General features: G+C 65.3%; 57 protein-coding genes (1 of these 57 running past the window's edge). 32 read left to right on the forward strand and 25 right to left on the reverse strand.

Annotated features, from left to right (window positions below; translation table 11 throughout):
- The first annotated feature begins 352 nt into the window (after window positions 1-352).
- Both Q1A36_RS07610 and Q1A36_RS07615 read left to right on the forward strand, forming a co-directional pair.
- Window positions 353-1,228, forward strand: a complete 876-nt coding sequence (locus tag Q1A36_RS07610; RefSeq protein WP_299841627.1) for a hypothetical protein — start codon at window positions 353-355, stop codon at window positions 1,226-1,228.
- A 20-nt stretch (window positions 1,229-1,248) separates the two neighbouring features.
- Window positions 1,249-2,181 carry a phosphatidylglycerol lysyltransferase domain-containing protein gene (locus tag Q1A36_RS07615; RefSeq protein ID WP_299841629.1) on the forward strand — a complete coding sequence of 311 codons (933 nt, stop codon included), beginning with the start codon at window positions 1,249-1,251 and terminating at the stop codon, window positions 2,179-2,181.
- 22 nt (window positions 2,182-2,203) lie between these two features.
- Here Q1A36_RS07615 and rlmN read toward each other — a convergent pair whose 3' ends face one another.
- Window positions 2,204-3,376: a 23S rRNA (adenine(2503)-C(2))-methyltransferase RlmN gene (gene rlmN / locus Q1A36_RS07620; protein WP_299841631.1), complete on the reverse strand. Its 1,173-nt coding sequence runs from the start codon at window positions 3,374-3,376 to the stop codon at window positions 2,204-2,206.
- A 134-nt stretch (window positions 3,377-3,510) separates the two neighbouring features.
- On the reverse strand, window positions 3,511-4,008 hold the full coding sequence (locus Q1A36_RS07625) for an invasion associated locus B family protein (protein ID WP_101753374.1): 498 nt from the start codon (window positions 4,006-4,008) through the stop codon (window positions 3,511-3,513).
- Window positions 4,009-4,182: 174 nt separating this feature from the next.
- Here Q1A36_RS07625 and Q1A36_RS07630 point away from each other — a divergent pair, with 174 nt between their 5' ends.
- Window positions 4,183-5,169, forward strand: a complete 987-nt coding sequence (locus Q1A36_RS07630) for an asparaginase (protein WP_299841633.1) — start codon at window positions 4,183-4,185, stop codon at window positions 5,167-5,169.
- 85 nt (window positions 5,170-5,254) lie between these two features.
- Here Q1A36_RS07630 and Q1A36_RS07635 read toward each other — a convergent pair whose 3' ends face one another.
- Window positions 5,255-5,473: a hypothetical protein gene (locus Q1A36_RS07635; protein ID WP_299841635.1), complete on the reverse strand. Its 219-nt coding sequence runs from the start codon at window positions 5,471-5,473 to the stop codon at window positions 5,255-5,257.
- Between the two features lie 328 nt (window positions 5,474-5,801).
- Window positions 5,802-6,596 (reverse strand): ABC transporter permease, encoded by a 795-nt coding sequence (locus Q1A36_RS07640; protein WP_299841637.1) that lies wholly within the window; start codon window positions 6,594-6,596, stop codon window positions 5,802-5,804.
- A gap of 161 nt (window positions 6,597-6,757) precedes the next feature.
- Here Q1A36_RS07640 and cysQ point away from each other — a divergent pair, with 161 nt between their 5' ends.
- From cysQ to Q1A36_RS07680, 8 genes are all read left to right on the forward strand, one after another.
- A complete protein-coding gene (gene cysQ, locus Q1A36_RS07645) occupies window positions 6,758-7,555 on the forward strand; it encodes a 3'(2'),5'-bisphosphate nucleotidase CysQ (protein ID WP_299841639.1) in 798 nt (265 codons plus the stop codon).
- A gap of 3 nt (window positions 7,556-7,558) precedes the next feature.
- A complete protein-coding gene (locus Q1A36_RS07650; protein ID WP_299841641.1) occupies window positions 7,559-8,359 on the forward strand; it encodes a manno-octulosonate cytidylyltransferase in 801 nt (266 codons plus the stop codon).
- A 157-nt stretch (window positions 8,360-8,516) separates the two neighbouring features.
- Window positions 8,517-9,413, forward strand: a complete 897-nt coding sequence (locus Q1A36_RS07655) for a UTP--glucose-1-phosphate uridylyltransferase (protein WP_101753368.1) — start codon at window positions 8,517-8,519, stop codon at window positions 9,411-9,413.
- 3 nt (window positions 9,414-9,416) lie between these two features.
- The gene (gene galE, locus Q1A36_RS07660) at window positions 9,417-10,403 is read left to right on the forward strand and encodes a UDP-glucose 4-epimerase GalE (protein ID WP_299841644.1); all 987 of its coding nucleotides are present in this window, start codon (window positions 9,417-9,419) and stop codon (window positions 10,401-10,403) included.
- Complete coding sequence (locus tag Q1A36_RS07665; RefSeq protein ID WP_299841646.1) at window positions 10,400-11,464, forward strand: glycosyltransferase family 2 protein; 1,065 nt, start codon at window positions 10,400-10,402, stop codon at window positions 11,462-11,464. The genes galE and Q1A36_RS07665 overlap by 4 nt, the downstream gene beginning before the upstream one ends.
- A gap of 128 nt (window positions 11,465-11,592) precedes the next feature.
- Window positions 11,593-12,552 (forward strand): glycosyltransferase family 2 protein, encoded by a 960-nt coding sequence (locus Q1A36_RS07670; protein ID WP_299842257.1) that lies wholly within the window; start codon window positions 11,593-11,595, stop codon window positions 12,550-12,552.
- Window positions 12,549-14,237 (forward strand): beta-1,6-N-acetylglucosaminyltransferase, encoded by a 1,689-nt coding sequence (locus Q1A36_RS07675; RefSeq protein ID WP_299841648.1) that lies wholly within the window; start codon window positions 12,549-12,551, stop codon window positions 14,235-14,237. The genes Q1A36_RS07670 and Q1A36_RS07675 overlap by 4 nt, the downstream gene beginning before the upstream one ends.
- Window positions 14,234-15,631: a hypothetical protein gene (locus Q1A36_RS07680; RefSeq protein WP_299841650.1), complete on the forward strand. Its 1,398-nt coding sequence runs from the start codon at window positions 14,234-14,236 to the stop codon at window positions 15,629-15,631. Before Q1A36_RS07675 ends, Q1A36_RS07680 begins: the two co-directional genes overlap by 4 nt.
- Here the strand turns inward: Q1A36_RS07680 and Q1A36_RS07685 are convergent.
- Together Q1A36_RS07685 and Q1A36_RS07690 are read right to left on the reverse strand one after the other, a co-directional pair.
- Window positions 15,598-17,013, reverse strand: coding sequence for a phosphomannomutase (locus Q1A36_RS07685; RefSeq protein ID WP_299841652.1), 1,416 nt, complete (start codon window positions 17,011-17,013; stop codon window positions 15,598-15,600). The two genes, Q1A36_RS07680 and Q1A36_RS07685, sit on opposite strands and share 34 nt — an antisense overlap.
- 80 nt (window positions 17,014-17,093) lie before the next feature.
- On the reverse strand, window positions 17,094-19,184 hold the full coding sequence (locus tag Q1A36_RS07690) for an ATP-binding protein (protein ID WP_299841654.1): 2,091 nt from the start codon (window positions 19,182-19,184) through the stop codon (window positions 17,094-17,096).
- A 145-nt stretch (window positions 19,185-19,329) separates the two neighbouring features.
- On the opposite strand from Q1A36_RS07690, the gene Q1A36_RS07695 reads away from it, so the two are divergent.
- The 6 genes from Q1A36_RS07695 (at window position 19,330) to Q1A36_RS07720 (ending at window position 23,573) form a co-directional block, all read left to right on the forward strand.
- Window positions 19,330-19,731, forward strand: a complete 402-nt coding sequence (locus Q1A36_RS07695) for a ketosteroid isomerase-related protein (protein ID WP_299841657.1) — start codon at window positions 19,330-19,332, stop codon at window positions 19,729-19,731.
- Window positions 19,728-20,312: a GNAT family N-acetyltransferase gene (locus tag Q1A36_RS07700; RefSeq protein ID WP_299841658.1), complete on the forward strand. Its 585-nt coding sequence runs from the start codon at window positions 19,728-19,730 to the stop codon at window positions 20,310-20,312. Before Q1A36_RS07695 ends, Q1A36_RS07700 begins: the two co-directional genes overlap by 4 nt.
- Window positions 20,309-21,148 (forward strand): carbon-nitrogen hydrolase family protein, encoded by an 840-nt coding sequence (locus tag Q1A36_RS07705; protein ID WP_299841660.1) that lies wholly within the window; start codon window positions 20,309-20,311, stop codon window positions 21,146-21,148. The genes Q1A36_RS07700 and Q1A36_RS07705 overlap by 4 nt, the downstream gene beginning before the upstream one ends.
- 81 nt (window positions 21,149-21,229) lie before the next feature.
- Window positions 21,230-21,652: an alternative ribosome rescue aminoacyl-tRNA hydrolase ArfB gene (arfB, locus tag Q1A36_RS07710; protein ID WP_299841662.1), complete on the forward strand. Its 423-nt coding sequence runs from the start codon at window positions 21,230-21,232 to the stop codon at window positions 21,650-21,652.
- A complete protein-coding gene (locus tag Q1A36_RS07715; protein WP_299841664.1) occupies window positions 21,649-22,098 on the forward strand; it encodes an NUDIX hydrolase in 450 nt (149 codons plus the stop codon). The genes arfB and Q1A36_RS07715 overlap by 4 nt, the downstream gene beginning before the upstream one ends.
- Window positions 22,099-22,127: 29 nt before the next feature.
- Window positions 22,128-23,573 carry an inorganic phosphate transporter gene (locus tag Q1A36_RS07720; RefSeq protein ID WP_299841666.1) on the forward strand — a complete coding sequence of 482 codons (1,446 nt, stop codon included), beginning with the start codon at window positions 22,128-22,130 and terminating at the stop codon, window positions 23,571-23,573.
- Here Q1A36_RS07720 and pncB read toward each other — a convergent pair.
- Both pncB and pncA read right to left on the reverse strand, forming a co-directional pair.
- Window positions 23,570-24,862: a nicotinate phosphoribosyltransferase gene (pncB, locus tag Q1A36_RS07725; protein WP_299842260.1), complete on the reverse strand. Its 1,293-nt coding sequence runs from the start codon at window positions 24,860-24,862 to the stop codon at window positions 23,570-23,572. The genes Q1A36_RS07720 and pncB overlap by 4 nt on opposite strands.
- A gap of 11 nt (window positions 24,863-24,873) precedes the next feature.
- Window positions 24,874-25,470 (reverse strand): bifunctional nicotinamidase/pyrazinamidase, encoded by a 597-nt coding sequence (gene pncA / locus Q1A36_RS07730; protein WP_299841668.1) that lies wholly within the window; start codon window positions 25,468-25,470, stop codon window positions 24,874-24,876.
- A gap of 181 nt (window positions 25,471-25,651) precedes the next feature.
- On the opposite strand from pncA, the gene Q1A36_RS07735 reads away from it, so the two are divergent.
- The 3 genes from Q1A36_RS07735 to Q1A36_RS07745 are packed head-to-tail and all read left to right on the forward strand — an operon-like array spanning window position 25,652 to window position 29,014.
- Entirely contained in the window at window positions 25,652-27,241 is a 1,590-nt protein-coding gene (locus Q1A36_RS07735; RefSeq protein ID WP_299841670.1) for a DASS family sodium-coupled anion symporter, read from the forward strand.
- Window positions 27,242-27,284: 43 nt separating this feature from the next.
- Window positions 27,285-28,187, forward strand: coding sequence for a rhodanese-related sulfurtransferase (locus tag Q1A36_RS07740; protein ID WP_299842263.1), 903 nt, complete (start codon window positions 27,285-27,287; stop codon window positions 28,185-28,187).
- A complete protein-coding gene (locus tag Q1A36_RS07745; protein WP_299841672.1) occupies window positions 28,184-29,014 on the forward strand; it encodes a hypothetical protein in 831 nt (276 codons plus the stop codon). The genes Q1A36_RS07740 and Q1A36_RS07745 overlap by 4 nt, the downstream gene beginning before the upstream one ends.
- A 6-nt stretch (window positions 29,015-29,020) precedes the next feature.
- Here Q1A36_RS07745 and Q1A36_RS07750 read toward each other — a convergent pair whose 3' ends face one another.
- A complete protein-coding gene (locus Q1A36_RS07750; protein ID WP_299841674.1) occupies window positions 29,021-31,300 on the reverse strand; it encodes an NADP-dependent malic enzyme in 2,280 nt (759 codons plus the stop codon).
- A gap of 28 nt (window positions 31,301-31,328) precedes the next feature.
- On the reverse strand, window positions 31,329-32,615 hold the full coding sequence (locus Q1A36_RS07755) for an MFS transporter (protein ID WP_299841676.1): 1,287 nt from the start codon (window positions 32,613-32,615) through the stop codon (window positions 31,329-31,331).
- 100 nt (window positions 32,616-32,715) lie between these two features.
- Here Q1A36_RS07755 and Q1A36_RS07760 point away from each other — a divergent pair, with 100 nt between their 5' ends.
- A complete protein-coding gene (locus Q1A36_RS07760; protein ID WP_299841678.1) occupies window positions 32,716-33,708 on the forward strand; it encodes a purine nucleoside permease in 993 nt (330 codons plus the stop codon).
- Between the two features lie 34 nt (window positions 33,709-33,742).
- On the opposite strand, the gene Q1A36_RS07765 is transcribed toward Q1A36_RS07760, so the two are convergent.
- A complete protein-coding gene (locus tag Q1A36_RS07765) occupies window positions 33,743-34,471 on the reverse strand; it encodes a peptidase (protein ID WP_101753351.1) in 729 nt (242 codons plus the stop codon).
- Window positions 34,472-34,578: 107 nt separating this feature from the next.
- Window positions 34,579-35,613, reverse strand: a complete 1,035-nt coding sequence (gene speB / locus Q1A36_RS07770; protein ID WP_299841681.1) for an agmatinase — start codon at window positions 35,611-35,613, stop codon at window positions 34,579-34,581.
- Between the two features lie 47 nt (window positions 35,614-35,660).
- Here speB and Q1A36_RS07775 point away from each other — a divergent pair, with 47 nt between their 5' ends.
- Window positions 35,661-37,628, forward strand: coding sequence for a bifunctional 2',3'-cyclic-nucleotide 2'-phosphodiesterase/3'-nucleotidase (locus Q1A36_RS07775; protein ID WP_299842265.1), 1,968 nt, complete (start codon window positions 35,661-35,663; stop codon window positions 37,626-37,628).
- A 9-nt stretch (window positions 37,629-37,637) separates the two neighbouring features.
- On the opposite strand, the gene Q1A36_RS07780 is transcribed toward Q1A36_RS07775, so the two are convergent.
- From Q1A36_RS07780 to Q1A36_RS07800, 5 genes are all read right to left on the reverse strand, one after another.
- A complete protein-coding gene (locus Q1A36_RS07780) occupies window positions 37,638-38,120 on the reverse strand; it encodes a GNAT family N-acetyltransferase (RefSeq protein WP_299841684.1) in 483 nt (160 codons plus the stop codon).
- 5 nt (window positions 38,121-38,125) lie between these two features.
- Window positions 38,126-39,388: a SulP family inorganic anion transporter gene (locus tag Q1A36_RS07785; protein WP_299841685.1), complete on the reverse strand. Its 1,263-nt coding sequence runs from the start codon at window positions 39,386-39,388 to the stop codon at window positions 38,126-38,128.
- Window positions 39,389-39,472: 84 nt separating this feature from the next.
- Complete coding sequence (locus Q1A36_RS07790; RefSeq protein ID WP_299841687.1) at window positions 39,473-40,282, reverse strand: transglutaminase family protein; 810 nt, start codon at window positions 40,280-40,282, stop codon at window positions 39,473-39,475.
- A 3-nt stretch (window positions 40,283-40,285) separates the two neighbouring features.
- On the reverse strand, window positions 40,286-41,242 hold the full coding sequence (locus Q1A36_RS07795) for an alpha-E domain-containing protein (RefSeq protein WP_299841689.1): 957 nt from the start codon (window positions 41,240-41,242) through the stop codon (window positions 40,286-40,288).
- A gap of 14 nt (window positions 41,243-41,256) precedes the next feature.
- Entirely contained in the window at window positions 41,257-42,666 is a 1,410-nt protein-coding gene (locus tag Q1A36_RS07800; protein WP_299841691.1) for a circularly permuted type 2 ATP-grasp protein, read from the reverse strand.
- Window positions 42,667-42,976: 310 nt separating this feature from the next.
- Here Q1A36_RS07800 and Q1A36_RS07805 point away from each other — a divergent pair, with 310 nt between their 5' ends.
- Window positions 42,977-43,309: an STAS domain-containing protein gene (locus Q1A36_RS07805; protein WP_299841693.1), complete on the forward strand. Its 333-nt coding sequence runs from the start codon at window positions 42,977-42,979 to the stop codon at window positions 43,307-43,309.
- Complete coding sequence (locus Q1A36_RS07810; RefSeq protein ID WP_299841695.1) at window positions 43,309-43,872, forward strand: ATP-binding protein; 564 nt, start codon at window positions 43,309-43,311, stop codon at window positions 43,870-43,872. The genes Q1A36_RS07805 and Q1A36_RS07810 overlap by 1 nt, the downstream gene beginning before the upstream one ends.
- Here Q1A36_RS07810 and hspQ read toward each other — a convergent pair.
- The 6 genes from hspQ to Q1A36_RS07840 form a co-directional block, all read right to left on the reverse strand.
- Window positions 43,854-44,186, reverse strand: a complete 333-nt coding sequence (hspQ, locus tag Q1A36_RS07815) for a heat shock protein HspQ (RefSeq protein ID WP_101753343.1) — start codon at window positions 44,184-44,186, stop codon at window positions 43,854-43,856. The genes Q1A36_RS07810 and hspQ overlap by 19 nt on opposite strands.
- 165 nt (window positions 44,187-44,351) lie before the next feature.
- The gene (locus tag Q1A36_RS07820; RefSeq protein WP_299841698.1) at window positions 44,352-44,819 is read right to left on the reverse strand and encodes a CreA family protein; all 468 of its coding nucleotides are present in this window, start codon (window positions 44,817-44,819) and stop codon (window positions 44,352-44,354) included.
- A gap of 23 nt (window positions 44,820-44,842) precedes the next feature.
- A complete protein-coding gene (locus Q1A36_RS07825) occupies window positions 44,843-45,400 on the reverse strand; it encodes a DUF2585 family protein (RefSeq protein ID WP_299841700.1) in 558 nt (185 codons plus the stop codon).
- Entirely contained in the window at window positions 45,400-46,131 is a 732-nt protein-coding gene (locus tag Q1A36_RS07830) for a metallophosphoesterase (protein WP_299841701.1), read from the reverse strand. Before Q1A36_RS07830 ends, Q1A36_RS07825 begins: the two co-directional genes overlap by 1 nt.
- 73 nt (window positions 46,132-46,204) lie before the next feature.
- The gene (gene serA, locus Q1A36_RS07835) at window positions 46,205-47,794 is read right to left on the reverse strand and encodes a phosphoglycerate dehydrogenase (RefSeq protein ID WP_299841703.1); all 1,590 of its coding nucleotides are present in this window, start codon (window positions 47,792-47,794) and stop codon (window positions 46,205-46,207) included.
- Between the two features lie 108 nt (window positions 47,795-47,902).
- Window positions 47,903-49,048, reverse strand: coding sequence for a phosphoserine transaminase (locus Q1A36_RS07840; RefSeq protein WP_299841705.1), 1,146 nt, complete (start codon window positions 49,046-49,048; stop codon window positions 47,903-47,905).
- A 299-nt stretch (window positions 49,049-49,347) separates the two neighbouring features.
- Between Q1A36_RS07840 and Q1A36_RS07845 the strand changes: the two genes are divergently transcribed.
- The 5 genes from Q1A36_RS07845 (at window position 49,348) to Q1A36_RS07865 (ending at window position 52,050) form a co-directional block, all read left to right on the forward strand.
- On the forward strand, window positions 49,348-49,593 hold the full coding sequence (locus Q1A36_RS07845; RefSeq protein WP_299841707.1) for a hypothetical protein: 246 nt from the start codon (window positions 49,348-49,350) through the stop codon (window positions 49,591-49,593).
- Window positions 49,590-49,841, forward strand: coding sequence for a hypothetical protein (locus Q1A36_RS07850; RefSeq protein ID WP_299841708.1), 252 nt, complete (start codon window positions 49,590-49,592; stop codon window positions 49,839-49,841). Before Q1A36_RS07845 ends, Q1A36_RS07850 begins: the two co-directional genes overlap by 4 nt.
- 496 nt (window positions 49,842-50,337) lie before the next feature.
- Window positions 50,338-50,892 (forward strand): hypothetical protein, encoded by a 555-nt coding sequence (locus tag Q1A36_RS07855; RefSeq protein WP_299841710.1) that lies wholly within the window; start codon window positions 50,338-50,340, stop codon window positions 50,890-50,892.
- The gene (locus tag Q1A36_RS07860) at window positions 50,889-51,518 is read left to right on the forward strand and encodes a terminase large subunit (RefSeq protein ID WP_299841711.1); all 630 of its coding nucleotides are present in this window, start codon (window positions 50,889-50,891) and stop codon (window positions 51,516-51,518) included. Before Q1A36_RS07855 ends, Q1A36_RS07860 begins: the two co-directional genes overlap by 4 nt.
- A 283-nt stretch (window positions 51,519-51,801) precedes the next feature.
- Window positions 51,802-52,050, forward strand: coding sequence for a hypothetical protein (locus Q1A36_RS07865; RefSeq protein ID WP_299841713.1), 249 nt, complete (start codon window positions 51,802-51,804; stop codon window positions 52,048-52,050).
- A gap of 14 nt (window positions 52,051-52,064) precedes the next feature.
- On the opposite strand, the gene Q1A36_RS07870 is transcribed toward Q1A36_RS07865, so the two are convergent.
- Window positions 52,065-52,235, reverse strand: a complete 171-nt coding sequence (locus tag Q1A36_RS07870; protein WP_299841715.1) for a hypothetical protein — start codon at window positions 52,233-52,235, stop codon at window positions 52,065-52,067.
- A gap of 255 nt (window positions 52,236-52,490) precedes the next feature.
- Here Q1A36_RS07870 and Q1A36_RS07875 point away from each other — a divergent pair, with 255 nt between their 5' ends.
- The 3 genes from Q1A36_RS07875 to serB all read left to right on the forward strand — a co-directional run bounded on the left by Q1A36_RS07875 (window position 52,491) and on the right by serB (window position 55,192).
- Window positions 52,491-52,970, forward strand: a complete 480-nt coding sequence (locus Q1A36_RS07875; protein ID WP_299841717.1) for a hypothetical protein — start codon at window positions 52,491-52,493, stop codon at window positions 52,968-52,970.
- Window positions 52,971-53,143: 173 nt separating this feature from the next.
- A complete protein-coding gene (locus Q1A36_RS07880; RefSeq protein ID WP_299841719.1) occupies window positions 53,144-54,172 on the forward strand; it encodes a site-specific integrase in 1,029 nt (342 codons plus the stop codon).
- A 144-nt stretch (window positions 54,173-54,316) separates the two neighbouring features.
- Entirely contained in the window at window positions 54,317-55,192 is an 876-nt protein-coding gene (gene serB / locus Q1A36_RS07885; protein WP_299841721.1) for a phosphoserine phosphatase SerB, read from the forward strand.
- On the opposite strand, the gene Q1A36_RS07890 is transcribed toward serB, so the two are convergent.
- Window positions 55,182-55,304, reverse strand: partial view of a nitronate monooxygenase gene (locus Q1A36_RS07890; protein WP_299841723.1) — the end only. The gene runs 891 nt beyond the window's last position; only the last 123 of its 1,014 coding nucleotides appear in the window; the start codon falls outside the window, past its right edge; its stop codon occupies window positions 55,182-55,184. The two genes, serB and Q1A36_RS07890, sit on opposite strands and share 11 nt — an antisense overlap.

Here is a 55,304-nt window from a genome sequence, read left to right on the forward strand (position 1 = left end):
GCATCCGACGAGGGAGCTACTCCAGCGTCGATGATCTGGAGGGTGCAATCTACGACTACCTGCTCCAGCACAACGCCAAGCCCAAGCCCTTCGTCTGGAGCAAAAACGCCGATGACATCCTCGCCCGCGAACGCCGCGCCCTCAACGCCCTCGATGAAATCAGGGGCAACAGGTAAGAGGCGTCAGACTCAGAACACTAGTCCGCCTATGCGGCGCGACATCGATAGCGCCCGCCGGTAAATCAAACTAGAATGTTCATGGTTAATTAATATCCTTCCTGTCTCTGGAATTCAGCGTCACGATCAGTATGCTTGTTCCAAGTATATTGTCGAGAAACAGGTCTGCATTTACAATGAACATTGAAGACCATGAACGGTTCAGTCAAATATACCAGAAGCACCAGCGCAATTGTTGGTATCTCTATCCGGCGTATATGGCGCTGTCTCAGTTGCGGTCGGACGTTGAAATCACCGAAGAATATCACGCGGGTTCCGTCATCCTGTATCGGCAAAGCCAGCGCACGAACGGCACCGAGCTGGAGCTTTACACAACTCCAATGCCTTGCACCCCTGAAACGCTGCAGCATGCAATGCAACAGGTCCGGGACGCGAATCGCCGCAAGCGTGTGCGCATCAGATATGTAGAACGATCCGAAATGCCCGAGGTGGCGCGTGCGGGCTTTATTCTGCGGGCGCGTGAAGAGGAATCGCTCATGGACGGCGACAAGGTCCGGGCGCTTGAAGGTCCTGAATTCAGCCGCATTCGGCGCGAGATCGGCAAGACATCATCCCAGCCCGGTCTCCAATGCCGTGACTATCGTCCCGAGGACGAAGCCGGTTGCCTTGCCGTCCTCGGGCGCTGGCGTGACCGGCTGAAGCAGGCCGGCCTACCACTCGAAGGCGATCGATTGACGAGGAATTGCCTGCGCCATGCCGCCCATTGGCCGCGTCAGGCGATCCGGGGCCGGGTCTGCGAGATCGCCGGCGAAATTCGCGGCTTCACCTTCGCCGGTCCGATTACCCGCGAATGTGGGAATCTTTTTGTGGGTATATCGGATACCGATATTCGCGGGCTTGCCTATCTGATCCGCCATGATCAGCTTTTGGAATGGCCTGAGCTCGCCTATTTCAATCACGGTAGTGGTGCCGGCCGGTCGGGCCTGAATGCTCTGAAGGACGCCTTTCGTCCGTTCGACAAGGCACCCATCTACCGGGCTGTTTCCTCCTGAACCTTCGCAAGGACATCGTTATGGATCATGCACAGGCATCCTTCGCGGATGACGCCCTTGAGGGACTCTCGACAATCCAGCCCTCGGATTGCCAGATGTTTCGCGATGCCGTCGCCGCATCGGGCATTTCAGGCTGGTCCTATTTCTTCCCCTATCTGCTGCTCTTCAGCCAGTTGACCGGGGGCGACCGGCTTGTCTTCGAGACCGCGGGCCGCGCGATCCTGGTCTACCGGCTGTCGCGGAAACCGGACGGGGTTCGCCTGTCCCTGCTGGTGCCTCCCTTCCCCTTCGACGCCGCGGCGCTGGATCACGCCGGGGCGAGGATGGAGGCGGTGAATGCCGATCGCCGCCAACGCATCCTGCGCGTCCCCGACGCCGCGGCCTGGCAGGTCGCACGCGAGGGCTTCAGCCTGCGTTTCAACACCGACGAGTACATCTATGACGCCGAAGACGTCACCCGGATGAGCGGCAGCCCCTATGCCAGCCTGCGGCGGAAGATCGGGCGCTATCGATCCACAGACCTGACCGCCCGCCCCTATCGCCAGACCGACCGCCCTGAATGCGAGGCGCTACTGGAAGCGTGGCAGCTCGGTCTGAAGCGGCGTGGCATCAGCATCGGCCCCTATCGCGCCTATACCCGACTCTGCCTCGCGTGCGCCGATATCAGCCCGGAGGTCCTTCGAGGAGAGGTCATTCGCGTAGATGGCGCTGTCGCGGCCTTCACCTTTGGCGGCCCGATCAACGCGCAGATGTCCAGCATGTTCATCACCGTCTCGGACCACGCGCAGCCGGGTCTGGCCTATCTGCAACGCCAACGGTTCATCGCTGGCGATGCGGGCTCGACGCCATTGTTCAACGACTTTTGCGACAGCAAGCGTCCCGGTATGGCGCAAATGAAGCGCAGTTTTCGCCCGGTCGCGATGCATTCACTGTTCAACGCGGCGCGCGGGTGACGAACTCAAAAGGCGACCCGCCTTAACCCGCCGCTTCCGCCGCGATCTGCGCCTTCGACTTCCGCCCGCGCTCGGTCGCGGATTTCAGCTGGCCGCAGGCGGCCATGATATCCTCGCCGCGTGGCGTGCGGATCGGGCTGGCATAGCCGGCCTTGTGGACGATGTCGGCAAAGGCCTCGATCCGTTCCCAGCTCGAGCGCTTGTAGGGCGCGCCGGGCCATTCGTTGAAGGGGATCAGGTTGATCTTGGCGGGAATGCCCTGGATCAGCTTGACCAGCCGCCTTGCGTCGGCGTCGCTGTCATTCACCCCGTCCAGCATCACATATTCAATGGTAATCCGCTCGCTGTTCGACAGGCGCGGATAGTCCCGCAGCGCATCCAGCAGCGTGGCGATGTTCCAGCGCTTATTGATCGGCACCAGCTTGTCGCGCACCTCGTCGGTGGTGGCGTGGAAGCTGACGGCCAGCAGGCAGCCGATTTCCTCGGCGGTGCGGGCGATCTCGGGCACGACGCCGCTGGTCGACAGCGTGATCCGGCGGCGCGAGAGGCTCAGCCCCTCGTTATCCATCACCACCTTCATCGCGTCGCGCACGCCCTCGAAATTATACAAGGGCTCGCCCATACCCATCAGCACGACATTGCTGATCAGCCGGGTCTCGTCCTTGGGCCCGCCCTGAACCGGCCATTCTTCCAGGTCGTCGCGCGCCACCATCAGCTGGCCGACGATCTCGCCCGGGGTCAGGTTGCGCACCAGCTTCTGCGTGCCGGTATGGCAGAAGGAGCAGGTCAGCGTGCAGCCGACCTGCGACGACACGCACAGCGTGCCGCGATTCTCTTCCGGGATATAGACCGCCTCAACCTCATGGCCGCCGGCGATGCGCAGCAAATACTTGCGGGTGCCGTCGGCGCTGACCTGCCGAGTCACCACCTCGGGCAGCGCGATCTCGAACTTTTCGGCCAACAGCGCGCGGTAATCCTTGGCCAGGTTGGTCATCAGCGCGAAATCGCGGACGCCCCAGTGATAGGTCCACTGCCAGACCTGCCCCACCCGCATCTTCGCCTGCTTTTCCGGCGTGCCGGCGGCGATCAGCGCCTCGCGCAGCTGGTCGCGGGTCAGGCCCACGATATTCGTGCGACCGCCCTCGGGCAGCTTGCGGGGAATGGTCAGGACATCCTGCGTGATAGGGGCGGACATGGGGTTACCGGCAATGAGGAAAGAGCTGCAGATAAGGGAAAAGGGCCGGCAATTCAACCGACCCTTTCATCCGTGCAGAAATAACCCGGCGGAGTCACCGAAAGGCGACGGGGGCGGCGCCCCCGGACCACTGGTTACTTGCAGCGTTCCTTCGCCGTATTGGTCGCGGCGGTGATGCCCGACAGGCTGAACGTGTCCTGCGTCTGGGTGCCGCGCGACGAGCGGCCGGTGATCGTCGCCGAGGAGCCCGCGCGCAGCGCGCCGATCAGCTTGCCGTCTTCCGACGGGCTGCCGGTCCAGGCGCTTTCGCCCTCGGTGAACAGGTTGAACTTCTGCCCGCCGATATCCACCTCGACGGTCGAGTCGGGCGCGAAGGGATAACCGCCGGTGAACGAGACCTCGCCGTCCTGCCCCGGGCGATAGGCAATATACAGCCGGATGTCGCTGCGCGTCACCTCGACTGCCTGGCCGTCGCGGGTGTTGACCGTCGACTTCGGCGGCGACACCGCCCAGCATTCCTTGGGGCTGTCGGCGGCGAAGACGGTCCAGTCGCCCTCGGTCGCCACGACGTTGTTGGATTCCTGCGCCTGCGCGGCGGTCAGGCCGCCCGCAGCTACTGCAATGGCCAACATGCCGCGCAGCGTAAATGGTTTCATGCTCTGGCCTCCTGCCAAATCGCCTGTTTGCCGGCGTTGTTTCCGATTGCGATGGTGTTTTCAACCGACTGCCGGCAGGATAGCCCAAGATCGAGGGCGCGAAAAAGGCCCATTGGCGGGAAATCGCGCAATTGTCAGGGGAAATTTGGAATGTCGGCTGTTGATCTGATCGAGTTGTGGCGCGGCGGGATGCTGGAAAGCGTGCATCGCGGCCATGCGGTGATCTGCGACCCCTCGGGCGTGGTCGAGGCCTGGGGCGATCCCGGGGCGGTGATCTTTCCCCGCTCGTCCTGCAAGATGATCCAGGCCCTGCCGCTTCTGGAAAGCGGTGCGGCTGCGGCGGCCGGGCTGCGCCCCGAACAGCTGGCCCTGTCCTGCGCCAGCCATAACGGCGCCGCCATCCATGTCGAACGGGTGGACAGCTGGTTGAAAACCCGCGGGCTGTCCGAGCGTGACCTGCGCTGCGGCTCGCATATGCCGGGCGACCGGATCGAGGCGGCGCGGCTGACCTGCGCCGGCGCCAGCCCCTGCCAATTGCACAACAACTGCTCGGGCAAGCACGCGGGTTTTCTGACGCTGAACCAGCATCTCGGCGGCAATTCGGAATATGTCGAGCTTGATCATCCGGTGCAGCTGGCCTGCAAGGCCGCCTTCGAAGAGGTGACGGGCGAGACCAGCCCCGGTTTCGGCATCGATGGATGCTCGGCCCCGAACCATGCCGGCACGATCACCGGGCTTGCCCGCGCCATGGCGGCCTTTGCCGCCCCCGGCGGCGGGGCGAGGGGCGAGGCGATGGCCTCGCTGGTTCAGGCGATGTGCGCCTTTCCCGAACTCGTGGCCGGCGAGGGCCGCGCCTGCACCGCGCTGATGCGGGCGATGCAGGGCCGCGTTGCGGTCAAGACCGGGGCCGAGGCGGTCTTTGTCGCCATCATTCCCGAGAAGAAACTGGGCGTGGCGCTGAAAATCCTCGACGGCGGCACCCGGGCCAGCGAAGCGGCGATCACCGCCCTCTTGGTGCATCTGGGTGTGCTCGACGCGGATCATCCGGTGGTCGAGACCTATCTGACCGGCGACCAGAAGAACTGGCGCGGCATCGTCACCGGCCAGTTGCGGCGGGCCAAGGGTTTTCCGGTCTGAGATGCGTCACAACCGACGATCTCAGACCAGGTCCCCTAGCCTCGGCGCGCGCGGTCGGATTTTGCGGTGCTGAAGACCACGCGGCTCAGCCGCCGGCTTTTTCGCGCTGGCCTTCCTGAAGGCAGATATTGTCCGCAGTCTTGACATCCATACTGTTGGGCCGGCTGATGGCACGGTCCCAGATCACCTGCTCATGGGTATAAAGCTGGCAGGTCACCGGACCCGCCTCGGTCTGGACGACAACCGGCGTCGTCTCGTAGTCACGCGGATCAAGCGAACAGGCGGCAAGAAACAGACTCGTCAAGGCGATCGACACAGGCTTAACAGGCATCCTTACGGTCCTTCATGGCGGCCCAGAGGGGCCAGGGCTATGTCCCGGACAAGCACGGCAGGCAGCCTATCGACAGAAGTGCCGCCGCGATTCCGGAGTTCGCACAGTCAACAACGCCATGCCACTGGTGTAAAAGGAAAATTATCTCGAACTTTCAAAACCTGTCCTTTTCTACGGGTCAGATAGTCAGAGACGATGTGAAAGCCTGACACAGGTCAATTGGATGGCCTTCTTCCATGCAATTCAACCACCATGCGTTCGCGCTCCACATCAGGCCAACTCGCCTGCGCGAATTGCCTGGCTACTTGCCAGCACTCCAGCTGGCCGAGACGCTGTTGCGCGTGGTGAATTCTGCCATCAGACCGATCATCGTCACCGCGATGGTGAAATAGATCGGGTATTCCAGATTGGTCTTGTGCGGCACATAGTTGATGAAGGCGAAGCCGCGCATCTGGTCGATGATGTGGAAAAGCGGGTTCCACTCGAAATAGGGCAGCATGAAGTTGGGCAGGGTATTGGCGACGAACATCTTGCCCGAGGCGATCATGTTCAGCCGCGAATAGATACTGGTCAGCAGCCCTGCCGCCTTGGGCGCCCAGGGCCGGATCGACAGGAAAACCAGACCCACCGCGCAACCCGACAGCCACGCCAGCACCAGCAGCGCGAGGCAGGCGACCCAGTCATTGACGACGACGGGCGTGACCGCAGCATGATAGACCCACAGGATCACGATACAACTGAGGATCTGCTTGTAGAGCACCGCAACGGCGGCACCGGCGATCATGACCGCCGAACTCATCGGTCCGTGTTTGGTCATCCCCGAGGTCAGCGCACCCGAACTCGACACAGCCGACGTGCCTTGGACATGGGTGACGAAGACAAAGATGCCGGTCATGATGAAGACCATGAAATCGCCCCTGATGGGCGAGGTCCGCACGCCGATGACGTAGTAGAGCAGGAAGAACGCCACCACCATCAGCGAGGATTGGATGATGGTCAGCAGCAGCCCGATCAGCGGATTGGTGTGTTCCTTGCGCAGGTTGTAGACGATCTGGAAATAGATCAGCAGCAGCGTGTTATACGCCGCCTCGAGCATGTTCCGGTTGCGGTGCTGAACGAACAACGGCGAGTAAACCCGGGCTAAGGCCAATGCGCCGGGGGCGCTTGCTCATCCCCGGTCGCGCGATCATAAGTGGGGAAAGGTGAAGATTCAATCAGCGGCGGCTGTGGTCGCCCTGGCAGAAAAGGCAGGACTTTATGGAATTCGACCGATTGTCAGCCGAGATGCGCCGGCTTGCGCTGGCGGCAGGCGCGAAGATCATGGACATCTATGACGCCGAGGATTTCGAGGTGCGTTCCAAGTCCGACGCCTCGCCCGTCACCGAGGCGGACGAGGCCGCAGACGCGCTGATCTCGGCGGGGCTGCGCGCGGCCTTTCCCGACATCGCGCTGGTGACCGAGGAACAGGCCGCAACGCACGAGGTGGCGGCGACCAGTTTCCTGATCGTCGACCCGCTGGACGGCACCAAGGAATTCGTCCAGCGTCGCGGCGATTTCACCGTCAACATCGCCTATGTCGAGAACGGCGTGCCGCTGCGTGGCGTGGTCTATGCCCCGGCCAAGGGGCGGCTTTTCTATACCACGGCTGACGGCCGCTCGGTCGAGGAGATGGGGCCCTTCGGCGAGACGCCGGGCGAGACCCATCCGATCGGGGTGAACCCGATGCCCGACAATCGCGGGCTGATGGTGGTGGCGTCGAAATCGCACCGCGATGCGGCGACCGATGACTATATCGCCCGGTACGGCGTGCGCGACATGACCAGCGCGGGATCGTCGCTGAAGTTTTGCTTGGTTGCGACGGGCGAGGCCGATCTCTACCCCCGGCTTGGCCGGACGATGGAATGGGACACGGCAGCCGGCGATGCGGTGCTGCGCGGTGCCGGTGGCGAGGTGGTGCGTTTCGATGACCATACGCCGCTGACCTATGGCAAGCCGGCCTTCGAAAACCCCTTCTTCATCGCCTTCGCCCCGGGCGTGCTGCTGGTCAAGGACTGAGACATGTCCGTGGTCATCATCATCCCCGCCCGCCACGCCTCGACCCGCTATCCGGGCAAGCCGCTGGTGCCGCTGAAGGGCGCGGGCGGTCAGGCCCGGACACTGATCCGACGCAGCTGGGATGCGGCCATGGCGGTGCCGGGCATCGACCGGGTGGTGGTCGCCACTGATGACGAGCGAATCCGCGATCATGCCCTGGGCTTCGGCGCCGAGGTGGTGATGACCGCGACCACATGTCGCAACGGCACCGAGCGCTGCGCCGAGGCGATCGCCAACCTGGGCATCTCGCCCGAGATCGTGGTGAACCTGCAGGGCGACGCGCCGCTGACCCCGGCCTGGTTCATCGAGGACCTGGTGCGGGGCCTGCGCGCCGCGCCCGAGGCCGATCTGGCGACCCCGGTGCTGAACTGCGACGGCCGGATGCGCGCCGACCTGATCGCCGATCGCCGCGCCGGACGGGTCGGTGGCACCACGGCGGTCTTTGGCCCCGACATGCACGCGCTCTATTTTACCAAGGAAGTCGTTCCCTTCGCCGCCGGCCCCTTTGCCGATGACGAGGAAACCCCGGTTCATCACCATGTCGGCGTCTATGCCTATCGCCCCGATGCGCTGGCGGCCTATGCCACCTGGCCCGAGGGCAAGCTGGAAAAGCTGGAAGGGCTGGAGCAGCTGCGCTTTCTGGAACAGGGGCGGCGGGTACAGTGTGTCAGGGTCGAATCGCAGGGCCGTGAATTCTGGGAACTGAACAACCCCGAGGACGTTGCCAAGCTCGAGGCAATGATGGCCCGCATGGGCATCGACTAGGCAAGACCGTATCGAGACTACAGTATAACGCCGCAAACGCATTGCATTAAGCAGTAACCCCTTGGTGTATTGATGCCATTGGGTCGATATAAGATAAGGTCGCCGCGCGACGCGGGCAGGCTGACGGCTGTTGGCAGCGATTGGCAGGAGACATGTGATGAGCCGCAAGGTTACCAAGGCGATCTTTCCGGTGGCGGGTCTGGGCACCCGGTTCCTTCCGGCAACCAAGAGCATCCCGAAAGAGATCATGACCCTGGTCGACCGGCCGCTGATCCAATACGCGATCGACGAGGCGCGGGCGGCCGGGATCAAGGAATTCATCTTCGTCACCTCGCGCGGCAAGGGCGCGCTGGAGGATTACTTCGACCACGCGCACGAGCTGGAAGCGAGCCTGAAGAAATCCGGCAAGACCGAGCTTCTGGAAACCTTGCGCGCCACCAACATGGAATCCGGCGCCATCGCCTATATCCGCCAGCACAAGGCGCTTGGCCTTGGCCACGCGGTCTGGTGCGCCCGGCGGCTCTTGTCCGAGGACGAACCCTTCGCGGTCATCCTGACCGATGACGTCATCATGGGGGAACCGCCCTGCCTGCAGCAGATGATCGAGGCCTATCGCGAGACCGGCGGCAGCATGGTCGCCACCATGGAGGTCGCGCCCGAGAAGGCGTCAGCCTATGGCGTGCTCGATATTGCCGAGGACATGGGCGCCATCGTCAAGGCCAAGGGCATGGTTGAAAAGCCGGCACCCGGCACCGCACCCTCGAACCTCGCCGTGATCGGCCGCTATATCCTTGCGCCGACGGTGATGCAGAACCTGAACAAGCTGAAGCAGGGTTCGGGCGGCGAGATCCAGCTGACCGATGCCATCGCCGACGAGATCGCCGAAGGGCGGGGCGTCTACGGCCTGCGCTTCCGTGGTCAGCGTTTCGACTGCGGCTCGAAGGCCGGTTTCCTGCAGGCGACGGTGGCCTTTGGCCTCGCCCGCGACGAACTGAAGGACGAGCTGGCCGAATTCCTGACCGATGTCGTCTCGATGCGGCGCGCGGCCGAGTAAGCGATGACCGATCATGTCCTGGTGACGGGCGGCGCGGGCTATATCGGCTCGCACGCCTGCAAGCAGTTGCGGGCGGCAGGCTATGTGCCGGTCACCTTCGACAATCTCGGCACCGGCTGGCGCGACGCGGTGAAGTTCGGCCCCTTCGTCCAGGGCGACCTGATGGATCCCGACGCGCTGGCACAGGCCTTTGCCCAGTATCGCCCGGTGGCGGTGATGCATTTCGCCGCGCTGAGCCAGGTCGGCGAGTCGATGACCGATCCCGGCCGCTACTGGCGCGAGAATGTCACCGGCGCGCTTAATCTGGTTCAGGCCGCACTGGCCGCCGGGTGCAAGCGGCTTGTCTTTTCGTCGACCTGCGCCACCTATGGCGATCATGACGGGGTGCTGCTGGACGAGACGACGGTGCAGCGGCCGCTGAACGCCTATGGCGGCAGCAAGCTGGCGATCGAGCAAATCCTGAACGATTTCGGGGCCTCGGACGGGCTGGAGACGGTGATCTTCCGCTATTTCAACGTCGCCGGTGCCGACCCCGAGGCCGAGATCGGCGAGTTCCACCGCCCCGAAACCCATCTGATCCCGCTGGTTCTGGATGCCGCCACCGGCAAGCGCGAGGCGCTGACCGTCAACGGCACCGATTATCCGACCCGCGACGGCACCTGCCTGCGCGACTATGTTCATGTGATGGATCTCGTTGACGCCCATGTGCTGGGCCTTCGCTGGCTCGAGGCCGGCAAGGGCAGCGCGGTGTTCTGCCTTGGCAGCGGCGCAGGCTTTACCGTGCGCGAGGTCATGGCCCGTTCGGCCGAGATCACCGGCCGCGAGATTCCCCTGCGCGAAGGGCCGCGTCGTGCCGGCGATGCGGTGAGCCTCGTCTCGGGCAGCCAGCGCGCCATCGACACGCTCGGCTGGCGGCCCGAACGCTCGACGCTGGACCAGATGATCGGGGATGCCTGGCGCTGGCATCAGGTGGGCGACTACCAGAAGTGAGCCGCAGCCCGACACCGCTACCGCGCCACAAGGACCTGTGGTGGGCCTATCGGTTGCGGTGGAAACGGCGGGACTATCTGTGGCGGGCCTTCCGCGCGCGGCGGGCACTGACCCGGCTGGCCGACCGCACTGCCGAGATCGCGCCGGGTGACATCCTCTGTGTCGCCACCCTGCGCAACGAGGCGATCCGCCTGCCCGGCTTTCTTCGCCACTACCGCAGCCTTGGCGTCAGCCATTTCCTGATCGTGGTGCATGACAGCGATGATGGCAGCGCCGAGATGCTGGCTGATCAGCCCGATGTCTCGGTCTGGACCACCCGGGCCTCCTATCGCGACAGCCGCTTTGGCCTCGACTGGTCGAACTGGCTGCTGGCGCGTTACGGCAAGGAGCACTGGTGCCTGACCGTCGATGCCGACGAGTTGCTGATCTATCCGCATTGGCAGGACCGGGGTCTGTCCGTGCTGACCGCGCATCTCGACCGGATCGGCCAGCCCGCGATGGGCGCGCTGATGCTGGACCTCTATCCCAAGGGGTCGGTGGATCAGGCCGCGACCGATAATCCGTTGGCCGGGCTCGACTGGTTCGACCCCGGCCCCTATCGCACGCAGATCCAGCATCCGAAATGGAACCGATGGGTGCAGGGCGGGCCGCGCGACCGGATGTTCTTTGCCGACCGACCCGAGAAGGCGCCGACGCTGAACAAGCTGCCGCTGATCCGCTGGCAACGGCACTATGCCTATTCGAACTCGACCCATGCCATCCTGCCACGCGACCTGAACACCTTCTATGACGGGCCGGGCGATCCGCGGCTGTCGGGCGTTCTGCTGCACACGAAATTCATGCCCGGCGCAGCCGCCCGCGCCGCTGAGGAAAAGCGACGGGGCCAGCATTTCAGCGAGGCGGCGAGTTATGACGCCTATTACGACGCGCTGAGCCTTGCGCCCGATCTGTGGCATCCGGCCTCGGTCCGGCTGACCGGCTGGCAGCAACTGGTCGATCTGGGACTGATGGCGGATGGCGGCTGGACGGCCGGATCGTCGCAGGGCGGCGAAAGTAACTGAACCGGCGGTTGAATGATGCTATGGATCGGCAAAAGAACCATCGGCAAATGGCCCCCTCGCCCGTGAGCAGTGCTTTCCGAACCACATACGACCGCCTCAAGCGCCGGGGCGAGCGGCAATATGCGCTGATGCGCGCGCTGCGCCGTGGCCGGCGGCTGCGGGCACTGGAGGATCGCAGCCGCCAGATCGCCCCAGCCGATATCCTTGTCTTCACCACGCTGCGGAACGAACGCCCGCGCCTGCCGTATTTTCTCGACTATTACCGCCGCATGGGCGTCGGTCATTTCCTGATGGTCGACAATGACAGCCAGGATGGCAGCGCCGACTATCTGGCCCTTCAGCCCGATGTCTCGGTCTGGCGGACCAGCGACAGCTACAAGGCCTCGCGCTTCGGCATGGACTGGATCAACGATCTCCTGCGCCGCTACGGCAGCGGCCATTGGTGCCTGACCGTCGATCCCGATGAATTCCTGATCTACCCCCATCACGATACCCGCCCGCTGCGCGCCCTGACCGATTGGCTCGATGCCAGCGGCGCACGCAGCTTTCCGGCGATGCTGCTGGACACCTATCCGCGGGGCCCGATCGAACACGCCATCTGCGCCGAGGGTCAGGACCCGCTGGACCTGGCCAACTGGTTCGATCCGGCCAATTACACTATCCGCAAGAACAGCTATTACGGCAATCTCTGGATTCAGGGCGGCCCGCGCGCCCGCTGCTTCTTTGCCGACAGCCCCAAAAACAGCCCGGCGCTGAACAAGATCCCGCTGGTGAAATGGCACTGGCGCCAGGCCTATGTCAGCTCGACCCACACGCTTCTGCCGCGCGGGTTGAACATGGTCTATGCGCAGGATGGCGGCGAGATGGCCTCGGGCTGCCTGCTGCATGCCAAGTTCCTGTCGAGCCTGACCCAGAAATCCGCCGAAGAGCTGGACCGCCGCCAGCACTATGCCGGCAGCAAGGAATACCGCGCCTATCACGCCCGGCTTGGCGAAAGCTCGAGTCTCTGGTGCGAGGAATCGCGCCAGTTCACCGATTGGCGGCAGCTGGTCGACATGGGGCTGATCTCGCCGGGGAACTGGGCATGAGCGCGGCAGAGGTGCAGCTGGGGGTCGTGCTTCTGTGTCATGACCGACTGGACTTGGCGGCCCGGATGGCGCGGATCTGGGCCGAGGGCGGCGCGCCGGTCGTGGTCCATGTCGATGCGCGGGTCGCCGCCTGCGATCATGAGGCGATGGTGCAGGCCCTGAAGGACCAGCCGCTAGTCCAGTTCTCGCCACGCCGCGCCTGCAACTGGGGCCGGTTCGATCTGGTGCAGGCGACGCAGGAGGCCAGCCGGCAGCTGCTGGACCAGCAGCCAGCGGTCAGCCATGTCTACCTTGCTTCCGGTTCCTGCCTGCCGCTGAGGCCAGTGGCGGAACTGACCGACTATCTGCGCTGCCATCCGGGGCGCGACCATATCGAAAGCGTCGCCGTCGAGGATGCCTTGTGGGCCATGGGTGGGCTGAACGAGGAACGCTTTACCCGCTATTTCCCCTTCGACTGGCGGCATCAGCGCTGGCGGTTCGACCGCTTTCTGGATCTGCAGCGCTGGCTTGGAATTCAGCGTCGGCTGCCCGCCGGGCTGGTGCCGCATCTCGGCTCGCAATGGTGGTGCCTGACCCGCCACACGCTGGACGCGATCCTGTCCGATCCGGACCGGGCCGCTCATGACCGCTTCTTCCGCCTCGCGTGGATCCCCGACGAGGGCTATTTCCAGACGCTGGCACGGAAGCACTCGCCCGAGATCGAAAGCCGCTCGCTGACGCTGGCGCGCTTTGACCTGAAGGGCAAACCCTACCTGCTTTACGACGACCACAGGCAGTTGCTGGAAGCATCCGGTGCCTTCGTCGCCCGCAAGGTCTGGCCCGGAGCCACGGGGCTGATGGACCATTTCCCGAAGGCCTCGGCGGCGGGGACCTCCGGCCGGCATCCCGACCCGCGCGGCATCGATCAGCTGTTCGCACAGGCTGCCGAGCGGCGGGCGCGGGGGCGTCCCGGTCTGCGGTCGCAGGGGCGCTTTCCCAACAAGGGCAGCGAAAACCAGCGGACGGCGGCGCCCTATGCCCTGTTCCAGGGCTTCGACGCGGTGATCCCCGGTTTCGAGGACTGGCTTGCCGGCCAACTCGATGCCGATGTGCACGGGCATCTGTTCCATCCCGACCGCGCCGAATTCGCCGGTCGTCCAGATGTCGGCCCCGGTGCCCTGTCCAGCAACCCGACGCTGCGGGATTACCACCCCGAGGCGTTTCTTGCCTCGCTGATCCGCTCGGGCAGCCGGATGCAGGTCTTCCAACACGGGCCGGGGGATGATCCCGGTCCGAACTGGTTCATCGCCGGCGATGCCAATGCCCGGCTGTCGGTCCTCACCGGCGCCTGGGTCGTCCCGCTGTTCCGCGCCGCCCTGCCGCTGGTCGAGGTCCGGCGGACCGCCGCGCTGCTGCAGCGCGCCGAGATCGAACAGACAGCCATCCTCACTTCACCCTCTACGCGCGCGCAGGTGCAGACCTGGGATCTGGCCGATTTCGTCGCCCGCCCCGAGGCCATTCTTGCCGAGGCACTGGGGCAGGTCGACCCCGTCATATCGCGGTCGCAGCGCCCCCTGCCGCCGATCCCCGACCTGTCGGGCCTCGGTGATTTCCTGCAGCGCCTGCGCAATGCCGGGCTGCGTCCGGCATTGACCGGGTCTTTCCCGCCGACCGATGCCTCGACCGAGGAAGGACCGACACCATGAGCCAGGATTTCCGCAGCTTTGTCATCTTCGCCGAGATGCGCACCGGCTCGAACCTGCTCGAGGCGACGATGAACGCGGTCAAGGGCGTCACCTGCTTTGGCGAAGCCTTCAACCCCTATATGCTCGGCTGGCCCGATGTCGACAAGCTGCGCGGCCTGACCATGGCCGAGCGCGAGGCCGATCCGCTGAAGCTTCTGGCGCTGCTGATGGACAAGCCCGGCCACCTGCCCGGTTTCCGCTATTTCCACGACCACGATCCGCGCGTCTTCGACGCGATCATGGCCGAGCGCAGCTGCGCCAAGATCATCCTGACCCGCAACCCGCTCGACAGCTATGTCTCGACCCGGCTGGCCTGGGAAACGAACCAATGGAAGCTGAACCAGACCGAGACGCCGATTCCCGCGAAGATCGACTTTTCCGGTGACGAGTTCCGCCGGATGCTGGGCGAGATCGAGGACTTCCTCGCCCGGGTCCAACGCGGCTTGCAGGTCACGGGCCAGACTGCCTTCTGGCTGACCTATGACGACCTGCGCAATGCCGAGGTGATGACCGGGATGATGCACTGGCTGGGCCGCGACGATCTGGACAAGGTCATGCCGGCGAACGACCAGGTGCCGCAGAACCCGCGCGAGATGGCCGAGAAGGTCGAAAATGTCGACGAGATGCAGGCGGCGCTGGCGGCGATGGACCCGTTCGGCCTGTCGCGCATCCCGACCTTCGAGCCGCGCCGTGGCCCCGCCGTCCCCTCCTTCGTCGCCGCCGATGCCGGGGCGGGGCTGGTCTTCATGCCGGTGCGGGGCGGACCAACCAATATGCTGCGCGACTGGCTGGCCGGGCTTGGCCCGACGACCGGCGACTTCACCCAGAACAGCCTGCGCCAGTGGAAGCGCGCCCATCCCGGCCATCGCAGCTTTACCGTGCTGCGCCACCCGCTGCGCCGGGCCTGGACCGCCTTCCGCGCGTTGGTCGAGGGCGAGAATGCCGAGCTGCGGCAGTTGATGCGCGATCTGCATCGCGTGCCGCTGCCCGAGGAAGCGGCGTTGGCTGACATGGGCGCCGACCAGTCGGCGGCGCTGTTTGCGGATTTCCTGAACTTCCTCAGGCGCAACCTGAACGGCCAGACCACGCTCAGCACCCATCCGGGCTGGGCCAGCCAGACCGAGGTGCTGGCCGGTTTTGCCCGCTTCGCCACGCCAGACCTGCTGCTGCGCGAAGATCGGCTGGCCGAGGAGATCGGCTGGCTTGCGGCTTCGGTGGGACTAAACCCCAGAAAGGCTGGTCTGCCTGCAGCCGAGAGCTTCCCCGATTTCCTTGCCGATCCGTCACTGCAGAAGGCCGCCAAGGCGGCCTATCTGCGCGATTACGTGTCCTTCGGCTTCGACGATCCGGCCTGAAGCAGCGCCGCGATCTCGGCCTGCCGGTGCCGGACCAGCGCCGGATTGCCCATGGCTTCGACGTTCAGCCGGACCAGCGGCTCGGTATTCGAGCGGCGCAGGTTGAAGCGCCAGTCGTGAAATTCCAGCGACAGCCCGTCCTGATCCTCGCGCTTCAGGGCCTTGGGGCCAAATTCCGCGATCACCCGGTCGATCGCCGCCGCCGGATCGTCGAGGACGAAGTTCACCTCGCCCGAGGACGGGAACATCCGCATCCGCTCGGCCAGCAGATCCGTCAGCGAAACGCCCTTGCGCGACAGCAGCTCGACCACCAGAAGCCAGGGGATCATGCCGCTGTCGCAGAAGAAGAAGTCGCGGAAATAGTGATGCGCCGACATCTCGCCGCCATAGATCGCGCCTTCTTCGCGCATGGTCTGCTTGATGAAGGCATGGCCGGTCTTGGACTGCACCGCACGCCCGCCGGCCCCGGCGATGACGGCGCGGGTGTTCAGGACCACGCGCGGGTCATGGACGATCTTCTCGCCCGGCGCCTTCTCCAGAAAGGCCGCCGCCAAGAGGCCGACGATATACTCGCCGGGGATGAACCCGCCCTCGGCGTCGAAGAAGAAGCAGCGGTCGAAATCGCCATCCCAGGCCACGCCCAGATCGGCGCCCGCCGCCCGCACCGCCTCGGCCGTCATCGGCTGGTTCTCGGGCAGAAGCGGGTTCGGGATGCCGTTCGGAAAGCCCGGGTCGACCTGATGGTTCACGCGCACAAACGTCAGCGGCGCGCCGCGCGCGGCCAGTTCGGCGGCAATCGCATCGAAGGTCGGGCCAGCGGTGCCATTGCCGGCATTGACGAGAATGGTCATCGGTCGCAGCGCCGCGACATCGATGAAATCGACCACGGCGCGGGCATAGTCTGCGCGCAGCGCGCGGCCGTCCAGCACCTCGCCTTGCCGCTCCGGGGCGCTGAAATCGCCCGACCGCGCCAGCGCCGCCAGCGCCGGCAATTCGGTTCCCGGGTCCAGCGGCGCGGAACCGGGCCCGACCAGCTTCATGCCGTTATAGTCGATGGGGTTGTGCGAGGCCGTGACCTCGATCCCGCCATCGGCGCCGGACTGGCCGGTGGCGAAATAGACCTCTTCGGTGCCGGCAAGACCCAGATCCAGCACATCGGCCCCGCCCTCGGTCAGACCCCGGATCAGCGCCGCCGCCAGTTCGGGCGACGAGGCGCGGCTGTCGCGCCCGACCACCACCCGGCGGGCCTTGCGGCTTTGGGCAAAGGCGCGACCGACGCGCCAGGCGATATCGGCATCCAGATCGACGCCCAGCCGGCCACGCAGGTCGTAGGCCTTGAAACAGGTAATCTCGCGATAGCCCTGCGGCTGAGCCTGATCCATTTCCGCGCCCTTCCTGTTCCGCTTTCCTGCCTGACCGAGCTAACGCTTCAGGCTGAGAATGCAAGCGCCGTCGCTGCCGGTCAGATCAGGTGATCGGGGATCGGCGGCAGGACCAGGTCGGGGCGAAAACGGCGGATCAGCGACAAGAGGACGCTGCGGCGGATCGGCTTGACCACGACCTCGTTGATGCCGAATTCGGCCACGCCATTGCCGTCCTGCCGCACCGCGTCGGCAGTGACCGCGACGATGCTGGTCCGGGGCAGATGTTCGCGCGCCTCGATCTCGCGGATGGTGCGGCTGGCCTCGCGCCCGTCCATGACCGGCATCGAGATGTCCATCAGGATCAGGTCGGGTCGATGCCGGCTCCACAGGTCGACGGTTTCCTTACCGTCCTGCGCGCTGACCAGGTCGATGTTGCAGTCGCGCAGCATCTTTTCGATGATCAGCCGGTTGGTGGCATTGTCATCGGCGATCAGCACCCGCATCCGGCGCATCGGTCCGGGCATGGCCTGCAACTCGCTGGCCAGCGCCTCGCGGATCTCGACGCCGACCGCCTGCCGGGTGAAGGGCAGACGCAGGATCTTGGAGAAGCGGCCGGGGTCGATCGAGGGACGAAGCGCGCCGACCACCAGCCAGAACTCGACCGCCCGGCCAAGGACCTCCAGCCGCTCCATCGCCAGAGCCGGAGGCTCCTCTGGATTGTCGTCATAGATCAGGATCCAGCGCGCCCGACCATAGCGGCGGATCGATTCCACCGCCGCCGCTGCATCGGCCACGATCCGCGCCCTCAGCCCAGCCGCGCCAAGCGTGCGGTGCAGCCGTCGGCGGGTACCCGGGTCGGGCTGGATCATGACCAGCAGCTTGCCCCCGGGAATGTCGCCCGGAACGCGTCGCGGCAGCTTGGTTGCGGGCGGCAAGGGCAGGCTGACACCGAAGCAAGACCCGCCATCGGGCAGGTTCGTCTGCCACAGCTGACCATCCATCGCCTGCACAAGCTGCGCGGTGATGGCCAGACCCAGCCCGCTGCCATTGCGCTCGGCGATGGCCGGCTCGCCCAACTGGCTGAACTTTTCGAAGATGGAGTCGACCTTGTCCTCGGGGATGCCCGGCCCGCTATCCTCGACGGTCAGCACGACCTGACTGCGCTGCTGCAGTATGCGCAGCTGCACCGCGCCCTCGGGCGTATACTTGATGCCATTGCCGAGCAGGTTCAGCATGATCTGCCGGATGCGCCCGGCGTCGCCGTGAAAACTGGCCGGTGTCAGCGGGTCATAGGACATCGAGAGCCGCAACCCCTTGGCCGCCGCATTGGGATGCAGCAAGGTCACTACCTCGGCCGCGAGCCATTCCAGATCGAAGACGCTGTGAGTGATCTGAACGCCGTGATGCTCACCACGGGTGAATTCCAGAACATCGTTGATCAGGTGCAACAGCGCCTCGGCCGAACTGCGGATGGTTTCGGCGAAGACCTTGCACTCGCCGGCCAGATCGCTGTCGCAGAGCAGTTCGGCCATCCCGAGGATGCCGTTCATCGGCGTGCGCAGCTCGTGGCTCATATGGGTCAGGAACTTGGTCTTGGCCTCGGCCGCCTGTTCGGCCGCCTTCTGCGCCGCCGCCAGCGCCTGCTGGCGATCGATCTCGACCGTGACATTGCTGGCCAGGTAGATCAGGTTGCCGTGGCTGTCGCGCTTGGCATACCAGCGATACTTGCGACCATCGGCAATGGCTGCGACCGAGGCGCGCCCGTCATCCCGGTCGATCTGCTCGCGCCAGACCTCGATGGTCCTGGCATCAAGCTCGATCAGGTGCTGCCGTGCGGCCTCTTTCACCAGATGCAGAAGGTTCACACCGGGATCGCAGGAAATCACCGGCTCGAAGAAACTGCGGAACGACCGGTTGCTGAAGCTCAGCGCAAGGTCCGGGTCGAAGATCGCGAAGCCGTCACGGATGGTATCGACCGCCTCGCGGAAGCCCTGCAGACGCCGCTGGCTGGCGGCAATCTCGTCAACGAGCCGCTGGATCAACCAGGCGGAGGCGGGCGGCAGGCCCTGCAGGTCGGGCATGGCCGGCTGTTCCTGCCGCAGCGCGAGGACACAATCCCTCAGCGCGGCCTGCAGTGCCGCGACCTCATCCTCGTCCCCATCCTCGCCTGTCTCCGACTCTCCGCGCAACGAGCCCCCCGATTTCCGCGCCTGACCGATGACCTTCTAGCGCAGCCGCATGAACAGCCGGTTAACCGAGGCTCTGGTCCCAAGGGGTGAGGTGACTTCCGCCCCCCTGCAGGCTAGACCCGGTCAACGGCAAATTGAGGTTCCGATGGACGCGAAAACCCTGATCCAAAGCTATTTCACCGCCTTCAACGAGGGCCGCACCGATGACATGCTGGCGCTGCTGCATGACGAGGTCGAGCATCACGTGAACGAGGGCCAGATCCGCCGCGGCAAGGCGCTGTTTGCGGAGTTCAACGCCCATATGACCGAAAGCTATCGCGAGAACCTGACCGATCTGGTGGTCTTCGCCAATGAATCGGGCGACCGGGCGGCGGCAGAGTTCATCGTGAACGGCACCTATCTGAAAACCGACGAGGGCCTGCCGCCAGCGCGCGGCCAGACCTATCGCCTGCCCGCCGGGTCGTTCTTCACCCTGCGCGACGACAAGATCGCCCGCGTCACCACCTATTACAACCTCGCCGACTGGACCCGGCAGGTCAGCGCATGAGCATCGCCGCCCGCGTCCTGACCGGAGCGGCGCTGACCGACGCGCTCGAGGATGTGGCGCGGCTGCGCATCGCTGTCTTTCGTGACTGGCCCTATCTCTACGACGGCGATCTTGGTTACGAACGCGACTATCTGAAGGCCTACCAGTCGCCCGGCGCGGTGGTGGTGGTGGCCGAGGATCAGGGACGGATCGTCGGTGCCTCGACCGGGGCGCCGATGCGGGATCATGCGGCGCATTTCGCCCTGGCCTTCCGCGACCGGCCCGAGTCGCTGGATCAGATTTTCTATTGCGCCGAATCGGTGCTGCTGCCCGAATATCGCGGGCATGGGCTGGGCCATGCCTTCTTCGACGCGCGCGAGGCCCATGCCCGCAGCCTAGGCGCGCGCTACAGCGCCTTCTGCAGCGTGATCCGGCCCGAGGACCATCCCTACCGTCCCGCCGATTACCGGCCCTTGAACGAGTTCTGGCAGAAACGCGGCTATGCCCCGCTGCCCGGCGTGGTGGCGCATTTCTCGTGGAAGGATCGTGGCCAGTCGGAAGTGACCGAGAAGCCGCTGCAATTCTGGATGCGCGCCCTATGAAGATCGCCGCCGCCGCCTATCCCTTCGACTGGTTCGACAGCTTTGCCGATTACGAGGCCAAGCTGACGCGTTGGGTCGAGGCGGCCGATGGTGCCGATTTGCTGGTCTTTCCCGAATATGGGGCGATGGAACTGGCCAGTCTTGGCGGGCGCGAGGTCGCGGGCGCGCTGGAAAGCTCGCTCCACGAGGTCGCGCGCCATGCCGAGGCGGTGGCGGATCTGCACACGCGACTGGCGCGGCGGTTCAACTGCCACATCCTCGCCGCCTCGGGTCCGCATTTCGCCGCTGCGCGCCCGGTGAATCGCGCGGTGCTCTACGGTCCCGATGGCCGGATCGGGCATCAGGACAAGCAGGTCATGACCCGGTTCGAGCGCGAGGACTGGCATGTGACCGGCGGCCCCGGCCTGCAGGTCTTTGACACCGCGATCGGGCGCATCGGCATCCTGATCTGCTATGACAGCGAATTCCCGCTGCTGGGCCGGCGGCTGGTCGAGGCCGGGGCGGAACTGCTGCTGGTGCCCAGTTGCACCGATACCGTCGCGGGCTTCAACCGGGTGCGTATCGGCGCCATGGCCCGCGCGCTCGAGGGGCAATGCGTGGTGGTGCAGGCGCCCACCGTCGGTCTCTGCGACTGGAACCCTGCCATCGACGAGAACCGTGGTCGCGCGGCGATCTATGGCCCGCCGGACGGGTTCTGGCCGGAAAGCGGCATCATCGCCGAGGGCGCGATGGATCAGCCGGGCTGGGTCGTGGCCGAGATCGACCTGTCGCGCGTGGCGGAAGGCCGACGGAACGGCGCGGTGCTGCCCGTCGCGCATTGGCCGGAAAGCGAATAGCGGAAAGTTTTCTGCACAAATTTACGCCAGCTTAATCTTTCTCGCTTTGAATGGGACAGGAACCGGCCATATCTTGTGGCCATGCTTCATGTAACCGACAACATCTCCATCGAGGAATGGGAGCTGACAGAACAATTCACCCGGTCGCAGGGACCGGGCGGGCAGAACGTGAACAAGGTGGAAACTGCGGTCGAGCTGCGATTCGAGGCCGCGCGCTCTCCGAACCTGCCCGATCCGGTGAAGAGCCGGCTCGAGCGGCTGGCCGGTCGGCGCTGGACCAATGACGGCGCGCTGGTGATCCTGTCGCAGGAAACCCGCAGCCAGGCGCGCAACCGCGAACTGGCGCGCGAACGTCTGGCCGATCTGATCCGCCGCGCGACCGAGACGCCCAAGCGCCGCATCGCCACGCGACCCACGCTTGGCAGCCAGAAGCGGCGGCTGAAGGCCAAGGCGGTGCGCGGCGAGGTGAAGTCGATGCGCGGCAGGGTGGAGGCCGAGGAATGACCATGCTGCGCCGCGCGCTGCGGATGATCCTTGGCCGCCGTCCCCCGGCGCTGCAGGTCGGCGCGATCTGCCGCAAGCCCGACACGGGCGAGATGCTGCTGATCACCAGCCGAGACACCGGGCGATGGGTCATCCCCAAGGGCTGGCCGATGGAGGGGCGCAGCCTTGCCCATGCCGCGCTGCAGGAGGCCTGGGAAGAGGCCGGGGTGCGCGGCAAGGTCGGCATGACCGAGCTGGGCCGGTTCCGCTATGACAAGCGGCAGGACAAGGGTTTTGCCGTGCCGGTCGAGGTTGCGCTGTACCCGGTCGAGGTTCTGGAGCTGGCCGACGACTATCCCGAATACGAGGAACGACACCGCGAATGGTTCGCCCCCGGGCAGGCTGCCGAACTGGTGAACGAGGCCGGGCTGAAGCAGATCCTGCAGGGTCTGGCCCGGGCCGCATGACTCGCCCCGCGCGACCGGGGGCCTGAGCCATGGCGCGCCCGGGCACCGATTTCCGCATCCTCGACAAGGATCTGGACCGCATCTCGAATGCCGAGATCGCGCAGCTTCAGGCGGCGCGGCCGGTGCTGGCCATCGGCGCTGCGCTGATCTTCATCGCGGCGGTGGTTCTGCTGACCCTCGGCGCCTATGGCGGACGGCCCGATCTGGCGATGATCGCGGCGGCGATGGCCGTGGCGGCCTACCTGGCGCTGTCCATCGGCTCGAACGACGTGGCCAACGCCCTTGGCCCGGCGGTCGGCGCGGGCGCGGTGCCGCTGGCCACCGGGCTGATCATCGTGGGCCTGGCCGAGGTGTTGGGCGCCCTGCTGGCCGGCGGCGCGGTGTCCGAGCGCATTTCGGGCGGGATCATCCATGCCTCGGCCGAGACCGGCGGCGCGCTGCAGGGGGCCGACCAGGTGATGCTGTCGGCGCTTCTGGGCGCGGCGATCTGGATCAGCTTTGCCAGCTGGCGCGGGCTGCCGGTCAGCACCACCCATTCCATCGTCGGCGCCATTGGCGGGGCCGGGCTCTTGGCCTATGGGCCGGGCGCGCTGGTCTGGTCGGGCGTGGCCTCGATCGCCATCGGCTGGGTCGCCGCCCCGCTGGTCGCCGCCGCCATCGCCGCCGGGCTGCTGGCGCTGATCCGGGCCAAGGTGAACGACGCCCCGGACCGCATCGCCGCCGCCCGGCTCTGGCTGCCGGGGCTGATCGCCGCGCTGGCCGCGCTGTTCGTCCTCTATCTCGGCCTGCTGCTGCTGCGCCTGCCGCTGCTGCCGGTGCTGATCGCCACCGTGGCCACCACCGTCGCCGTGCAATACTGGGCCGTGGCACGGCTGTCCGAGGGCATTGCCCGCGCAGGCCGGGAAAAGCTGGCGCTGAAGCAGCTGTTCAGCCTGCCGCTACTCTGTTCGGCGGCGCTGATGGGTTTTGCCCATGGCGCCAATGACGCGGCCAATGTCGCCGGGCCGCTGACCGTCATCCTGAACGGCGCGCGGCTGTCGGCTGAGGCGGGCGATCTGCCCGTGGTGGCGCTGCTGGCGGCGGGGGCGGGGATCGCGCTTGGCACCGTTCTCTTCGGCGGCAAGCTGGTCGAGATGGTTGGCAGCGGCATCACCCGGCTGAACCCGGTCCGCGCCTTTTGCATCTCGTCGGGCACCGCGATCACCGTTCTGGGCGCATCGCTGGCGGGATTGCCGGTCAGCACCACCCATATCGCCGTGGGCGGCGTCTTCGGGGTCGGCTTCTTCCGCGAATGGCACGACCGCCGCCGCCGGAAAAGCCGCGAGGCCCTGCCGGCTGCCGAGGTGCGCCGCCGGGTGCTGGTCCGCCGCAGCCACCTGACCTCGATCATCGCCGCATGGCTGGTCACGGTTCCCGCCGCCGCGCTGCTGTCAGCGGTGATCCAGTGGCTGAGCCAGGGCCTGATCGGCGGTTAGACCACCACTTCCTGCTCTTGTTGCCGACCAACACCGAAGACCCGCTTGTAGCGCTCGATCTCGTCCGCCGGTCCCATGGCCTTGGCCGGATTGTCTGACAGCTTGACGGTCGGCCGCCCCTCGGCCTTGACCGCCTTGCAGACCAAGCTGAACGGCGCGAGCCCGTCGCCCGGGACGAGCCCGCGGAAATCATTGGTCAGAAGCGTGCCCCAGCCAAAGCTGACCTTTACCCGGCCGTGGAACTGGTGGTGCAACTCGAAGATCTTGTCCACATCCAGCCCGTCCGAGAAGATCACCAGCTTCTCGCGCGGGTCCTCGCCCCGCGATTTCCACCAGGCGATGGCGGTCTCGGCCCCCTCGGCCGGGTCGCCGCTGTCGATGCGGATGCCGGTCCAGCCGGCCAGCCAGTCGGGCGCGTGGTCGAGAAAGCCCTTGGTGCCATAGGTATCGGGCAGGATGATGCGCAGGTTGCCCTCGTGCTCTTCGTGCCAGTCGGCCAGAACCTCGTAGGGGGCGCGGCGCAGTTCCTCGTCGCTATCGGCCAGCGCGGCGCGCACCATCGGCAGTTCATGGGCATTGGTGCCAATCGCCTCGATGTCGCGGCGCATGGCGATCAGGCAGTTCGAGGTGCCGATGAAGCTGTCGCCCAGGCCCTCGATCATCGCCTGTACCGCCCAGTCCTGCCACAGGAAGCTGTGGCGGCGGCGGGTACCGAAATCGGCGATCTTCAGGTCGGGCAATTCCCGCAGCGTCTGGATCTTCTCCCACAGCCGGGCCATGGCGCGGGCATAGAGCACCTGAAGCTCGAACCGGCCCATATCCTTCAGCACGGCGCGCGAGCGCAGCTCCATCAGAATCGCCAGCGCCGGGATTTCCCACAGCATCACCTCGGGCCAGCGCCCCTCGAAGGTCAGCTCGTACTGGCCGTCGCGCTTTTCGAGATGATAGGCGGGCAGCCGCAGACCCTCCAGGAACTCCATGAAATCGGGGCGGAACATCTGACGCTTGCCGTAGAAGGTATTGCCGCGCAGCCAGGTGCTTTCGCCCCGCGCCAGCGACAGGCCGCGCACATGGTCCAGCTGCTCGCGCAGCTCGCCCTCGTCGATCAACTCGGCAAGGCGGATGGACTTGGTGCGGTTGATCAGGCTGAAGGTGACGTTGGTATCTGGCCGGTTACGGAACACCGACTGGCACATCAAGAGCTTGTAGAAATCATCATCGATCAGCGAGCGGACGATCGGGTCGATCTTCCATTTGTGGTTATAGACCCGCGCGGCAATGTCGACGATCGGTCCGTTATTCATACCAGTTCCACACCTGCCGCCTTCATGTCCGACCGCGCCTTGTCACGGCTGCCTTCCAGATCGATGGCGCGCGTCGCCGCCTCGATCACCCGCACCGAGAAGCCCAGCTTCGCCGCGTCGATGGCGCTCCAGGCGACGCAGAAATCATGGGCGAGGCCGACAAAGGTCAAGCGCGTCAGCCCCCGCTCGGTCAGATAACCGGCAAGTCCGGTCGGGGTTTCATGGTCATTCTCGAAAAAGGCCGAGTAGCTGTCGATCTCGGGCCGGAACCCCTTGCGCAGGATCAGGTCGGCCCGGTCCACCACAAGATCAGCATGAAACTCCGCCCCGTCGCTGCCCTGCACGCAATGACGCGGCCACAGCACCTGCGGGCCATAGGGCATCTGGGTCAGGCTGAAGGGCGCGGCGCCCGGGTGGTTGTCGGCAAAACTCATGTGATCCGCCGGATGCCAGTCCTGCGTCAGCACCACGGCATCGAAATCGCCCATCATAGCGTTGATCGGGGCCACGATCTCATCGCCCCCCGCCACCGCCAGCGCGCCGCTGGGGCAGAAATCGTTCTGCAGGTCGATCACGATCAGCGCATCTGCCATGGCTGGCCTCCCTCTGCTAACTCAATGGGTATGGGCTGGATTTGGCCCCGTCAATGCCGCCCCGCCCTGAGGCGGCGCCGGCCCTGCGCAAGCCTCGCACGATAATCGATAGACCGATTCAACTCACCGCGTTAGCGTAACCAGATGAGAAGGGGAGTTTTTAGCAGAAGGAACGGGGGGAATGAGTTTGAACGAGCAGTTTCATCAACAGGGCGAGTTCGACGATCACGACAATGATCCAAACACGCCATCGGGGACCTTCATCTGGCGGGCGCGCATCGGTGGGCTGATCGCGGCCTTCGCGGTCTGGCTGCTTCTGGGCACCTCGGACGGACTGTCGCCCGACGCGCGCTTTGTTGCCGCCATCGGCACGCTGATGGCGATCTGGTGGATGACCGAGGCGATCCCGCTGGCCGCGACCTCGCTTCTGCCCATCGTGCTGATCCCGATGCTGACCGAGCGCACGGTCTCGGAATCAACCGCGCCCTATGCCAGCTCCATCGTCTTCCTGTTCGTCGGCGGCTTCCTGATCGCCATCGCCATGGAGAAATGGAACCTGCACCGCCGCATCGCGCTTCTGACGCTGCGTAAGGTGGGGGTGAAGCCGCGCCAGATCGTGCTGGGGATGATGCTGGCCACGGGCTTCCTGTCCATGTGGGTGTCGAACACCGCCACCACGCTGATGATGCTGCCCATCGCGCTCTCGATCCTCGCGCTGGTGATCGAGCGCGGCCATACCAGCCAAGGGGCTGAGGTGGCCGACCAGCTGCAGGCCGGCAACAAGATCTCGGATATCGTCGACGACCCGAATACCCGCACCTTTGGCGTCTGCCTGGTGCTGTCGATCGCCTGGTCGGCCAGCATCGGCGGGCTGGGGACGCTCTTGGGCAGCCCGCCCAATGCCATCGTCGCGGGCTATGCCGCGGACGAACTGGGCCGCGAGATTGGCTTTCTGGAATGGATGATGGTCGGCGTGCCGCTGGCCCTGACCTTCATCCTGGTCGCCTGGGTGCTGATGACCCAGATCCTCTATCGCTTCAATCTGCCCGAAGTGCAGGGCGGCCGGGCGATGATCGATGACGAGATCGCCAAACTTGGCCCGCTGAGCCAGGGCGAGAAGATGGTGCTGGTGGTGTTCTGCGGCGCGGCCTTCCTGTGGATCGTGCCGGGCCTGCTGGCGAATATCCCCGGCCTCGGCTTCCTTGGCGGGCTGGATGACACCGCCATCGCCATCGCCGCCGGGATCGCGCTGTTCATCCTGCCGGGTCAGGGCCGCAACCGCATGGTGCTGGACTGGAAGGATGCCGAGAATGGCTTGCCCTGGGGCGTGCTTCTGCTGTTCGGCGGCGGTCTCAGCCTCGCCTCGGCGGTGGCCTCGACCGGGCTCGACAGCTGGTTCGGCCAGCAGGTGCAGGGGCTCGAGGCGCTGACGACCATCGCGCTGGTGGCGGCCGTGGTGACGATAATCCTGTTCCTGACCGAGATCACATCGAACACCGCCACGGCGGCGACCTTCATCCCGATCCTCGGCGGGGTCGCGGTGGGCATCGGCGCGGACCCGATGACGCTGCTGATCCCGGCCGCCTTCGCCGCCACCTGCGCCTTCATGCTGCCGGTGGGCACGCCGCCCAATGCCATCGTCTTCGGCTCGGGCGTGGTGAAGATCAGTCAGATGGCGCGGGGCGGCTTTGTCCTGAACCTGACCGGGATCATCCTGATCACCATGTTCTGCTACCTGATCGGCAGCTGGGCGATGGGTCTGGTGTTCTGACAAAGCTTGCCGGGCGGGGTCTTGCACGCTAATGACCCCGCCCATGTTCACCGTCGCCGCCCTCTATCACTTCACCCGATTTGACGACCCTTCCGCGCTGCGCGCGCCACTGCTTGATGCCTGCATGGCGGCGGGTATCAGGGGCACGCTGCTCTTGGCGCGCGAGGGGATCAACGGCACCATCGCCGGCACCCGCGAGGGGATCGATGCGGCGCTGACGCAGATCCGCGCCCTGCCCGGCTGCGCCGCGCTGGAGTGGAAGGAAAGCACAGCATCCGAGATGCCCTTTGGGCGGATGAAGGTGCGGCTGAAATCCGAGATCGTCACCATGGGCCAGCCGCAGGTCGATCCGCGGACCGGCACCGGCCATTATGTCGAGGCCGCCGACTGGAACGCCCTCATCGCCGCGCCCGATGTGGCAGTGATCGACACCCGGAATGATTACGAGGTGCAGATCGGCACCTTTCAGGGCGCCGTCGATCCCGGCACCCAGAGTTTTCGCGACTTCCCCGCGTGGTGGGAAGCCAATGCCCATCGCTTCGAGGGCAAGCGCATCGCCATGTTCTGCACCGGCGGCATCCGCTGCGAGAAATCCACCAATTTCCTGCGCGGACAGGGCGTCGAAGAGGTGTTCCACCTCAAGGGCGGCATTCTGAAATATCTGGAAGAGGTGCCCGAGGCCGAGAGCCTGTGGCAGGGCGAATGTTTCGTCTTCGACCAGCGCGTCAGCCTTGGCCACGGCTTGCGGCAGGGTCCGCATGTTCTGTGCCATGCCTGCCGCCGCCCGCTGGCCCCCGAGGACCTGACCCGCCCGGATTACGAGGAAGGCGTGGCTTGCCATCGCTGCGCCGGGGAATACAGCGAGGCGGACCGCGCCCGCTTCCGCGAACGGCAGAAGCAGGTGGACCTCGCCCGGTCGCGCGGGATGGCGCATTTCGGCGAATGAGCCGCTGGTCCCACCCCGTCGCAGGCTTCTGGGCGGGCGAGGACCTGTCCTTCGTCGAGCAGATGGTGATCCGCTCCTACCTCGATCTGGGCTGCGACTACACGCTGTATCTGGCCCATCCGATCGGCGGCATTCCCGAGGGCACGCCCATCCGCGATGCCGCCGAGATCCTGCCGCAACCCGGTTTCATCGGTGACAGCCCCTCGCGCAAGGATCTCGCGGTCTGGTCCGACCTCTTCCGCTTTCGCCTGCTGCAAAGCCAACGGGTGATCTGGGCCGATCTGGATGCCTATTGTGTCCGTCCCTTCGATCTGCCCTCGGATCATGTCTTTGGCGCGAATGGCAGCGGAACTGTCCTGCCGGGCGTGTTGTCACTGCCGCAGGCATCACCGGCGCTGCACTGGATCGCGGAGTTTCTGGCGCCCGAGGAAATCGTTGCGCCCTGGGCCGAGCCGGCCTGGGTGGAACGCCGGCGCAAGATGGGCAAGCTCGGCCCCGCGGATCTGCCCTGGGGCGATGTCGGCCCGCGCCCCCTGGCCCATGCCCTGCGCCTGACCGGCGAGGACCGCCACGCCCTGCCCGCCCCGGTTTTCTATCCGGTCGAGCCGGCAACGCTGCCGAAACTGTGGCGGCCGGGCCTGAGCGATGCGGCGATCCTGCAACCCGAAACCCTGTCGGTCCACATCTTCGGCTATACCAAGCGGGTGCTGGCCACCCATTGGCAGGGCCTGCCGCCGCCGGGCAGCTGGCTGGCGCGGATGGCCGAACGTCACGGGATCGATCCGCGGGCAGCGCCGGCAACGGGATTGCCGCTGCCGCCGCGCTGACCCGGGCTACTTCACCTGTCCCAGTCCGCCCGCCGCGATGGCGGCCATGTTCAGGATGTCGTTCACCGTCGAACTGGTCGAGCAGATCTGGATCGGCTGCGGCACGCCGGTCAGGATCGGGCCGATCACCGTGGCCCCGGCCATCTCCTGCATCAGCTTGACCGAGATCGAGGCCGAATGCCGCGCCGGGACGACCAGCACATTGGCCGGCGCGGTCAGGCGGCTGAAGGGATAGCGTGCGGCGGCCTCGGGGTTCAGGGCCACGTCCACGGTCATCTCGCCCTCATATTCGAAATCGACCTTGCGGGCATCCAGCACCTTGGGCGCCTCGGCCATCTTGATGGCGCGCTCGCTCAGCGGATAGCCGAAATTCGAGAAGGACAGGAAGGCCACGCGCGGCTCCAGCCCCAGACCGCGCGCGACATGGGCGCCGCGGGTGGCGATATCGGCCAGATCCTCGGCCTCGGGCCATTCATGGACCAGCGTATCGCCGATCAGCACGATGCGACCCTTGTGCAGCACCGCCGTCACGCCGACCGCGCCATCCTGCGGACGGGCATCGAACACATGGTTGATCTGGGCCAGCACATGCGCCGATTTGCGCGTGGCGCCCGTGACCAGCCCATCGCCATGGCCATGGGCCAGCATCAGCGCGGCAAAGACATGGCGGTCGCGGTTGGCCATCTTGTGGGCATCCTCGCGGTCCACGCCCTGCCGCTGCAACCGGGCATAGAGATGCGCGTGATAGGCGTCGAGATGCTTGGTATTGCTGGCATTGACCACGGCGATCTCGCGCACCGCATCGCCGAGGCCAGCCGTTTCCAGCTTTTCCTTCACGTCGGATTCGCGCCCGACGACCAGCGCCTGACCCATGCCGCCCCGCTGCCAGGCCACGGCGGCGCGCAGCACGCGCGGATCATCGCCCTCGGCAAAGATCATCCGCGCCTGTTTCTGCCTTGCCCGGGCATGGATGCCCTGCAGGATCGAGGCGGTCGGGTCCATCCGGTTCTTCAGCGACTGGACATAGCCCGCCATGTCGATGATCGGCCGCCGGGCGACGCCGGTCTCCATCCCCGCCTGCGCCACGGCGGGCGGGACGACATGGATCAGCCGGGGGTCGAAGGGCGTCGGGATGATGTAATCGCGGCCAAAGCGCAGCTTGCGGCCATAGGCCACGGCGACCTCGTCGGGCACATCCTCGCGCGCGAGTTCGGCCAAGGCGCGGGCGCAGGCGATCTTCATCTCGTCATTGATGGCGCGGGCATGGATGTCGAGCGCGCCCCGGAACAGGTAGGGAAAGCCCAGAACGTTGTTCACCTGATTGGGGTAATCGCTGCGGCCGGTGGCGACGATGGCGTCGGGGCGAACCGCATGGGCATCCTCGGGGGTGATCTCGGGATCGGGGTTCGCCATGGCGAAGATCACCGGGTTGTCGGCCATGCTTTCCACCATCGTCTGCGTCACCGCGCCCTTGGCAGAGACCCCAAGGAACACATCCGCCCCGCGCATGGCCTCCTCCAGCGTGCGCAGGTCGGTGGCGACGGCATGGGCCGATTTCCACTGGTTCATGCCCTCGCTACGGCCCTGGTAGATCACGCCCTTGGTGTCGCACATGATGCAATTGTCATGCCGCGCGCCCATGGATTTCAGCAGTTCCAGACAGGCAATGCCGGCAGCCCCGGCGCCGTTCAGGACGATCCGCACATCTTCGATCTTCTTCCCGGACATCTCCAGCGCATTGATGAGGCCGGCGGCGCAGATCACCGCCGTGCCGTGCTGGTCGTCATGGAAGACGGGGATATCCATGATCTCTTTCAGGCGCTGCTCGATAATGAAGCATTCGGGCGCCTTGATGTCTTCCAGATTGATCCCGCCGAAGGTCGGACCCATCAGCCGGACGGCATTGATGATCTCTTCGGGGTCCTCGCTGTCCAGTTCGATATCGATGGCGTTTACATCGGCAAAGCGCTTGAACAGCACCGCCTTGCCCTCCATCACCGGTTTCGAGGCCAGCGCGCCCAGATTGCCCATGCCCAGAATGGCGGTGCCGTTCGAGATGACGGCGACCATGTTGCCCTTGACGGTATAGTCATAGGCGGTCTCGGGCCGGTCGGCGATGGCCTGCACCGGCACCGCGACGCCGGGCGAATAGGCAAGGCTCAGGTCGCGCTGCGTGGTCATGGGCGTCGAGGCGACGATGTCGTATTTCCCCGGTCGCGGCTCCATGTGATAGGCCAGCGCCTCTTCCGGCGTGATGCGCGCCCGGACGGATTTCTTCTCGCTCATGTCAGTGGTCCCCTTGCCTCAGGTCTGACTAGCGCGGCTGATCGTCTGGCTCAACGGGAAAGGCGCGGCCAAGGAAGCGCCAGAAGACCATCGTCGTCAGGGCAAAGATCAACAATCCCAATATGTAAGGCGCTAACAGTGCGGGCTGGCGGCCCACCGATTCGCTGACCCCCCGGGTCAGCAAACCCGCGGAAAACATGCCCAAAGGCGCCATGCCGATGGCGAAAAGGCGATAGGCGGAATTGACCCGGCCCAGCAGCCGGCGCGGGATATGGCGCTGGCGATAGCTGACCGAGACGGTATTCCACAATACTCCGCCAAACTCGCTGACAAAGAACCCGAGGCAGATCAGGATGAGGCCGGGCACGCCGCTTGCCGCGAACAGCACGGTCAGCGGAAATACCATCGCGGCCGCCATAGTGATCTGCAATACGCGGGATCGGCCTAGCCAATTGACGACGCGGTGATTGACCAGCCCCGCAAGCACACCACCCACACCGCCCGCCGCCATGATCGCCGAGATCGCCAGCGGGCCAAGTTGCAGCCGTTCCTGCACCAAGAGGACCAGCGTGACCATCATCGCCTCGAAGGAAAAATTGAACAGACCGGTCAGGATCGCCAGATTGCGCAGGATCGGCTGGCCCAGAAGATAGGCCACGCCCTCGCGCAGTTCCGCCCGCCAGTTGCGTGTCGCGGGTGTCTTGGCCTCGATTTCAGCGCGGAAATCGCCCTTCAGCCCCGCCACCAGCGCCACCGACAGGGCCAGCGCCGCCGCATTGACGCCAAAGGGCAGGGCCAGCGACAGGCCCAGCAGCAGGCCCGCCGCCGCCGTGCCGACGAAATTGTTCATCACGAACTCGACCGACCACAACCGGCCATTGGCGCGCTCGAGGTCCTGTTCGGGGACCAGCGTCGGCAGCATGGTCTGGGCGGCATTGTCCCGCAGCACCTCGGCAATGCCCACGGTGATCGCGGCACCTGCCACCAGCGCGAAGATCAGCGGACGGTCGGTGCCGTGCAACGGCGGTTCGTCAAAGGGCAGCGCCGCCCAGATCGCCAGCCCGGCCCCGGCATAGGCCAAAGCCCGCAGCGTATCGGCCGCAAGGATCAGCCGACGGCGGTCAAAGCGGTCGACGATGATCCCGGCGGGCAGCGAGAAGACAAACCACGGCGCCTTCAGCGCCACCGGCACCAGCGCGATCAGCAGCGGATCGCGGGTCAGCTGCGTGGCAATCCAGCCCCAGGCGACGATGGCGATGCCATCGCCAAAATTGGCAAGTCCGGTGGCGGCGATGAAACGGGCAAGCGCGGTCATGGCGCGACCTTGGCCCGGCGCGCCGGCACAGGCAAGCACCTGCGGCAACTGGACAATCCGCCGCACCGCGCCCTATCTGGGGCAAATCAAGGAGAGAACCATGCCCGTCTTGCGCGCCGCCCTGCTGACCGCCCTTGCGACCCTGCCCGCCCTTGCCCAGGCCGAGCCGGTGAAGGTCAAGGTTTTCGTCGGCTCGATGTTCGAGATCGGCGAGATGACCGGCGACCGCGCGGGCGAGTTCCAGTACTGGTTCGACGATTACTGGTCCGACGCCACACCGATCGAAGTCACCGGCGCGGCGCAGCCGGTCTATTGCAACGATGATGGCGTCTGCGGTGCGGTGCTGGGCATGGGCAAGGTCGCCTCCTCGGCCTCGATGATGGCGATCCTGCTGAACCCGGCCTTCGATTTCTCGCAAAGCTATTACCTGCTGACCGGGGTGGCCGGCACGCCGCCCTCGCGCGGGACCATCGGCTCGGTCTTCTGGGGAAGCTGGCTGGTCGACTACGACCTTGGCCATCGGTGGGCCGAGGGCGAGGTGCCCGAGGGCGATCCGCTGTTCATGCCGCGCAAGGGCTATGAGGCGGTGCGGCTGTTCCAGCTTGACCCGGCGCTGACCGCCCGCGCGATGGAGCTGAGCAGCACCGTCACGCTGGTCGATTCCGAGGACGCCAAGGCCTATCGCCTGCGCTATCCCGATGCGGCCGCGCTGGCCGCGCCGAGTGTCGGGGTCGGCACGCATATGACCGGCGATACCTTCTTCCACGGGCCGGGCCTGTCGGACGAGGCACAGTATATCGCCAAGCTCTACGAGGCGGATGATTACGTCATCACCGAAATGGAGGCGGCGGCGCTGGCGCAGGTCATCGGTCGGCTGCACGGGACTGAGCGCATCCTCAGCCTGCGCGGCGCGGTGAATTTCGATCAGGGCAACCCGAACGAGACCACGCTGGCGCATCTGGACCCGGCACCGGGCGAGACGGCAGGAGGCTTTGACGAGACTCTGCAGAACATCCATGCCGTCGGCGCGGCGGTGGTCGATGACATGGTGGCGCATTGGGATGATTGGGCGGCGGGCGTCCCGGCCAAGTGATCCTGCGGGCGGGCGCGGTTCCGGCCGCGCCCTCTTAAATCGAGACCTTGACGAAACTGTCGCGCAGCGCGTTCGACCATTCGACGCTCATCCGGGCGAAATCGGGATCGCCGTCAAGGATGCGCCGTTTCGCGCTGACGGCGCAGGCATCCTTTTCGATGATCGCCAGATCCAGCGGCATTCCCACGGACAGGTTCGACCGCAGAGTCGAATCCATCGACAGAAGCACCGCCTTTTGCGCATCGGCAAGGCTGGTCGCCGGCGTTACCACCCGGTCGAGGATCGGCTTGCCGTATTTATGTTCGCCGATCTGCAGGAATGGCGTGTCCTCGGTCGCCTCGATGAAATTGCCTTCCGGGTAGATCAGGAACATCCGCATGTCGCCGCCGGCGCGTTGGCCGGCCACGATGAAACTGGCCGAGGCCTGATGCTGGCTCAGATCGCGCAGCTGGTCGGAAATCTCGCGCCGGGTCCGGGCCAGGCAGTCGCCGATCATCGAGGCCACCTGCAGCATGGTGGGCGCCTTCAGGATCGAGGTGGTCTCGTCGGCCATCTCGTCATCGATGGCCTCGTGCAGCCGCGCCAGCGTGGTCTGCGTCACCGACAGCGAACCGGCGGTCATGATGGCAATGACGCGCTCGCCGGGGTTTTCGAAGAAGAACATCTTGCGATAGATGGCGATGTTGTCGAGCCCGGCATTGGTGCGCGTATCCGACAAGAGCACCAGCCCCGCATTCAGTTTCAGCCCCACGCAATAGGTCATTCGTCCATCGTCCAGTCCAAGTGTCGCCGGGCATCATATGTTCACGGGACGCGGGCCGCAATCATTGCGAGGAACGCGCGTTTCCGCCGTGACCAAATGTCTAGGGCTCACCCCTTCAGCGCCGGGCTGAACTGCATCAGCGACAGGATCTCGAACAGCATCTGCGCCCCGGCATGGGCGGTGTTGTTGGTGGCGTCATAGGCGGGTGCCACCTCGACCACGTCGCCGCCGACGATGTTCAGCCCCTTCAGACCGCGCAGGATCGCCAGCGCCTCGCGGGTCGACAGCCCGCCGATCTCGGGCGTGCCGGTACCGGGCGCATAGGCCGGATCGAGGCTGTCGATGTCGAAGCTGACATAGACCGGCCCGTCGCCCGCGACCGCGCGGGCCTGCGCGATGATCTCGGGGATGCGGTCTTCGGAGACCTCGCGGCCATGCACCACGGTCATACCCGAGGCATAGGAAAACTCCCACACATAGCCCGAGGCGCCGCGGATGCCGATCTGGATGGTGCGCTCGGGGTCCAGCACGCCATCCAGCACCGCATTGCGGAAGGGACCGCCATGGTGGAACTTCTCACCCTCGTAGCTGCCGCCGGTGTCGCAATGGGCGTCGATATGGATCATGCCCACCGGCCGGTCGCGCCCGACGGCGCGCAGGACCGCATGGCTGACCGAATGATCGCCCCCGACGCCAAGCGGCAAGGCCCCGGCGGCAAGGATGCGGTCGACGAAAGCGGTGATGTCATCGAGGCTCTGGTGCAGGTCAAAGCGCGAGCGGAAGGGCACGTCACCGATATCGGCCACCGCCATCTCGTGCACCGGCGCGGTGCCAAGCGCGTCGTTATAGGGGCCGACCCGCTCGATGGCGCGCAGCGCACGCGGCCCAAAGCGCGCGCCGTTGCGGTTCGTCACCGCCAGATCCATCGGCATGCCATAGATCGCCACTTGCAGGCCCGAGGGATCGCCGTCCTGAATCGGCGCATCCAGAAAGGTCGGCAGCCCGGCATAGGGCGCGCGTCGCCGGTCGCCATCCTTGAAGATCAGCTTGGCGATGCGGGCGAAATCCGGGTCGGCAATGTCACCGCCCGCGCCTTCGGCAAATTGCGCCCTGAGGGCCTTCAGCTTGTCTTCGGACCACATGATGCTAGCCTTCCCTCATCCCCAATGCGCAGGAGCAGACGATGCCCATGACCCCAACCATCACCCGCCGCGGCTTCCTGTCAACCTCGGTCGCCGCCGCCGGGCTTGTCGTGCTGCACCCCTTCTCGGCCCGGGCGCAGGCGGGGCAGGCGCATCTGCGGATCATGGAAACCACGGACCTGCATGTGCATGTCTGGCCCTATGACTATTACGCCGACAAGCCGGTCGACACGCTTGGCCTTGCCCGCACGGCGGCACTGGTCGCCGGCGTGCGGGCCGAGGCCACCAACTCGATCCTTCTGGACAATGGCGACTTCCTGCAGGGCAACCCGCTTGGCGATTACATCGCCTATGAGCGCGGCATGGCGCAGGGCGAGATGCACCCGATCGTCACCGCGATGAACACGGTCGGCGTCGAGGGCGGCACGCTGGGGAACCACGAATTCAACTATGGCCTGACCTTCCTGAAGAACACCCTGTCGGGGGCCAATTTCCCGATCATCTGCTGCAATGTGGCGACGGTCGCGGGCGAGACCGCCGATCAGGACGCCACGCTGATCCCGCCCTATGCGGTGCTGGAGCGCGACCTGACCGATGGCGCGGGCGCGACCCATCCGATCCGCATCGGCCTCATCGGCTTCGTGCCGCCGCAGATCATGCAATGGGACCGCAAGCATCTGGAGGGCAACGTCACCGCGCGCGGCATGGTCGAGGCGGCCGAGGCCTGGGTGCCGAAACTCCGGGCCGAGGGCGTCGATCTGGTGATCGCGCTGGCCCATACCGGCATCGATCCGCTGCCGCTTGAGCCCGATGCCGAGAATGCGGCGCTGGCGCTGGCCGGGGTCGAGGGCATCGACGTGGTGCTGACCGGGCATCAGCATCTGGTCTTCCCCGGCCCGGACTACGAGGGCATCGAGGGTGCGGATATCCAGGCCGGCACCCTGAACGGCAAGCCTGCCGTCATGGCCGGTTTCTGGGGCAGCCATATGGGGCTGATCGACCTCTTGCTGGAACGCGAGGGCGAGGCGTGGAAAATCGCCGGACACACGGTCGAGGCGCGGCCGATCTTCGAACGCAAGGAGGATCGCAGCATCGTTCCACTGGTCGAAAGCGTCGTCGCGGTCGAGGACAGCGTGAAAGCCGAGCACGAGGCGACGCTGGATTACATCCGCCGCGCCGTCGGCAAGACCACGGCCCCGCTTTACAGCTATTTCGCGCTGGTGGCCGATGATCCGAGCGTCCAGATCGTCACCAATGCCCAGACCTGGTATATCGCCCAGATGATGGAGGACACGGCGAATGCGGGCCTGCCGATCCTTTCGGCTGGGGCGCCCTTCAAGGCCGGCGGGCGGGGTGGTCCGGAATACTATACCGATGTGCCGACGGGTGACATTGCCATCAAGAACGTGGCGGACCTCTACCTCTATCCGAACACCATCCGCGCGGTGAAGATCACCGGGGCAGAGGTCAAGGACTGGCTGGAACGCAGCGCCGGCATGTTCAACCAGATCACGCCGGGCGAAGCCGATCAGATCCTGCTGAACCCGGATTTCCCCAGCTACAATTTCGAAGTGATCGACGGGGTCAGCTATCAGATCGACCTGTCGCAGCCGTCGAAATTCGACAGCGAGGGGGTGCTGACGAACCCCGACGCCAACCGCATCGTCGGGCTGAGCTTCGGCGGCAATCCCATCAACCCGGCGGCGGAGTTCATCGTGGCGACGAACAATTACCGCGCGGGCGGGGGCGGCACCTTCCCCGGCAATGACGGCAGCACCATCGTCTTCGAGGGGCCGGACACCAACCGCGACATCATTGTGCGCTATATCGTCGATCAGGGGACCATCGACCCGGCGGCGGATGGCAACTGGAGCTTCGCGCCGCTGAATGGCGCGACGGTGCTGTTCGACACCGGGCCGAAGGCGGCGGATTATCTTGATCAGGTCAAGGGCCTCACCATCGAGGCGGCGGGAGATGGCGCGGACGGGTTTGCGCGGTATCGGATCACGCTCTGACGCGGCGGATTACAGCGTCTTCATCATCCGGTGAACCCTGTCGCCCTGATCGGTCACACGGCTGACGCCCGTTGGTGCAAAGCCTTCGCGCTGCCAGAAGGCCCACCCACGCGGATTGCGGCCCAGCACGCCCAGATAAAGGCGCGGGCAGCCCGCCTGCCGGGCCAGCGCCTCGACATGGGCCAGCGCCCGCGCGCCATGCCCGCCGCCTTGCGCCCAGGGGCCGAGGATCATCAGGCCCAGATAGGCGTCCTCTGGCTCGGGGAAACCGAAAGAGAGTTCCACCAGCCCCGACAGGCGATCATCCAGAAACAGCCCCAGCCTGTGCGCGGCAGCCGGATCGGAGCCGGGCGGGCAGTCGGTGAAGAAGTCGCGCGCTTTCTCGGGGCCGGGCAGGACGCCCTCGGCCAGAAGCCAGTAGTCCGGGGCCTCGGCATAGAAACCCGCGACCAGCGGCAGGTCGGCTGCCGGGTCCAGCGGTCGGATGAGCATCGGGATCACCTTTCGGGCGGCTGCCAGTCGGCAGGGGGAACATCGCGCCTCAGCATACGCAAGGCGAGGCCGACGCCAACCCCGACACCGATGGCCAGCGCCAGATCGGTCAAGACCGTCAGCACCAGCGTCAGCGCCATGAGGAAGCGGTCCGATGGCCGGGCGCGCAGGTATTCGCCCCAGCGATGCGGCTCGCTCATGTTCCAGGCGGTCAGAATGAGAAGCCCGGCCAGCGCCGGCATGGCGAGATAACCGGCCAAGGGCGCGGCGACCAGCATCACCACGAGGATCGTGAGCGCATGGACCATGCCTGCCACCGGCGTCCGCCCGCCCGCGCACACATTGGTGGCCGTACGCGCGATGGCCCCGGTGGCCGGCAGACCCCCGAACAGCGCCGAACCCAGATTGGCCGCGCCCTGCGCCACCAGCTCGGCATTAGGCCGATGCGCCCCGCCGATCATCCGGTCGGCGACGATGGCCGAGAGGAGCGACTCCACCCCTGCCAGAAAGGCGATGACCAGCGCAGAGGGCAGCAGTTCGATCATCCGGTGATAGCTGAGGTCGGGCAGCGCCGGCATCGACAGGCCCGAGGGCAAGGCGCCAAAGCGCGAACCGATGCTGTTCACCGGCAGGTTCAGCAGCGCCACCAGCGCCGAGGCCGCGCCGACCGCAAGGATCAGCCCCGGCAGGCGCGGAAAGGCGCGGCGCAGGGCGATGACGCCAGCCATTGTCGCCAGCCCGATGGCAAGGCTGGCCGGGCTGATCGTCTCGCGTGCCTGCCACAGGGCCGGGATCTTCTCGATGACATCCGCCGGCTCATGCGCGATGGCCATTCCCAACAGGTCCTTGATCTGGCTGGTGGCGATGATGATGGCGATGCCGATAGTGAAGCCATTGATCACCGGCTCGGGCACCAGCGCGATCAGCCGCCCGGCGCGCAGGCGCCCGGCGATCAACAGGATGATCCCGGCCATGAAGGTGGCGATGACCAACCCGTCCTGACCATGCTCGGCAATGACGCCATAGACCACGACGATGAAGGCCCCGGTCGGGCCGCCGATCTGCACCCGGCTGCCGCCAAGGGCCGAGACCAGGAAGCCCGCCACGATCGCCGTGACCAGCCCGGTCGCCGGCTCGGCCCCTGAGGCGATGGCAATGGCGATGCTCAGCGGCATGGCGACCATCGCCACGGTGATCCCGGCGGCGAGATCGGCCAGAAACCCCGCGCGCGTATAGCCGGGCAAGGTGGTCAGGATCTTGGGCTTCATGGCCCTATTGATCGCGCCGCGACGGGCCGCAACTCAAGCAGAGATTTCGGACATCTCGTCGCAGCGGCCGCGCCCGGGACTGCGCTACTGCTCGATCTCCTCGACCCGCACCGCCACGGCCAGCTTCTCGGTTGCCATGCCCATGGCGACGCCCCGGATCGGCGCGGCATCCTGCGCGTCCAGCCCCGAAGCCAGCCGCACATAACGCTCGTCCGGGCAGCAATGGTTGGCGGCGTCGAAACCGACCCAGCCCAGACCCTCGACAAAGATCTCGGCCCAGGCATGGGCGGCGTCATGGCTTTGCCCGTCCTCGGTCGAATGCAGATAGCCCGAGACATAGCGCGCCGGCAGGTCACGTTCCCGCGCCACGGCGATCAGCGCATGGGCGTGGTCCTGACAGACCCCCTCGCCCAGGGCCAGCGCCTCGGCGGCGGTGGTCAGGGACTCGGTGACGCCATTGGTATAGCGGATCGCCGCGCCGACGGCAGCAGACAGCTGATGCGCGAGATCGAGGTGATCGGCGGCCGAGGTGACAGACCCCGCCAGCGCGCGCAGCCCGTCATCGACACGGGTGGGCTTGGTGTCACGCAGATAGGCGAGCGGGTGGATCTGCTCGCGATGGCCGCGCAGGACCCCCGCCGTGTCGCGCGTGTCGATGCGACCCGAGACCCGCACGGCGATCTCCTCGACCGGGCCGCGCACCGTCCAGCCCTCTATCCAGTCGCCGGCGCCGTCGCGAAAGCCGGGCCCGCGCATGCCGCCGGTCACGTCGATCGACCATTCATGCGTCTTCTGCCCCTCGAAGACCGTGGGCGTCAGGCGCAGGCTCTGCACCAGGTTGCGGATCGGCTGATCATAGCCATAGACGGTTTCATGCAGAATTTGCAGTCTCATGGCCTAGACCCCCCCTTGCAGATAGTCCTGGTGCACCAGCGAGGCGACCTTGCCGATATCGGTAATGAACAAGGTCAGAAACTCGTGCAGCCCGTCGTCGAAGATGGTGTCGATCTCCTGGTTCTGCAGCCGCTCCAGCACCTCGCGCGCCTTGTCACGCGCAGTGGTTGGCACGTTGTCGCCATAGCGACGCGCCAACCCCTCGAGATGCCAGACCGCCTCGTAGAGCGAGGTGATCAGCGAGCGCGGGCTTTCCCCGTTCAGGATCAGGAAATCGGCCACCCGACCCGCCGTCACATCGCCACCATAGGCCCAGTGAAAGGCCCGGTGCGCCGACAGCGCGCGCAGGATCACCTGCCATTGATAGGTGTCGAGTCCTGACCCAACGAACTCGATGCGCGGCAGTAGCACGAAGTATTTCACGTCAAGCAGCCTCGCGGTCGCATCCGCACGCTCGAGGCAATAGCCGAGATTCATGAAATGCCAGCCGTCATTACGCAGCTGCGTCGCGTTGATCGCACCCCGCACGGTCGAGGCATGGCGCGTGGTGAAATCGGTCAGTTCCGCCATATCGATCTTGTCGCGCGGCGTCTTCTCGATCTTGCGCAGATCCTGGTAGGCGACGTTGAGCGCATCCCAGACCTGCCCGGTCAGCGCCGTGCGCACGATCCGCCCGCCCTCGCGGGCCTGCTGCAGGCACGAGACCACCGACGAGGGATTGTCGCGGTCGAAGAACAGGAATTCCTCGATCTTCTCCTGCGTCACGGCGCCGTATTTCGCGGCAAAGGCATCCGATGTTCCCGAGGCCTGCAACAGCGAGGCCCATTCACTCTGATAACCCTCGTCGGTATTGGGCATCAGCGTGATGCGCTGGCCCACATCCAGAAGGCGGGCGGCGGTTTCGGCGCGTTCCAGATGGCGGCCCATCCAGAACAGGTTCGAGGCGGTGCGGCTGAGCATGTCCTGTCCCTCCCTTATTCCGTCAGAACCCAGGTGTCCTTGACCCCGCCGCCCTGCGACGAGTTCACCACCAGCGATCCCTCGCGCAGCGCCACGCGGGTCAATCCGCCCGGCACCAGTTCGATCCGGTCGCCGCAGAGGCAATAGGGCCTGAGGTCCACATGCCGGGGCGCGATCCCCTCCTCGACGAAGGTCGGGCAGGTCGACAGGGCCAGCGTGGGCTGTGCGATGTAATTGGACGGGTCGGCCTCGATCTTCTTGCGGAATTCCTCGATCTCGGCCTTGGTCGATTTCGGCCCGACCAGCATCCCGTATCCACCCGAGCCGTGAACCTCCTTCACCACCAGGTCCGGCAGGTTCTCCATGACATACTTGTAGTCGTCGGGCTTCCACAGCGTCCAGGTCTGCACGTTCTTCAGCAGCGGTTCCTCGCCCAGGTAGAAGCGCACCATCTCGGGGACGAAGGTATAGATGGCCTTGTCATCGGCCACGCCCGCGCCGGGGGCCGAACAGATCGTCACCCCGCCCGAGCGATAGACATCCATCAGCCCCGGCACGCCCAGCATGGAATCGGGGCGGAAGCACAGCGGATCGAGATAGGGGTCGTCGAGCCGGCGATAGATCACGTCGACGCGCTTCGGCCCCTGCGTGGTCCGCATGTAGACGAATTCGCCATCGACAAAGAGATCCTGCCCCTCGACCAGCTCCACCCCCATCAGGTTGGCGAGGAAACTGTGCTCGTAATAGGCGCTGTTGAAATGGCCCGGCGTCAGGATCACGCAGGTCGGTCGGTCCTGGCACTTGGCAGGTGCCACCGATTCCAGCGTCCGGCGCAAGAGTTCGGGATATTGGTCCACCGGCTCGATCCGGTTGTTGCGGAACAGCTGCGGGAACATGCGCATCATGATCTCGCGGTTTTCCAGCATGTAGCTGACGCCCGACGGCGTGCGGCAATTGTCCTCGAGCACGAAGAAATCGTCTTTGCCAGTGCGCACAAGGTCGATGCCGATGATGTGGGAATAGACCCCGCGCGGCGGCACCACACCGACCACGGATTTCTCGTAGGCCTCGTTCTGATAGACCAGCCGTGCCGGAATGCGCCCCGCCCGCACGATCTCGGCCCGGCCATAGACATCGCGCAGAAAGGCGTTCAGCGCCCGTGCCCGCTGCTTGATGCCGCGTTCCAGCCTGCGCCATTCGGCCTGTTCGAAGACCCGGGGCATCATGTCGAAGGGGATCAGCCGGTCGGGATCGCCGCCCTCGCCATAGACGGCGAAGGTGATGCCGATGCGGCGGAAGAGATCCTCGGCCTCGGCCTGCTTCATCTGGCGGAAATCGTCGGGCATGGTCTCGACCCAGTTGCGCAGGCGCGCATAGGGTTCGCGGACGTTCTCGCCCTCGTACATCTCGTTATAGAAATTCATGTCCCCCCCTTCCGCGGCTGGCCCTGTTCACGAGCCGTTGCGTTCCGCGATGATCAGCAAGCGCAGCGCCAAAGTCTAGAAGCCAAGCGCGAAACTTTGCGGAAAGTTCCGCCGGATCAGCGCATTGCCCGCCTCCTGCCCCGATTTCGGGCGTGAAGGGAGGCTGCCGGGCCTCTCCGCGATCGCTGGCGGCAGGAAAGGTGGTTCGAATTGTCCGGATCTGACCACGCCGACCCGCGCCGCGCTTACCGGATGGTAACGTCTTGGCCCTATTCAGGATCCCGGAACCGAATCTGCAAGGGATGCGCTGATGAACCTGATCGTTGTGCCGGATCTGCACCAGATCCTCGTCACGATCGCAGAGCCGCGACTGGATGCCGCCGTGGCGACCAGTTTCAAGGACCGGATGCGCGAGATCGTGTCGACAAGCCGAAAGACCGTGCTTCTGGACCTGCAGCGGGTCGATTTCATGGACAGTTCCGGCCTCGGTGCGATGATCGCCATCCACAAGGCCATGCCCGATGGCATCCCGCTGGTCCTGCGCGGCCTGACGCCGAATGTCGAACGGGTCTTCCGGCTGACCCGGATGGACAGCGTGTTCAACATCACGACCGCGCCGGATCAGGCAAGGGAGGCCGGGTGATGAATACCGCGAAAAACCTCGATCCCGGGAAGACCGGCGAAATGAGCCGGCCGGCCCAGACCATGTTTCACCGCGTCCTGCGCGCCGAAGCCCGGATCGTCCGCGACACGCTGACCGACATCCGCCGCCGCTTTGCCGCCGAGATCGACGAGGATGCGCTTGGCCGGCTGGAGCTTGTGCTGGCCGAAGTGCTGAACAACGTGGCCGAACATGGCCCAGGCGCACCGGATATCGGCGAAGATTCCGGGGAGGAAACCGGCCATCGCGCCGCGCCGCTGATCCATCTCTGCATCGTCCGCCTTGCCGGCATGCTGTCCTGCGCGGTGACCGATGACGGCATCTCGCTGCCGGCCGGCTGCCTGCTGCCCCCCGATGCCCCCGCGATCAGCGAGATCGACCTGCCCGAAGGCGGCTTCGGCTGGTTCCTGATCCACGACCTGACGCAGGAGCTGTATTACTACCGCGAGGAACGTCGCAACTTCCTGGCCTTCCGCGTGCCGGTCTCGGACGAAACGGCCCCTCCGCTGCCCGAAGATCAGGACGGTCAGTTCAGCAGTGACTGAAGCGGATAGCGGCCATCCTTGAACTCGCCGAACATCTCGACCACCTCGGGATGATCGACCGGTTCACCCGAACGGTCGGGCACGAGGTTCTGCTCGGAGACATAGGCGACGTAATAGGTCGCCTCGGTCTCGGCAAAGAGATGATAGAAAGGCTGGTCCTTGGCCGGGCGCACATCCTCGGGAATCGATTCATACCATTCTTCGGTATTGGCGAATTCCGGATCGATGTCGAAAACCACCCCCCTGAAATCGCGGCTGCGATGGCGGACGACCTGGCCAAGGTTGTATTTCGCGACTCTGCGGTGTGGTGTCATAAGTTCTTCCCGAGAGCGATTCCCTAATCCAAAGCCGCCGCCCTGTCCACCGGAACGGGCCTGTTCAATCGGCTTTTGCCGCAATGCAGCAGGCGGCTGCGCCGGAAACCGGCAGCGCGGCCTGCCGCAAGGCAACCGCCTCCGCAGGCCGAACGGCAAACCGGTTCAGTTCGGCCCTGCCGCCGCTTTTTCCTCGGGGGTCAGCGCCACGGTCGAGATCGCCATCTTGGCCGAGCCCTCGGTCAACTCGTTGGCATGGGCAAGATAGACCAGGACGCCATTCGTCGCGTCATAGACGCGCTTGACCCTCAGCGATTTGAAGATCAGCGAGCGGCCTTCGGAAAACACATCCTCGCCCGCCTTGCCACGGGCGATGTCGCCCACCGTGATCGGCCCGGTCCGGGCGCATTCGATGGCCGAGTTGGACGGGTCCTCGAACCAGTTGCCCTGGCTCAGCCGATCGATCACCGAACGGTCGAAATAGGCCAGGTGGCAGGTCACGCCCTGGACCTCGGGATCGGCGATGGCCTCGATGATGATGTCATTGCCGACCCAGTCGACGCCGATCTCGCCCACTTCCTCGGCCGCGGCCGGCAGCGCCGCCAGCAGCGCCAAACCGATCATCCACTTCATCGCATCCTCCTTGGTCCAGACCCTCAGCCCGCTGCCTGCCACTGCCGCAGCGCCTCGATGGGCCAGAGCAGCATCAACATGTTCAGCAAAAGCCCGTCGCGGATGAACCAGATCGTCACCGCCTCGGTTCCCAGAAATAACGCCACGGAAAGCCAGAGGGGCAGCACCCTCGCCAGCCAGAAGCCCAGCATCATCGCCCCCATGTCGCCAACCGAGTTCACCACAGCATCGCCGTAATAGTCGAGCGAGATGGTCACGGCGCGATAGCGCTCGATGACCATGCTAGTATTCTCGGCAATCTCCCATCCGGCCTCGACCAGCGTGGCAATGACCAGCCGCCAGCCGAGCGACAGGCGCGGAAGCAGAAAGTGCAGCGCGGCATAAAACAGCAGCCCGTGCAGCACATGCGAGGGCGTGTACCAGTCGGTCAGATGCTGCGAATTGCCCGAGCTCATGGTGACGCCGTGCCACAGCTTCACATAGCCGCAATCGCAGATCGGCACCCGCCCGAGGAACAGCAGGAAACCCGCGGTGGCCAGAACGATCAGCGCGACCAGATGCCAGGGCGAGACCCGGCCCATCAGCCGCCCGGCGCCGGCCGCAGCAGTTCGGGCGCACCGTCGCCCAGAAGCCAGGCCCCCTGCTCGTCAAAGCGCACCGCCGACAGCGGCCCGCCATAGGCCGCGCCACTGTCGAGATCGATCCGGTTGCCGAAATGTGTGGCGCGGTCCAGCGCGGTATGACCATGCACGACCAGCGGGCCGTGATGGGCCGGGCTGTCCAGAAAGCCCTTGCGGATCCAGACCAGATCCTGCTCGGTCTGCGCCTGCAGATCGATGCCGGGCCGGATGCCGGCATGCACGAACAACAGCCCGTCCTGCAGATACCAGAGCGGCAGGCCGGCCAGATATTCGGCATGGGCCATCGGCACCGCCGCCCGCGCCGCCGCCTGCAGGTCGGATCGCGGCTGGTTCACATCCACGCCATAGGAGGCCAGCGTCGCCGCCGCCCCCAGCCCCGGATGCTCGGTCCAGACCGCGCCCGAGGACATGGCCGGATCGATCCAGTCGGCATCATTCAGGAAGGTCGGCAGGAAGCGGTCATGGTTGCCCTTGAGCACGATCCAGTCGCGCCCCTCGGCCTGCCCGGTCATCAGATAATCAACCACGCCGCGCGAATCGGGGCCGCGGTCGATCAGATCGCCCAGGTGCACGATCCGGGCATCACGCCCGCCATCGGCCTCGATCAGCCAATGCGCGCGGTGCAGCAGCTCCAGCTGGCCATGAATGTCGCCAATGGCATAGATCGGCATCGCGCCCCCCGAAAAAGCAAAGGATCCCGGCCTGTCTGGCCGGGATCGCATCGCTTGGCAAGGCTTCGGGGCGTCAGACCTCGAAATGCAGCGGGCGGGCCTGCAGGAACTTCCCGGTCTTCTCCAGCGCCGCCAGCGCGCTGGCCGGGATCGGCTCGTCCAGATAGAGGATGGCAATGGCATCGCCATTCGCGGCCGAGCGGCCAAGGGTGAAGTTGGCGATGTTCACCCCCTGCTCGCCCAAGGTCATCCCCAGCGCTCCGATCACCCCCGGAATGTCCTTGTTGCGGGTATACAGCATGTGCTCGCCCACCTCGGCATCGATATTGATGCCGCGGATCTGGATGAAGCGCGGCTTGCCGTCGCTGAAAACGGTCCCGGCGATGGACCGCTCACGGTCCGCCGTCACCACGGTCAGCTTGATATAGCCCTCGAAGACGCCGCTCTTGTCCTGCCGCGTGGTCGCCACCTGCACGCCGCGTTCCTTGGCCATGACCGGGGCCGAGACCATGTTCACATCCGGGTTGGTGGCCTTCATCACACCCGAGATCACCGCCGCGTTCAGCGCGTTCAGGTTCATGGTCGAGACGACGCCATCATACAGCACGTTGATCGCCTTGATCGGCTCGCCGGTCATCTGCCCGACAAAGGCACCCAGATGCCCCGCCAGCTTGATCCACGGCCCCATGACGGCGGCCTCCTCGGCCGTGACCGACGGCATGTTCAGCGCATTCTGCACTGCCCCGGTCAGCAGGTAATCGGCCATCTGCTCGGCGACCTGCAGGGCCACGTTCTCCTGCGCCTCGGTAGTCGAGGCGCCCAGATGCGGGGTCACGACGACGTTCGGCAAGTTGAAGAGGGGCGAGGCCGTCGCCGGCTCCTCGGCAAAGACGTCGAAGGCCGCGCCGGCCACGCGACCATCGGTCAGCGCCTCGGCCAGCGCCGCCTCGTCGACCAGCCCGCCGCGGGCGCAGTTGATGATCCGCACGCCCGGCTTCAGCTTGGCAATGGCCTCGCGCGATAGGATGTTGCGGGTCTTGTCGGTCAGCGGCACGTGGAAGGTAATGAAATCTGCCTTGGCCAGCAGCTCGTCCAGCTCGACCTTCTTCACCCCCAGCTCGACCGCGCGCTCTTCCGACAGGAAGGGATCATAGGCCAGCACCTTCATGTGCAGCCCCAGCGCCCGGTCGATGACGATCGAGCCGATATTGCCCGCGCCGATGACGCCGAGCGTCTTGTTGAACAGCTCGACCCCCATGAAGCGGTTCTTCTCCCACTTGCCGGCATGGGTCGAGGCCGAAGCCTCGGGCAATTGCCGGGCCACGGCGAACATCATGGCGATGGCGTGCTCGGCGGTAGTGACCGAATTGCCGAAGGGCGTGTTCATCACGATGACGCCCTTTTTCGAGGCGGCCGGAATATCGACATTGTCGACCCCGATCCCGGCCCGGCCCACGACCTTCAGGTTGGGCGCACTTTCCAAGAGCTTCTCGGTCACCTTGGTGGCCGAGCGGATCGCCAGCCCGTCATATTGACCGATCACCTCGGCCAGCTTGTCCCTGTCCTTGCCCAGATCGGGCAGGTAATCGACCTCGACCCCACGGTCGCGGAAGATCTGGACGGCGGTTTCCGACAGCTTGTCCGATACGAGAACCTTCGGCATCTCTGTTATCCTCTCTCCTGCGCCCGGGCCTCTGCCACGCTGGCGCGTTCATCTTGGTGAAAATATCCCGGGGGTCCGGGGGCTGGCCCCCGGCCCTGACTTAGGTGCTTATTGCGCGGCGAGTTCGGCGCGATAGGCGTATTCGATCCAGGGCATCAGCGCCTGAACGTCGCTCGCCTCGACCGTCGCCCCGCACCAGATGCGCAGACCCGGAGGTGCATCGCGATAGGCACCGGCATCCAGCGCCACGCCGTCCTTCTCCAGCCGCTTGGCGACGGCCTTGGCGAAGGCGGCACAGTCCTTGATTGCCGGATCGGTGAATTTCACGCAGACCGAGGTGGTCGAGGCGGTGGCCGGATCGACCGCCAGATCGGCGATCCAGTCCTTGCCGGCGATGAAATCGCGCACCGCGCCGGAATTGGCGTCGCAACGGGCGATCAGGCCCTTCAGCCCGCCGATGGATTGCGCCCATTTCAGCGAGACCAGATAATCCTCGACCGCCAGCATCGAGGGCGTGTTGATCGTCTCGCCCTTGAAGATGCCCTCGATCAGCTTGCCGCCCTTGGTCATGCGGAAGATTTTCGGCAGCGGCCAGGCCGGGGTATAGCTTTCCAGCCGCTCGACCGCGCGCGGCGACAGGATCAGCATCCCATGCGCACCCTCGCCGCCCAGCACCTTCTGCCAGCTGAAGGTCACGACATCCAGCTTGTCCCAGGGCAGATCCATGGCAAAGGCGGCGCTGGTGGCGTCGCAGATGGTCAGCCCGTCGCGGTCCGCCGGGATGGCATCGCCATTCGGCACGCGCACGCCCGAGGTGGTGCCGTTCCAGGTGAAGACCACGTCCTTGTCGAAATCGACTTCGGTCAGGTCGACGATCTGGCCGTAATCGGACTTGCGCACCGTGGCGTCCAGCTTCAGCTGCTTCACCGCATCGGTGACCCAGCCTTCGCCAAAGCTTTCCCAGGCCAGCATCTCGACCGGGCGCTGGCCCAGCAGCGACCACATGGCCATCTCGACCGCGCCGGTATCCGAGCCCGGCACGATGCCGATGCGGTAATCGGCGGGCACGCCCAGAACCTCGCGGGTCAGCTCGATCGCCTCGGCCAGCTTCGCCTTGCCGACGGCGGCACGATGCGAGCGACCAAGCGGGGCGTCCGACAAGAGGTCCAGATTGTAATGGGGAATCTTGGCACAAGGGCCAGAGGAGAAGCGCGGATTCACCGGGCGCGCAACCGGGATCGTCAGATCGGTCATGGCTAGCCTTCCAGCTAAAAGCCCCTCGTTGGGGAGGGGTGTCCCGCTGCGGGGCATACGCTTCCCCTGAAAATACTGCAATAGACAAAGAGTCTTACCATGCAGGTTCGAGCAGCTTCCTGCAGAACGATGCAGGAACGGATGGGAACTATCCGCACAAAATCAGCACAGTCTGTTCCGGGGACGTTCTCGCCGAAAACGAAAACCCCGACGCGCTGGCGGGCGCAATCGGGGCTGATCTGCATTCGTGGTTCGAATGGATCGACGATAACACGCGGCGGGAATCGGCGGCAAGGGCATTGTCCCGCGCCGTGGCCGATTGCGACCCGACCGACCGGCTGCCCTTTCTAGAATTGATGATCGAGGCTTTGCGCCCCGGTCAGCCGCTGCCGATCTTCAGCGCGATCATGACCGAGGCGCGGGAATGGGCGGCATGGGCCAGCCGTGCCGAGCTGAAAGCCTTCTGCCTCGCCAGCTATGAGGCGATGAGCGGGCCGGATCAGGCGGCGTTCCTCGGGCATCTGGATCGGAGGGCGGCGGCATGAATACCAGCGCACTGCGACCCGTCGATGAACTGCTGTGGAGCTGCCCGACCGTCTGCAAGGCGGCAACCAACGAATGGGCCAAGGGCTTTGCCAGATCCATCGCGAGCCAATCGCGGCGACGGAATTGGACGCCCAGCCCGAAACAGCACGCGCTCATGCACCGCATGGTCAGCGAGCTTTACCAGACGCGCGGCCGCGTGAGCGGCGGGGCCGATGATGGCCCGGATATGGACCTGATCGAAACCTGAGCCGCCCTGTCCCCGTGCCTCGGGCGCGGTGCGGGGGCGTCAACTCACCGAAGCAGACCGGACGCCGAGCCGGGCATATTCCACCATCCGCCCTAGCTTCTGACCGCCGAGCGAAATCAGCGGGGAATACAGACCTGGGGTCTACCCCAACCCGGCAGGGAACCGGCACCTTCTAGGCCCTGCCAGAAACGCGACACAGAACCCACCGGCGGGATACCGCGCCAATGCGGCACGGAAAGACGACCGGGGACTGGCAAAGCCGAGATACGCCGAATGAGCGCGTGAGGCCGAGCCGGGGCAGGATCAAAGCCTGCGGGACAGCGGCTGGCCCTCGATACCGGGCATCGCGTGGATACAGGTCATGGCCGCAGCGCCGCGAAGGTCTGTCCCCTGCATGTCGGGGGGACAGTAGCGGGGGCCGGCTCAACGCCAAAACTCAGTTGCGAATGATTCTCAACTAGACTATCGTTATGTTATCACATTTTACCGGAAGCCAATGAACACGACCCGCACCCCGATCAGCTTGGCAGCACCTTACGTCCTGGCAGACGTGAAGCTTTATGCTCATGTCGATAGCGACTTCGAGGATAGCGCCATTGCCCGCATGGCCGACACTGCGGCGCGCGAGATCGAGGCGCATTGCGGGCTGGCCTTGCTGGCACAGGCGATCACCGTCACGCTGGGCGCATGGTGCTGCCGTATCCCCCTGCCCATCGGCCCGATCTGGACCGAGGGGCTTGCCGATCATCCGATCACCGTTGAACTGGTGGATGCAGCGGGCAACGTGACGCCGCACCCGGCGGGCTGGTGGATCGAGGGCGGGCGCTATCCGGTCATCAGTCTGACCAGCACCGGACAGGGCGAGCAACTGCGCATCACCTATCCCGCAGGCTATGGCATGGATGCCGACAGCATCCCGGCTGACCTGCAACTGGCGATCAACGATCAAGCTGCACAGGTCTTTGACCAGCGGGGGGCGCATGAGGGCAAGCAAGGGTTGTCAGTCGCTGCGGCGCGCATCGCGGCGCGGCATCGGCGGGTTGCGCTATGACGGCGGTGCAGGTGAAGCGCGAGCGGCAGGCCGGATCTGGTCCCAATGCCCGGAAAGCGATTGTGCCGGTGGACCGGCGGCTGAGTGTTCCGCTCTCTTTCCCGACCACGGAAATGGCCGATCTGGCGATTGCCTTTCTCGAAACCCTGAAAATTCCGGAGGGGAAAAAGGCCGGGGAACCGCTCAAGCTGGACGAGTTTCAGAAGCGGTTCGTGCGCGGCGCGCTGGCCGAGGGTGTCATGGTGGCCTGTCTGTCGATCGGCAGGGGCAATGCCAAGACCGCGCTTTCTGCCGGGTTGGCGCTGGGCGCGTTGAAAGGCGTCTGGGACAATCAGCCCAAGCGCGAAATCCTCTTTGCCGCACGAAACCGCGATCAGGCCAAGACCGCGTTTCAGTTTCTGGTCGGCTTCATCGAGGGGCTGCCCGAGGATGAACAGGAACAATTTCTGATCCGGCGCGGCAGCAAGTTGGAGGTCGAATATTCGGGCAATGGCGGCGGGCTGGCGCGCTGCATTGCGGCTGATGGCAAATCGATCCTCGGCGGCGCGCCGACGCTGGCCCTGATGGATGAACGCGCGGCTTGGGAACGGGAGAAGGGTGACAATCTCGAAAACGCGATCCTCTAAGGCCTCGGCAAGCGCGATGGCCGGGCGCTGATCATCTCGACCAGTGCGCCGGATGACGCCAACACCTTTTCCCGCTGGATGGATGAACCCCCGCCCGGAACCTATGTGCAGGAACATCGGCCCGCTTTCGGGTTGCCTGCCGATGATCTGGCCTCGCTGCTGGAAGCGAACCCCGGCGCGGTCGAGGGCATCGGCTCAACCTCGGAATGGCTGGTTGCGCAGGCCAAGCGCGCGATTGCGCGGGGCGGTTCGGCGCTGGCATCCTTCCGCAACCTCAACCGCAATGAACGGGTCTCGACCGAAGATCGCAGCGTTCGCGATCAGCAACGTGATCCCCGACGCGACCGCGATCATGACCGCCAATGTGCAGGGCATCGCGCCCGGCTATCTCGGCCTCTATGGCGGGGTGGACCTGATCCGTGATCCCTACACCAAGGCGGGCAGCGGGGCGCTTGTCCTGACCGGGCTTGTCACGGCTGACTTTACCGTGCCGCGCGGGCTGCAAACCCGCATCCTGACGGGCATCGTCTGATGCTGTGGGGGGCGTCAACCGGCGCGCTGGAACTGCGCAGCGAGGGCGGGGAAACCCGCCTGCGAGCGACGTTCCCCTATGGCGCAGAGACGGAACTGGCACCGGGGCGGCGCGAGGTTATCGCCGCCGGTGCCTTTGCTGACCGGATCGAGGCGGGCGAGGACATTCACCTGCTGGCCGGTCACGACTATGCCAAGCCCCTCGCATCACGCGCGGCGGGCAAGGCCCTGCCGACGTTATCGCCAAGGTCATCGCCTACACTACCTTTGGCGAGGTCGGGCTGCCGGACCATATGCAGAGGCCGGACCTTTGGGCGGAGGCCCGCGCGCTGATCGGTAACGCATGATGCAGATCGCCCGCGATCATACAGGTTGCGGGCGGAACCACTTGCAAATTACCAGAGCTGTGCTATCCTCTGGAAATCAACAAGAGGAATGGCGATGACTTCCTACCCCACAAAAAGCGACCTGCTGGCGACCACCAAACTGGCCTGCGAGATCGCGAATATCAACGCGGATCGCTTCAATGAGGCGGTTCATGCCAACTTCTACCCCTGCGCACCCAAGACCACGCCGGGCAAGGCGCGCACCTTCGATGTGGACGACATTGTGGCGCTGCGGCTGTATCAGCGATCCATGGATGCCGGAATGAGCGCAGCGGCTGCGGGCGAGAAAGCGTGCAAGGTTCGCGAATTTATGCAGGCCAACCCCGATGCATCGCGCGTTTACATCATCTCGACCGACTTCAAGGTGCTGGACTATTTCCTGCCTGATTGGGACGTGAAGCAGGACTTGATCAAGATCAACGCAACTCAGGCTATCGACGTGATCGGTTTTGAAATGATTGATCTCGATTGGCACCGTGTCCGTGCGGTGCACTACATCACAGAGGCCGACAAGCGCCGGGTTGTGGGCGACTGATCCATGACGATCCTTCCCGCGCATACGACCCCCGCCGAACTGGCCGCCCAATGGGGCGCGTCGGAACGGGCGCTGCGGGCTAAGGCGCGGGAAATCGGCGCTTGCCGGGAATTGGGCAAGACTATGATTCTGCTGGAACACGATGTTCAACAGCTTCTGGAGGCTATGCGACCATGCCCCTCTCGCTCCACAAACGCGGCAACATCTGGCACGTCCGAGGCACCGTTGCTGGCCGTGAAATCCGTCGAAGTGCGCAAACGTCTGACAAAAAAATCGCCGAACGCTTCAAAGCCGAAATCGAAGCCCGAGCGTGGCAACGTCGTTTCGATGGACCGGGCGCGGGGCTGACGATGGCGCAGGTGTTCAACGAATATTTGGATGCCGACAAGTCCGAACGGTTCCTTCTCAAGCTCGTTGACCATTGGGGCGATACGCTGGTTGAGGACATCTTTCCCGAGACGATCCGCAAGGCGGCAAGGCTGATCTATCCCAATGCCAGCGAGCCGACCTGGAATCGGCAGGTGATCAAGCCGACACAGGCAGCTATCAATCATGCGGCCGGGCTTGGCCTGTGTCGCCGGATTTCTGTGAAGCGATACGAAGAAAACCCGGCGGAAAAGACTCCTGCAACAGTCGAGTGGGTTCTGGCTTTCAACGAACAGGCCATTGAGGACGGCTTGCCGCATCTGGGCGCTCTGTGTCTGTTCATGTTCGGCACGGGCGCACGGGTTGGCGAAAGCTGCCGGATGCGCTGGAACGACATAGATCTGGATGGCCGAACCGCGAAGCTTTACCTGTTCAATCCGAAGCCTTGGGACCGCACGGCCCATTTGCCGCCCGAAGTCCTTGCCGCGCTGGCAAACCTGCCGACCAACCGAAACCCGGATGAATTGGTCTTTGACTATACCGGGCGCGGAAGCCTGCGGGGCGCGTGGAACAATGTCTGCAAGCGCGCCGGCATCGACCGATTGACCCCACATTGCTGCCGGCATGGCTTCGCCACCACGATGCTACAAGCGGGCTTTGATGTGAAAACCGTCGCAGACATGGGCGGCTGGAAGGACGCAACGACGGTCCTGCGCACCTATGCTCACGCGATAAAGGACAAGACCGTGACGGACGCGCTCTTCCGCACAAAACCCGCACAGTCCAAAATTCAGAAGATTTCAACTAGCAGAAAAGAAAGGAAAAATCAGGCATGACGTTCGCCTCTCGTTGGGAGGGGTGTCCCAAGGGGGCACATACAGCGCCGCGCCGCACTGGCGCATGAAGAAAGTTTCGCATAAAGCCGGCCTCGCCGCTTTCCCGTCATCCGTGGCGCCCTCTGCCGCAAGAAAGGTTCGTCCATGCTGACCCTCTCGCTGATCGCCGCGCCGAAAAATGCCAATCTCGAGCCGGCGCTGATCGACAGCCTTTGCCGGGACTGGGGCGGCTCTGAGATGCGCTGGCTCAGCCCCGGCATTGCCGCCGAGTTCCAGATGCCCGAGGCGCCGGCGGACTGGCGGCAGGTCTGGTCCGACCTGCAGAGCATCGCCATCGATCTGGCGATCCAGCCGACCGCCGGGCGGCGCAAGCGGGTGCTGCTGGCCGACATGGATTCGACCATGATCGATCAGGAATGCATCGACGAACTGGCCGCCGAGGCCGGGGTGGGCGAGCGTGTGGCGGCGATCACCGCCCGGGCGATGAATGGCGAGCTGAATTTCCACGAGGCGCTGATCGAACGGGTGGGCCTCTTGGCCGGATTGCCCGAGGACACCATCCAGAAGGTGCTGGACACGCGCATCACCCTCGCCTCGGGCGGGCCGGAACTGGTGGCGACGATGCGCAAGCACGGCGCCTATGCGGCGCTGGTCTCGGGCGGGTTCACCAGCTTCACCGGCCCGATCGCGCGCCAGCTGGGCTTTGACGAGAACCGCGCCAATACGCTCTTGTCGGAAGAGGGCGTGCTGACCGGGCATGTCACCCTGCCGGTGCTGGGGCGCGAGGCCAAGGTCGAGGCGCTGAACGAGATCGTCGCCGCGCGCGGACTGACGCCCGCCGACGTGATCGCGGTGGGCGACGGGGCCAATGATCTGGGCATGTTGCAACTGGCCGGCTCGGGCGTCGCGCTGCACGCCAAGCCCGTGGTCGCAGCGCAGGCGGGGATCACCATCAATCACGGCGACCTGACTGCGCTGCTTTATCTGCAGGGCTATGCGGCCGAGGAATTCAGCCGCTGATCGCCGCCAGCGTCTCGGCAGCGGGCCGCGCGACGGCCCTGGCCGCGCCGGTCCCGCCCCATTGCGCCGCGTAATCGTGATTGCCCCTGGCGGACGCCGCCGCGTTCAGTGC

It is taken from the genome of uncultured Paracoccus sp. (assembly GCF_947487305.1).
In the GTDB taxonomy this organism is placed as follows: Bacteria; Pseudomonadota; Alphaproteobacteria; order Rhodobacterales; family Rhodobacteraceae; genus Paracoccus.

Excerpts from the sequence above, each read along its gene's own strand:
- Q1A36_RS07865 (WP_299841713.1), top strand. The coding sequence starts at position 51,802 with ATGAACGGGTCTCGACCGAAGATCGCAGCGTTCGCGATCAGCAACGTG.
- speB (WP_299841681.1), bottom strand. The coding sequence starts at position 35,613 with ATGTGGTCCGAAGACAAGCTGAAGGCCCTCAGGGCGCAATTTGCCGAA.
- Q1A36_RS07755 (WP_299841676.1), bottom strand. The coding sequence starts at position 32,615 with ATGACCGCGCTTGCCCGTTTCATCGCCGCCACCGGACTTGCCAATTTT.
- hspQ (WP_101753343.1), bottom strand. The coding sequence starts at position 44,186 with ATGACACCACACCGCAGAGTCGCGAAATACAACCTTGGCCAGGTCGTC.
- galE (WP_299841644.1), top strand. The coding sequence starts at position 9,417 with ATGACCGATCATGTCCTGGTGACGGGCGGCGCGGGCTATATCGGCTCG.
- cysQ (WP_299841639.1), top strand. The coding sequence starts at position 6,758 with ATGGAATTCGACCGATTGTCAGCCGAGATGCGCCGGCTTGCGCTGGCG.
- Q1A36_RS07760 (WP_299841678.1), top strand. The coding sequence starts at position 32,716 with ATGCCCGTCTTGCGCGCCGCCCTGCTGACCGCCCTTGCGACCCTGCCC.
- Q1A36_RS07720 (WP_299841666.1), top strand. The coding sequence starts at position 22,128 with ATGGCGCGCCCGGGCACCGATTTCCGCATCCTCGACAAGGATCTGGAC.
- rlmN (WP_299841631.1), bottom strand. The coding sequence starts at position 3,376 with ATGTCCGCCCCTATCACGCAGGATGTCCTGACCATTCCCCGCAAGCTG.
- arfB (WP_299841662.1), top strand. The coding sequence starts at position 21,230 with ATGCTTCATGTAACCGACAACATCTCCATCGAGGAATGGGAGCTGACA.
- Q1A36_RS07750 (WP_299841674.1), bottom strand. The coding sequence starts at position 31,300 with ATGAGCGAGAAGAAATCCGTCCGGGCGCGCATCACGCCGGAAGAGGCG.
- Q1A36_RS07695 (WP_299841657.1), top strand. The coding sequence starts at position 19,330 with ATGGACGCGAAAACCCTGATCCAAAGCTATTTCACCGCCTTCAACGAG.
- Q1A36_RS07615 (WP_299841629.1), top strand. The coding sequence starts at position 1,249 with ATGGATCATGCACAGGCATCCTTCGCGGATGACGCCCTTGAGGGACTC.
- Q1A36_RS07610 (WP_299841627.1), top strand. The coding sequence starts at position 353 with ATGAACATTGAAGACCATGAACGGTTCAGTCAAATATACCAGAAGCAC.
- Q1A36_RS07765 (WP_101753351.1), bottom strand. The coding sequence starts at position 34,471 with ATGACCTATTGCGTGGGGCTGAAACTGAATGCGGGGCTGGTGCTCTTG.
- Q1A36_RS07700 (WP_299841658.1), top strand. The coding sequence starts at position 19,728 with ATGAGCATCGCCGCCCGCGTCCTGACCGGAGCGGCGCTGACCGACGCG.
- Q1A36_RS07805 (WP_299841693.1), top strand. The coding sequence starts at position 42,977 with ATGAACCTGATCGTTGTGCCGGATCTGCACCAGATCCTCGTCACGATC.
- Q1A36_RS07860 (WP_299841711.1), top strand. The coding sequence starts at position 50,889 with ATGACGGCGGTGCAGGTGAAGCGCGAGCGGCAGGCCGGATCTGGTCCC.
- Q1A36_RS07875 (WP_299841717.1), top strand. The coding sequence starts at position 52,491 with ATGACTTCCTACCCCACAAAAAGCGACCTGCTGGCGACCACCAAACTG.
- Q1A36_RS07850 (WP_299841708.1), top strand. The coding sequence starts at position 49,590 with ATGAATACCAGCGCACTGCGACCCGTCGATGAACTGCTGTGGAGCTGC.
- Q1A36_RS07745 (WP_299841672.1), top strand. The coding sequence starts at position 28,184 with ATGAGCCGCTGGTCCCACCCCGTCGCAGGCTTCTGGGCGGGCGAGGAC.
- Q1A36_RS07830 (WP_299841701.1), bottom strand. The coding sequence starts at position 46,131 with ATGCCGATCTATGCCATTGGCGACATTCATGGCCAGCTGGAGCTGCTG.
- Q1A36_RS07820 (WP_299841698.1), bottom strand. The coding sequence starts at position 44,819 with ATGAAGTGGATGATCGGTTTGGCGCTGCTGGCGGCGCTGCCGGCCGCG.
- Q1A36_RS07675 (WP_299841648.1), top strand. The coding sequence starts at position 12,549 with ATGAGCGCGGCAGAGGTGCAGCTGGGGGTCGTGCTTCTGTGTCATGAC.
- Q1A36_RS07855 (WP_299841710.1), top strand. The coding sequence starts at position 50,338 with ATGAACACGACCCGCACCCCGATCAGCTTGGCAGCACCTTACGTCCTG.
- Q1A36_RS07785 (WP_299841685.1), bottom strand. The coding sequence starts at position 39,388 with ATGAAGCCCAAGATCCTGACCACCTTGCCCGGCTATACGCGCGCGGGG.
- Q1A36_RS07795 (WP_299841689.1), bottom strand. The coding sequence starts at position 41,242 with ATGCTCAGCCGCACCGCCTCGAACCTGTTCTGGATGGGCCGCCATCTG.
- Q1A36_RS07625 (WP_101753374.1), bottom strand. The coding sequence starts at position 4,008 with ATGTTGGCCATTGCAGTAGCTGCGGGCGGCCTGACCGCCGCGCAGGCG.
- Q1A36_RS07840 (WP_299841705.1), bottom strand. The coding sequence starts at position 49,048 with ATGACCGATCTGACGATCCCGGTTGCGCGCCCGGTGAATCCGCGCTTC.
- Q1A36_RS07655 (WP_101753368.1), top strand. The coding sequence starts at position 8,517 with ATGAGCCGCAAGGTTACCAAGGCGATCTTTCCGGTGGCGGGTCTGGGC.
- Q1A36_RS07880 (WP_299841719.1), top strand. The coding sequence starts at position 53,144 with ATGCCCCTCTCGCTCCACAAACGCGGCAACATCTGGCACGTCCGAGGC.
- serB (WP_299841721.1), top strand. The coding sequence starts at position 54,317 with ATGCTGACCCTCTCGCTGATCGCCGCGCCGAAAAATGCCAATCTCGAG.
- pncA (WP_299841668.1), bottom strand. The coding sequence starts at position 25,470 with ATGGCAGATGCGCTGATCGTGATCGACCTGCAGAACGATTTCTGCCCC.
- Q1A36_RS07780 (WP_299841684.1), bottom strand. The coding sequence starts at position 38,120 with ATGCTCATCCGACCGCTGGACCCGGCAGCCGACCTGCCGCTGGTCGCG.
- Q1A36_RS07685 (WP_299841652.1), bottom strand. The coding sequence starts at position 17,013 with ATGGATCAGGCTCAGCCGCAGGGCTATCGCGAGATTACCTGTTTCAAG.
- Q1A36_RS07825 (WP_299841700.1), bottom strand. The coding sequence starts at position 45,400 with ATGGGCCGGGTCTCGCCCTGGCATCTGGTCGCGCTGATCGTTCTGGCC.
- Q1A36_RS07790 (WP_299841687.1), bottom strand. The coding sequence starts at position 40,282 with ATGAGACTGCAAATTCTGCATGAAACCGTCTATGGCTATGATCAGCCG.
- Q1A36_RS07705 (WP_299841660.1), top strand. The coding sequence starts at position 20,309 with ATGAAGATCGCCGCCGCCGCCTATCCCTTCGACTGGTTCGACAGCTTT.
- Q1A36_RS07775 (WP_299842265.1), top strand. The coding sequence starts at position 35,661 with ATGACCCCAACCATCACCCGCCGCGGCTTCCTGTCAACCTCGGTCGCC.
- Q1A36_RS07670 (WP_299842257.1), top strand. The coding sequence starts at position 11,593 with ATGCGCGCGCTGCGCCGTGGCCGGCGGCTGCGGGCACTGGAGGATCGC.
- Q1A36_RS07640 (WP_299841637.1), bottom strand. The coding sequence starts at position 6,596 with ATGCTCGAGGCGGCGTATAACACGCTGCTGCTGATCTATTTCCAGATC.
- Q1A36_RS07680 (WP_299841650.1), top strand. The coding sequence starts at position 14,234 with ATGAGCCAGGATTTCCGCAGCTTTGTCATCTTCGCCGAGATGCGCACC.
- Q1A36_RS07715 (WP_299841664.1), top strand. The coding sequence starts at position 21,649 with ATGACCATGCTGCGCCGCGCGCTGCGGATGATCCTTGGCCGCCGTCCC.
- Q1A36_RS07735 (WP_299841670.1), top strand. The coding sequence starts at position 25,652 with ATGAGTTTGAACGAGCAGTTTCATCAACAGGGCGAGTTCGACGATCAC.
- Q1A36_RS07740 (WP_299842263.1), top strand. The coding sequence starts at position 27,285 with ATGTTCACCGTCGCCGCCCTCTATCACTTCACCCGATTTGACGACCCT.
- Q1A36_RS07800 (WP_299841691.1), bottom strand. The coding sequence starts at position 42,666 with ATGAATTTCTATAACGAGATGTACGAGGGCGAGAACGTCCGCGAACCC.
- Q1A36_RS07650 (WP_299841641.1), top strand. The coding sequence starts at position 7,559 with ATGTCCGTGGTCATCATCATCCCCGCCCGCCACGCCTCGACCCGCTAT.
- serA (WP_299841703.1), bottom strand. The coding sequence starts at position 47,794 with ATGCCGAAGGTTCTCGTATCGGACAAGCTGTCGGAAACCGCCGTCCAG.
- Q1A36_RS07630 (WP_299841633.1), top strand. The coding sequence starts at position 4,183 with ATGTCGGCTGTTGATCTGATCGAGTTGTGGCGCGGCGGGATGCTGGAA.
- Q1A36_RS07810 (WP_299841695.1), top strand. The coding sequence starts at position 43,309 with ATGAATACCGCGAAAAACCTCGATCCCGGGAAGACCGGCGAAATGAGC.